Below are 57671 nucleotides of genomic sequence, written 5' to 3'. Positions count from 1 at the left end.
ATATACCTATTCTTTCTTTGTTATGATTTAACATGTATAAATCATAATAATCATAATATACTTCTATTGCCTTTTGCTGTGAAATTGATACATTGTTAAGCGGCACGATAAAATGAGCTTCATATTGCTTATATCCTTCTCTTACTTGCTCTCCTAAAATCATTTCACTCGTTTTCCGTCCAATTATTTGTTGAATCTTTTCTGGAAACACAATTTGAAAATAATATTCTTTTTCAGTTTCTAACGCTTTATATAAAGAATTTGAGATTGTATAAAATATAGTATAATGTGCGTTGTTATTGTCTACTTTAATATGAAAAGCTGTAATTTGCATATCATTTTTTGTTACTTCTGCTAAACTCCCCCCCTCTATATGATTATGATGAATCATTGGAAGGAGAGCTAGAAGCTGCTTTGTCTCCTGTTTAGGAATCTTATATATTCCGTTCTCATTTTGAAGCCACCCTTCGCGAGATTCTCCTCTAAGCCATGCACGGTATATTTCCTTTTTCCCTTCCTTCTCAATTTGTATTTCATACTCAGGTTCTCCGAAGCTCCCTATTATCTCTTGTTTTTTAGCTTTATGAATAATATCTACTACCCGTTTTGCCTCTTCCTCTTTCAAAATTTTTTCTATCTTTCCTTTTTGTAAAATGGTAACTTTTATGCTTTCTTGCACACTACTCACCATCTCTTCGTTTTGTCCTTTCTCTTTCGGCTGTCCTATTTTACTACATGATACAAGCAAGATTATCCATAGACATAATACATATTTTCTCTTCACTCGATCCCCTCTATCTTACTAAGTATAAGAAATACTTATAATCTGCACTAATAAAAGCGTAAGGAAGCCTCACATCTATCTGTGAGGCTTCCTCATTTCATAATCTCATTTTGCAACACTCTTGATAGCCTCCACTTCTAGCCTGTGCACTTCCACACTTTGGACATACTAAATATCTAGACTGGTTTGCCAACAAACTACCTTTTGGAAGGAGTAACACTTCTGCTTGTTTAAATGAACGTGAATAATATAACCATATAAAACCACAAATAGCGAGAATCCCCAATAAAACTCCCATTGCAAGCATTTCTGCCACCTCTTTTTAGGTTTGTTCTTTCCAGCAAGTGGATTGTTGTATTATTCTCTATAAAATTTTAAAATTCCTTCTCTCCCCCCATAATCGTCTTATTTATCTGTAAATTTAACAATCCTTTATATTGTTTCACACAATTTTTACAAAAAATATTGTTTCACTCTCATACACTAAAGTGAACCTTCAAACAGAGACGTCTCTTCATCTATACTTACATTCTTCATAACCAACGTTTTACGAATCTGCTTTTTTTGAGGTGATCGTATTACAATCACCCAGACTTTTAGAAGATACCTTTTCAAAAAATGAGTTGCAGAGAGGAGTATCATCATGTATCCCTTCTTCTTGTTTACTTTCTTGATGAAATTGGTTATCTCTATTTTCATTCCTTCTCCGAACATACCCGTACAGATTATTAGCCTCAACGATTTTCATGGACAATTAAATACAACATCTATGCTACATGGAAAAGCTGTAGGACGTGCAGATTACCTCGCTAGCTATATTCAAATGTATCGCATGAAAAATCCAAATACTTTGCTTGTACATACTGGAGATATGATCGGTGGAAGCTCTCCTATTTCAGCATTATTTCATGACGAACCAACTATGGAATTTCTCAACAAACTACAATTTGATGTAGGTACAGTTGGAAATCATGAATTTGATAAAGGTCCTATCACGCTATACCAACTTATTAATGGTGAACTTTTTTATAAAAAAACTACTTTTTCTGGTAGTACATTTCCTTATATATGTGCAAATGTAGTAGATAATCGTAGCAATAAGCCTCTCTTTCCACCTTATACAATTAAATGGATTGAAGGGATTCCGATTGCATTTATTGGTATCACAACAAAAGATACTCCTTTTGTCACAATGTATAGCGATATGTCCTCTGTGCGCTTTTTAGATGAAGCTTCTACAGTTAATGATTATGTGCATCACCTACAACAACAAGGTATTCATGCATTTATTATTCTTGCGCATCTTGGCGGTCGCACAAATGAAGGTATTACAAATGGAGAACTAGCTCATCTAGCAAATAAAGTAGACGCTGATGTTGATATTATCTTTGGAGGGCACACTCATTCTTATATAAACGGAAATATGAACGGAAAATTACTTGTTCAAGCTTATTCTTATGGAAAAGCTTTTTCAAACGTTACTCTTACCTTAAATCGAACAACGAAAGACATTATGAAAAAACAAGCCGAGATTATCCCTGTTTACCAAGAGAAACTTCTGCCGAATCCACACATCACATCATGGCTACAAACTTATTCTTCAAAAATTCATTCTAAGGTAGAAGAGACATTAGGCGTAACAAATTACAAGCTCACTCGAAAGCAGAATAAACATGGGGAATCCGATTTAGGAATACTGATTGCTACAGCACAACGCCAAACAATGAATGCTAATATTGCCTTTGTAAACCCTGGAAGCATTCGATACGACTTACAGAAAGGGAACATTACATGGGAAGATACTTTTCTCATACAGCCATTTGGAAACAAACTTATTAAAATGGAGCTATCCGGAAAAGAAATTCGAAGAGCCTTGCAAGAACAATGGGAAGGTGAAACGCGTATTTTACAAGTTTCAGGACTACGTTACAGTTTGAAGGATTATACTTTACAAAATATTTCACTAGAAAACGGAACACCATTGCGAGATAATGAAGTATATTCAGTTGTCATCAATTCATTTTTAGCAAATGGCGGAGATAAATTTAGTGTGTTTAAAGCAGGGCGAAATCGAATCGAAGGCCCAACAGATCAAGAAGCTCTTGCAAATTACATACGCTCCATTTCATATATCAATACGCTTCCACAAAGTTTCATCCAAAAAAACTATTGACTTTTTTGAAGAAACATGCAAAAATACTGTCAAAATACTTAAACAAAATTCATTGACGAGAACGAGTACGTTATAGGACTGTTCCCTAGAGAGTTGGCATTTTGCTGCAAGCCAATGTTCAGTGCATAACCGAAAATCATCTCCGAGAAGTAGAACTGAAAGAAATAGTAAGTTCTTACCGGCTGTCCTCCGTTACAAGGAACACGTATCATGTTGTACGTTGCAAAGCCGTATACAGATAGATATTTTTCTACATGTATAAATTAGGGTGGTATCGCGGGTAATATAACTCGTCCCTTTATGAAGGGGCGAGTTTTTTATGTTCTTACGAATGAATTTTTATAAAAGGAGGAAAAAACAATGAACACTGTATCAAGAAAGCATGTGTTTTTCACAGGACTTATGCTATTCTCTTTATTTTTTGGAGCAGGTAACTTAATTTTCCCTCCAATGCTTGGACAAAATGCAGGTGATCATTTCTGGCCAGCTATGGTCGGGTTCTTATTAACAGGTGTCGGCTTGCCTTTATTAACCGTTATTGCAATCTCTCTTTCTGGAAATGGAATGCAGCAGCTTGCGAGTCACGTTCACCCAATATTCGGAATTTTCTTTGCGGTTATCGTTTATATTTCAATTGGTCCAGCTATGGGAATTCCACGTGTTGCAAATGTTGCTTATGAAATGGGAATTAGCTCATTTTTACCCGAAGACATTCGTACTAGTTCACTTACATTGTTTGTGTACACAGTCGTTTTCTTTTCTCTTGTATATTGGCTAAGCTTAAATCCTTCTAAACTAGTAGATCGTATCGGTAATATATTAACACCTATTTTATTATTTTCTATTTTCTTATTATTTGTAAAAAGTGTGTTTACGCCACTTGGCCCGTCAGGTCCAGCTATGCAAGACTATGTAACTTCCCCTACTTTCAAAGGATTTATGGAAGGATATTTAACAATGGATACGATTTCTGCACTTGCATTTGGAATTATTGTTGTAAACGCCATTCGCTCAAAAGGTGTAGAAGATCGAAAAACGGTTGCAATCGCAACAACAAAAGCAGGCCTTATTGCCGCTATCGGACTCATCCTTGTATATGTTGCACTCGGTTGGTTAGGTGTAACGAGCGTTTCACTTGGATATGCAAAAAATGGTGGTCAATTACTTACAGTGATTGTTCAACAACTATTCGGTCCATATGGTCTTTCTTTATTAGCTATTATTGTAACGCTTGCTTGTTTGACAACATGCGTAGGACTCGTCTCAGCATGTAGCCAATATTTTTCAACATTATTAGTAAAATTTTCATACAAAAATTTCGCTAGAGGCATTTGTGTAGCCGGGCTTCTCGTAGCCAACTTAGGATTAACAAAAATTATCGCAATCTCTATACCGATTTTACTTGTTGTATATCCAATCGCAATTGTCCTTGTACTCCTTTCACTCCTTCATAAATTTTTTGGCGGTTATCGCTCAGTTTATGTTGGCACTTTAGTCGGCGCCGGAGTAGTAAGTGTGTTTGATGGTTTAAAGCAAGGAAATGTTTCCGTTTCATTTATTACTTCTTACTTTGAATGGATTCCATTATATACAGAAGGCATCGGTTGGCTATTACCATCATGTTTAGGAGCAATAATTGGTCTTATTGTCGCAAAACAAAAAAACGCAAAACTAGTTCCATCGGTAGAAAATACCTCTGAATCGAAAGTATCCTAAACCATCAAGGTAAGGGGATATATCATTTCAAACAAAATAAATCCAATCCTAATGAGTTAGGTGGAATCCATCTATCATAAGTATATAGCTCATTCGTAAGCCTTTAGATTGTTGAAATCATGAGTTATGCCCCTTGGAAAAGGTACCTTGCAGCAAAGGTACCTTTTCTTTGTACATTTGTATTTTGAAAGTATAACTAAAAGATTTTCATATAGAGGATGTAAAAAATTTTTACTTTAGATAATCATACTTAAAAAAGAGCTTCAACAAAATACACACATACTTCGTTGAAGCTCCTTTCTATTTTATAAGTTGATGTCTAAATGCATAAATAACTGCTTGTGTTCGATCGCTGACATTCAATTTATTTAAAATGTTACTTACATGCGTTTTCACAGTTTTCAGTGCTATAAACAGCTCATCTGCAATTTCTTGATTACTTTTTCCTTCTGCAATTAATAATAAAATTTCAAACTCTCTTTCTGTTAAATCGTCATGTAATGGTTGTTCCTTCTTTTGGCGCATCCGAGACATCATTTTCCCGGTCACTTTTGGTTCCAACACCGTTTCCCCATCATAAGTTGCTCGCACCGCATCTGCGATATCACTTGCTCGTGACGTTTTTAATAAATAACTCGTTGCCCCCGCCTCGATAACAGGATATAACTTTTCATCATCTAAAAAGCTCGTTACGACCACAATTTTTGCTTCCGGCCATTCCTTAATAATCGCACGCGTCGCCTCCACTCCATCCATTTCATCCATAACAAGATCCATTAAGATGATATCTGGTTTTAATTGTAATGCTAGCTCTGAACCTTTTCTGCCATTTTCCGCTTCCCCAACTACTTCAATATCTGGTTGTGTTGATAAGTAAGCAGATACTCCCATGCGAACCATTTCATGATCATCAACTAGTAATACTTTAATCATCATTCTCCCCCTCTCTCTATCATAATTGGCACTTTCACTTCAATTTGTGCTCCTTTATTTGGGAAACTAAGTACTTTTAACGTCCCTCCAATTTCATGAACACGTTCCTGCATAGATTGTAATCCATATGATCCTGCTTTATTTACTCCAACTCCAACTTCAAACCCAACACCATCATCAATTATTTTCAAAATGGCATATTGATCAATTTGACGAAGGCGTACTTCTATTTTCTTTGCCTTTGCATGTCGCAGTGTGTTAGACAATGCTTCTTGTAAAATACGAAATAGATGATCTTCGACACCTTTTTTTAACTGAATGGATTCAACGAACCATTCGATTTTCATATGCTGTTTTCTAGACAGCTCTGTTAATAGTTCCTCTATACCTTCTGTGAGTTTTTTTCCTTCCAATTGTACAGGACGTAAATGAAGAAGCAATGCTCTCATTTCGGATTGCGCATTCACGACCATGTTCTCTACAAGCTTCAATTGTTTTTTTGTTGTTTCTGGAAATTGATCTACTTGCTCATTAATTGCTGACATCATCATAGACATTGCAAAAAGCTGCTGACTTACAGAATCATGCAGTTCTCTTGCCAAGCGATGTCTTTCTTGAGAAATAGCTTCTTGCTTCATTTCTTCATTCCAATGGGCTCGTTCATTTGTTACCTTTTGAAATAATCCAGCTTGTTCTTCTAATCTTCGAGTAAGTGTCATAACTTTTCGCTCTATTTCATGAAATTCGTCTTCTGCCGTAAACGAAACATCTTTCGGAAAGTTCCCTCGCTCTACTTCAAATAAGAAAGTATTCAAACCTTGAATACGCTGCTTTACATAATAGCCAATCGCATATCCTACAATGCCTCCAATAAGAAGACTTGTACTCATGATTAACAAACCAACAGGAACAGAGGCGATGGATTCTTTCCATAGGAAATCATATATATCTTGCTTGCTTTTCCACATATAGATAATAGTACAAATGAGTGCAATACTAATGGAAGATAGCATAGAATAACGAATGTACATCCATGAAATATTTCCTTGTTTTTTCATCATACTTTCCTCACTTCCGTATCTCCTACAACAAGCGAAGAAATAATTTTAATACGACGAGGAGCTTCTCTATACTGCTCTGTTTTAAATGTAACATTTCGGTTCAAACCTGTTTCTTCATGCCCTGGCAGTAATACTCTCCCAACAATAACCGAATGATTTAAAGATAATTCAATGTCATATGGAACGTACAATCTAATATTTCCGATTACCCCACGAATAACAATGACGGTTTCTCCTTCTGGAATCATAGCCGTTGTTAAGTCCATTTCAACATCACAGACTCCATATTGAACATTAATATCTTCTAGTTCATAAATATGATCCATCATTCGTACGTTTCCTATCATCATATTTTTCAAATATGGTTCAGAACGATAGATTGGTTTATCCTCATCAATATATCCTTTCTCCTTAATCTGAACTTGAATAACTTGCTGTTTCTGCTGCCCTTGAATCAGTCGATAACCGATCAATGCGAAACAAGCGAATACAACAAGTACGAAAGCCGCTGATGAAAATAGAAAAAATAAAAATACAAGTCCTCCAATAAATAAAAACACATTACCTCTCACATAACGATTCTTCTTTCGATAATGTCTTCCAAACATAATCATAATAAAGGCAAAAATGAGACCTCCTGGTTCAAAGCGTCCAGAAATCATATCGATAAAAAGACCAAATCCAAATATAATGAGGAGCATCCCCACAAATTGTGTTTTTGAAAATTGTTGCTTCATTTCAGCTCCCCCCTTCTCATTACATATAAAGTGAAACTTGAATCAGTGGGGGGCTTCATCCCCCACTGATTATGAGCCCTCACCAATCAGGCTACCCGTTACTGCGAGATAAATAGAAGAAAAAGGTATTGCTTACCAACACCTTTTCTTCTATCACTATATCATATGCTCGTTTTATAATATACTACAATTATTTTATCCCTTCTTTGTTTAAAGATACTTCATTTTTATCTTTCATTTCGCGCTCCAGTTTAGCAATTTTCATATCAAAAGTATCACGTTCATACCCTTCATTTATGCGAAGTTCTAAATCACGAATATGATCTTCTATTTCTTCAAATCGTAAAAACGGATTGCTTTCATCCATTTTATGAAGCGCTGTATTCATACGACGATTCGCATGCGCCATATTCTCACGCGCCATCAGTTGCATACGCTTTGCATTCATTTCTTTTAATTTATTTTTCATTTCAGAAAGGCGACGTTCTAATTCGTCAATTTGTTCGATAACACCTGCATACATTTCTTCTAAACGAGCCACTTGTCCTTCATAATATGCGACTTCTTCTAAAGCACGCTCATGTAGTTGCAGTTCTCCTGCTTCTTGTGCAATAATGGCTTGCTTAGATCTCTTATTTACGAAATAACGTGCCTCTTCAAGCTCACGAGCAAAGTTCGTTTTTAACGTTTTATGACGCTCAATTAACTTTTCAATTTTTGTTATTTCACGTTCACTATCACGTAAATATTGGTTTAACATAGCAATTGGGTTTTTTCTTTCTTTTTCATCTAATACATTATGAAGATCTGCTAAAATCGCATCGCGTACACGGCCAAATAAAGATTGTTTCATCCTAATCTTCCTCTCTTCTATTTTATCAGTTAAATTCGTTTATACTAGTTTTTCATTAACTTATTCCACTCATCTTCAAAGTTGCTATATCTTGTAGAACTCCCTGAAGTAGAATCCATTACTACATCTTTTTCCTTTTTCCACTCACGGTATCCGTAATATAAAACTACCAAGGCTACAATACCAATTAATGCAGGAGAATGTGAAAGAGCAATTGATAGACCGATTAAACCAACAATCCCCCAAGCTAACTTTCCAAAAAATGATTGTGCTCGCACAAATGATTTATAGCTCCAGTACACAATTCCCGCTCCAATGGCAAATCCTATCATACCACCAAGGCTACCAAGAGCAATTAAAGCCAAAATACCGGCTGCAATGAACGCTAGAAATTGTTTCATCTTGTGCTCGCCTCCCTTCGATTTGATACTCTTATCTTAACTATTTTTTTGATTTTCCATAACGAGCTTAAGAACCGTTTTCATCTCAGACTTAAGACTGAGACACAATCAGTCTTTTGCCAACTTCCCCTTCACGAATCGAACTTTTATAAGCATATTTTCACCTAATGTCGTTGCTTTCGTGAAATTTTGAGACAGAGGTTAATACAGATAAAAAAAATGAGAGAAGATGTAAAGGACGACTTTACAAATCATAAAAAAGAGAAATACAACCACTAAAAAGGACGTATAAACGATAAAAAGACGCTCAAAATCACTTTTATGAGCGTCTTTTTTGCCTTATTCTAATAAAAAATTAGGCTGTTTTATGAAATTGTCCTTTTTCCTCGACTTTTGAAAATCTCGGAAAATCAATTAAGATTGAGACTACACCACATAGTCCAACTAAAATTGGATAAAATGCATACGGCAATAGTTCAACTGGTGATAAAGCCGCAAATCCTGCTGCTGTTAACATCTGCGCTCCGTATGGAACTAGCCCTTGAACACAACACGAGAACACATCTAGTACACTCGCCGATTTTCGTGGATCAATTTCATATTGATCTGCAATATTTTTTGCAAGAGGACCAGTGAATATAATCGAAATTGTGTTATTCGCTGTGCATATATTCGTCATGCTTACTAATCCAGCAATTCCAAATTCCGCACCTTTTTTCGAACGGATATTACGCGTTAATGTATTCATTAAATATTGAATACCACCATTATATTGAATGATTTCAACCATTCCACCAATTAAAATTGCCAATAGTACGAGTTCCATCATTCCATTCATCCCTGTTGCAGCACTTTTAAAGAAGCTAGCTAACGTATAACTCCCATCTAAAAAACCAATGATACCAGATAAAATGGTTCCACCTGTTAATACAACGAGTACATTCCATCCAAGTAGCGCTGTAACAAGCACCCCTGCATACGGCAATATTTTCATCCAATCAAATGCATGTGTCTTTATTTCTGTATGATTTCCTAAAGTAAGAACAACTAATAATATAACGGTAATCATAGCAGCGGGTAAAACAATTAAAAAGTTCGTTTTAAACTTATCTTTCATTTCTGTCCCTTGTGAACGAACAGCTGCGATTGTTGTATCAGAAATAAATGATAAATTATCTCCAAACATAGCCCCACCTACAACTGTTGCCATCGCTAACGCAATTGAAATATCTGTTTGTTGACTGATCCCTACAGCAATCGGCGCTAATGCTGCAATTGTTCCCATTGAAGTTCCCATTGCTAATGAAATAAATGCACCGATCACGAAAATGCCAGCTATAATAAATCCTTGTGGCAAAACAGCTAAAGCTAAATTAACTGTAGAGTCCACTCCTCCCATTCCCTTTGCTGTTTCTGAAAAAGCACCAGCAAGTACAAATATTAATACCATAATCATAATGTCTGGATTCCCAGCTCCTTTAGCGAAGCGTTCTACTTTCGCTGTAAAACTCTCTTTCCGATTCATCGCTAAAGCAACTCCTACCGCAATTAGTATCGCTACTAAAATCGGCAATTTATAAAAATCACCTGTAATGATTCCAGAACCAATAAATAGTACTAAAAATATTCCAAGTGGCAATAAAGCAAAAATATTTCCTCTCGTTTCCTTCACCATATCATCTCTCCCTAGTTTTAAACCTTTTCTACTGAATAACAAAAGACCTCTTCCAAGAAGAAGAGGTCTTATACATCTATAAGAAACACTCTTCTCATCTTTCAAGCACATGCTTGCTGGATTTGGCACAGCACTCCAAAATCGAGTCCGCTGCCGAGGCATCATAGGGCCAGTCCCTCCGCCTCTCTTTATAAGAAGGTTTCATATTTTTATTTGTAATAATGTCTTTCCTAACTTTACTCGCTTATAAATCAAAAGTCAATTATTATTTTTATAGAAATAATCGGTATTTTTCTTCTTATTCATATAATGCGACGAATATACCAATCATTATACATAAAAAATGATCATTTCAATGTTTCTATTTCACGTTTTAAAATAGAAATCCATGGAAATTCTTCTTTTTCGATTCTCTCCATAACCCACCTTGCTATATCCCACGCTTCATTATATTCGTCTCTGGAAATGGTTTCTTCTGCATAAGCCGCTTCCAACTCACCTTCATCTAATAAATATATTTTCCCATCTGGAAATAATACGACATCCAAATATAGATCATCAAAATATGGCAAGCCATTCTCATCTATTTCGAACTCTTTAGCAATATCAATATAATACTGTACTATATTTTTTTGTTCATCTAACATAGCTGTAATAACAAATTTTTTACCTTTTATAAAATACTGCACCCATGTATAGCCATCATTTACAATACAAATTTCACTATGATCATACTGCTTATAACTAGGTTCCTTTACTTTTATCACATGCAAAATTCCTAACATACCTTGCTCACATTCCCGCACTTCATACGTTTTCTGTAACAATCTTTTCCACGAAGCACCATTTCCATATTTTCTCTTCATTATACATCCCACTCCTTTCCAATATAGAAAAGCTCCCACATATTGATGCGAGAGCTTTTTCAATCGTTATTACGCTACTTGTTTTCCAGATATCTCTTTCAAATAAGCTTGTCCTTTTATATCATCATATTGTCCTTCCCATTTAGACATAACAACAGCTGCTAAAGAGTTTCCAACAACGTTAACTGCTGTACGTGCCATATCTAAAATACGGTCAATACCTGCGATAAACGCTAAACCTTCTGCCGGAATTCCAACTGTACCTAACGTTGCTAATAGTACAACGAATGATACACCTGGTACCCCTGCAATCCCTTTTGATGTTAACATTAATACAAGTAACAATGTAATTTGCTGTGTAATCGATAAATCAATACCATACATTTGTGCTAAGAAAATTGCAGCAATCGCTTGGTATAGCGTTGATCCATCTAGATTAAATGAATAACCAGTTGGAATAACGAAAGATGAAATCGCCTTTGGACAGCCGAATTTCTCCATCTTCTCCATAATTTTTGGCAAAACTGTTTCTGAGCTCGCTGTAGAATACGCTAAAATAAGCTCATCTTTTAAAATTTTAAAGAACTGAAATATGTTAATTCCAAAGATTTTCGCTGTAAGTCCTAGTACGACAACAACAAAGAAAATCATCGATCCATACACAACAATCACTAACTTCCCTAGTGGGATTAATGATGCTAGACCAAATTTAGAAACGGTCACACCAATTAAAGCAAATACCCCAAATGGTGCAAACTTCATTACTTGGTTTGTAACATAAAACATTGCATCTGCTACCCCTTGGAAAAATTGCAGAACCGGTTTTCCTCTTTCACCAATCGCTGCAATCCCTAAACCAAATAATACAGAGAAGAAAATAATAGCAAGCATATCACCTTTTGCCAGTGATTCTATAATATTTGTCGGAACAATGTTTACAAATGTATCCGCAAATGAATGACTCTGTACTTGCTCAGTTGTAGCTGTATATTTTGAAATATCTGTTTTTGTTAATTCATTCATATTAATACCTTTTCCTGGTTGGAAAATATTCGCTACCAGCAAGCCGACAACAATCGCAATTGTTGTAATAATCTCAAAATAAATAATTGTTTTTCCGCCTAATCGACCTAGCTTTTTCACATCTCCAACACCTGCAACCCCAACAACGATGCTCGCTACAACGATTGGTACAACAATCATCTTAATTAATCGAATAAAAATATCACCAATTGGTTGTAAAAACTTTGCTACCTCTGGATTGCCATAAAAAATCGCCCCAACTGCAATACCGAGTGCAAGCCCTATTAATATTTGCCATGCAAGTCCAATCCTCTTCATACTTGCTGCCAACCCCCTTCTTAGATGCTATAACTCTATTTTTCTATGAAATAAAGAAATTAAGAGTATTACATATAATTCGACAATTCACTACATTTGTCTCCCTTTAAAATGATAAATCATAAAATGAAATCTGACAACAAAATAAGTTTTCCTGAATACAAATATTTTTCTTGACAAAAATAAAACCCATGTAAGAAAACCTAACATAAGAATACTCCCTCCTTTGATTTATTAGCGTTTTTCTGTTGCACCTTCTTTTTATGCATATAACAGAAAAATGAATATTTACCATTTTTCATTTTTTTATTGAAGTAGGAAAGAAAAGGATTACAAGACATATAAATAACTAACTTCGACAATATTCAGCAATTTTATAAAATTTTCTTTACATTATGATTACAACAATAGACAGCATTCTTCTTCTTATATACAATCATAGATGGGAAAGGAGCTAGACAACTCATGAATAAGAAATTTGCAGCTTTTAGCGTTTTAGCAGTGGGAACTCTTTTTGTTTCTCCGTTACTTTCACCAGTACACGCAGAAACAAGTCAAGATAAACTGTCCAATATTCAATCAGAATTAGAAGGTAAACAACAAGAACTACAAAATAAGTCAGCTGAAAAAGAACAAATGGAGAAAGAAATACAAGAATTACAAAAGAAGATTGATGAATTAACAATTTCCATTAATAAAAATGAAGCTGATTTAAACGATACAAAAAAAGAAATTACTAAAACACAGCAACTTATTGATGAGAAAAAGAAACATATTGAGCAACTACAAAAGAATATTGATACACGTCAAGAAGTGATTAAACAACGTTTACAATCGATGCAAGAAAAACCGCGAACAAATATTATAACTGAAGTTTTAACAAGTTCAAATAACCTCGCAGATCTCGTTGATAATATGTATTCCGTTAGTTTAATTTTAAATAATGATACTGATATCGTAAAAAAACAAACACAAGATCGGGAAACTGTAAAAAACGAAAAAGAAGCTGTTGAAAAGAAAGAACAGCAACTAAAAGAAGCTGAACAAAAATTACAGCAAAAACAACAAGAATTACAAACAAACCAACAACAACAACAAAGTCTCATTAATGATTTACATATAAAAGTATCACAAGTAGATTCAGAGATTGAGAGTTTAGAAGAATCGAAAAATATTTTAGAGAATCAGCGCCAAGCTGTTCAAAAAGCAATGGAAGAAGAGAAACGTGCAGAAGAGGCGCGTAAGGCAGAAGAAGCAAAAAAACAAGCAGCCGCTTCAACGGAAGCTACCTCAGTACCACATGATACAAATGTAGGCGGATTTATTAAACCAGCTGCTGGCTCAAAGACCTCTGGATTTGGTTCTCGTTCTTTAGGGAATCACTTCGGTATCGACATTGCAGCCTCTGGTACAGTTCCCATTATTGCCGCTGCCGATGGTGTTGTGATTCGCTCTGAGATGTCTTCTAGTTACGGAAATGTTGTATACTTATCTCACCGAATAAATGGGAAAACATATACAACTGTATATGCGCATATGAGCAGCCGTTCTGTCTCAAACGGACAAACTGTTAAACAAGGACAACAATTAGGATTTATGGGAAATACAGGACAATCTTTCGGTCAACATTTGCATTTCGAACTTCATATTGGCGAATGGAATGTAGGAAAAACAAACGCAGTAGACCCTTCTCCTTATATCGGACTATAAAAAACTCGGTACATACCGAGTTTTTTATTTCTTTAATATCTTGTAGGCATTTTCCATAGACTAAAATAATAGTCCAATTCATCTAGGAGGATTTGATTATGAATAAAGAAAAATTACAAAACGAGCTACAAGAAGCACAAGAAACTTATATAGGACGCCTCTTTACTCTCGGGGGTTCGATACTTTTTTAATCGGATTATTTATAGCTGCCGCCGTTACTCACAAAGCCTATAACCGTTCATTAGACAAACAAGCACCAAACTCATAATCAATAGGCGATGGAAAAGCACCTACTGAATTAAAGTTTTACTTTGTTTTATAACATTTTAAATATACCAATTGCATTTAAAAATACAATGATAACTGTTACTGGGATAATGTAACGAAGTAAGAAAAACCAAATGTTAAATAATGTTTTCCCTCTTGTTTCCGTAACTTCTAATTCTTTCATCAGTAAATCTTTACGCATTTTATTTGGCACAAATAGCGAAATAGCTAATACACCTAATGGAAGCAAAATATTGCTAACTGCAAAGTCAACTAAATCAAAAAATGTCTTTCCAAATATCTTAACGTCACTCATAATCCCAAATGATAATGCAGATGGAATTCCAGCAGCAAAAATAAGTAAACCAATGATGAAAGATACAGAAGGACGTTTCTTTACATGATCTTTCGCTGTAGAAGCAACAACAATTTCAAGCATTGAAATAGCTGAAGTTAATGTGGCAAAGAAAAATAAGATCAAAAACATAATAAAGAAAAATTGTCCAAACGGTATTTTGGCAAATACAGCCGGAAGAATAATAAATAATAATCCTGGTCCTTCTGTCGGTTTAACTCCTAATGCAAAGATAGCTGGAAAAATAGCTAAACCGGCAAGCACTGTAATAAATACCGTTAAACTTACAATCGATGTTGCTGATTTCGCTAAATGTTCTTCTTTCTTTAAATACGAACTATACGTAACCATGACAGATGCGCCCACTGTTAACGAAAAGAAAGATTGTCCCATTGCATATAGAATCGTATCTGCCGTTAGCTTTGAAAAATCTGGTTTTAAGAAAAATTCGACCCCAGCAAAAGCACCATCCAGCGTAAGCGCACGAATAATAATCGTAACAAATAAAATAAATAAGAGGGGCATCATATATTTACTTGCCTTTTCAATCCCTTTCTCCACCCCTTTACTCACAACGAAAATAGTGCAAAGCATGAAGAGAAGTTGTGCTCCAACTGCACTTGTAGGATTCGAAATTGTTGCTCCAAACACTTCACCATAGTTTACTCCTTCCTCCCAAAAAGTACCTGTCACACTAAAATATAAATATAGTAAAATCCAACCGCCTACAACACTATAAAAAGATAGAACACTAAAACAAGTGACAACTCCTATGCGGCCGATCCATGGATATAACTTACTATTTGGTACTAATACTTTATAAGCTGTCACAGCTTCTTTTTGTGTACTACGTCCAATGACAAATTCCGCTAATAAAAGAGGCATACCAATAAATAATGTTAACAGCAAAAAGACTAAGAAAAACGCGCCGCCCCCTCCATTACCTGCCACATACGGAAACTTCCATATTGCTCCAAGTCCTACTGCGGCCCCAGCAGCTGCGAGTACAAAACCAATTTTCGACGTCCATTGTTGTTTGTCTTTCATCATATATTCTCCTTTTCTGAATTTTCTTACTTTTGTAAATTATACCCTTTCATTTCATACTCGCGCACCCCCTTTTTAAAATAAAAAAGTCCTCCACACGCTGCTATGCATGTAGAGGACGATATATGTAATGGAATACCGTGGTACCACCTCAATTGGATTAAGAAAATCCCACTTCTTTCAGGTACAGGAAACATCCGATACCCTATCCTTTTAACGGCGGAACCCGGGCTGCCTACTCAATTGTTCAGCATACCTCTCGCAAGCCCATTCTGTATATTTTATCGCACCGGGCTCACACCTTATCCCCAGCTCTCTGAACGCCTCAAATATACATACTCTTCTTGCTCATCGATTTCATATTTTAAAGATACTTGTGATTATAAATCATACGATTCTGTTTGTAAAGTACGATTCATGTTCTATCCTACTTGACTCTTTTTCTCTAATGCTTGTAAAAATACTTCTCGTTCTGTTTCTTTTTGAAGGTATATAGGCTTTAGCACTTCTTGTAGCATTCTATTTTGCTCCCGTTTTTCCAATTGTAATTCTTTCACTTTTCTTCTTACTTCATATAGAAACTCGAGATATGTTTCATAGATTTCACCGTATTTATGCGCAATTTCATCGCGAATTTTCTTCGCAAGCTTCGGACTTGCTCCTCCTGTAGAAACAGCTATATTAAGCTTGCCACGATGAATGGTAGATGGAAAATGAACGTTTCCCTTTTCTGGATTTGTAATCACATTTACCAATTGATTTGTCCCAGCATCCTTTTCAATTCTTTCATTTAAGAACGGATCGCTAGTGGCTGCCACTACTAAAAAAGCCCCTTCTAAATCGCCATTTTCATACTCTTTTTGATACCAGCGGATTTTTTTCGATTCGACAAGTTTCACTAAGCTTGCATCTAATTTAGGACTCACAACAATAATATTTGCTCCTTGGTTTAATAGCGGTATAATTTTAAATCCAGCAACCTTCCCGCCCCCAATAACAACAACGCGCTTATTTTCAATTCGAACTGTAAGTGGATACATATTGATCGCTCCTTAATAGCCGTTCTGTCTTTTGAATTAGCATATTTCGAACTGTAGGATTCTTTCCTAAGTACGGACTTATATGTATATCCGCATTTTGATATTTACTTACTTCTTGTTCAATATGTTTCATTAACAGTCCTGTAAATAATAAATAAGGCAAAACGACGATATGCTTTTCTTTTCTTTCTATTATTTCTTGTAATTTATCTTCAAATCTTGGCTCTGTTGCAGCTAAATAGCATACTTCCACCGTTTTCACATTCTTCTGCTGCTGAAATAAAAACGCAATCTCCCTCATATTCTCTACTATTTCTGGCTCACTACTTCCCCTTGCTACTAGTAAAAGCGTTGCTTCTTCCTGATATTCTTCCAAACCACTTTCTTTATAAGCGGCTAAAATAAGCGAATCAGATACTCCAAATGCATCACCATATACAATTTCAAGATTCTCATATTTATTTTTTATTTTTTGTAATTCATATGGAATATCTTTTTTTACATGTCCTGCTGCTAATAGAAAAACTGGTATGACAATAATTTTTGTTGCTCCTCTTTTTATACAAGCAGCAATTCCCTCTTCAATGGATGGACTTGCCAACTCTAAAAAGCAAACTTCTTGAACAGACGCATGAATGTGACTCATACAAGAAGTAACGAACTGTATCGCCTCTTCTTTCGCAGCTTTTAATCTACTTCCATGACATATATACAGCACTGCTTTCATTTTACAATACTCCGCTTACTGAATATGCTACTTCTGTTTGCTGTTCAAACCAGTGAATCTTTTCCCTAAAACGAACGACTTCTCCAATGACAATCATACTCGGATTTTGAATATTTTCAATTTCCGCGATAGAAACGATTGTCCCTAACGTTCCTACAACCGTACGCTGTGACGAAGTAGTCCCCCATTCAATAATAGCAGCCGGTGTCTCTGCTTCTTTCCCATATTGCAAAAGTTTCTCACATATATACGGAAGATTACTAACTCCCATATATACCGCTAATGTATCGACACCTTCTGCTAAATTTCTCCATTTTATTTCTTCCTCTGTCCCTTCTTTGCGATGACCTGTTACAACAGCAAAACTGGCACTTACTTCTCTATGCGTAACAGGAATACCTGCATACGCAGAAGCTGCTATTCCTGCTGTAATGCCAGGAACAATTTCAAAAGGAATACCATGTTTTGCTAACACTTCTGCTTCCTCACCACCTCGGCCAAATACAAACGGATCCCCTCCTTTTAGCCTTGTTACAACCTTTCCTTTTTTCGCATATTTCACTAAAAACGTATGGATTATTTCTTGCTTCATCGTATGGTAGTTTGGTAATTTCCCACAATAAATTAGGTCTGCATCTGGTTTTGCATAAGAAAGTAATTCTTTATTCACAAGCCGGTCATATAAAATGACATCCGCTTGTTCAATGCACTTTACTCCCTTAATTGAGATTAATTCTGGATCTCCTGGTCCCGCACCCACAATATATACTTTGCCCATCCTCTCTCCTCATTTCTCCTAGTTAAAGTGAAACTTCCATTCTATGAATGGAAGTTTCCATTATTGTTTATTTCGTACTACAAAGTCTCTTGTTCATCAATCACAAACGCTGCACCTTTTCGAATCTTCTTTTTTTCATATAGAGAAATTTCTTTCACTTCTGGCAAAGGTAAGAAATATTTTTCTAATTCGACTTCAACAAGTCGAAATGCTTGTTCTTCACTTTGCGCAACGACAACTACAGGCACAACACCATTTACTAAAACAGCTTCAAAACGATATAAATCCATACGTTAGCCCCCCCCTATGATGCAATTCCTTCTTCTATAATGGTATTGAATGCCTCTTGTAAATTTTCAATCCCTACACGACCTACAAACTCATAGAATGTTTCAGCTGGCAATTTATGCTCTTTAAAATAAGTTAAAAATGCCACCAGTACATTTGAAAGATCTTCTCCATCAATTTTCCCTTTTAATTTTTGATTATAGGCACCACCTTCAAGCAACGTTCCACCTACATATATTTCAAAGGCTTCAACAATCCCTTTTTCTTTCGTTTTAAGCTTTACACCTTGTAATCCAATATCTGCAATTTGCCGTTGCCCGCATGAATTCGGACAGCCTACCATATGGATTCGAACAGGAACATCTAATGCAAGTTGCGTATCTAAATAATCTGCAATTTGCCGTAACCTTTCTTTCGTTTCCACTAATGCTAGATTACAATATTCAATTCCCGTACATGATACAGCATAACCGATGAAAGATTTTGGACTTGCTGATATGGATTCAAACAATGGTTCTTTTAATAGACTTTCTACATTTTCTTCTGGTACATTGGGAATAATGAAGTTTTGTGAATTACATGTACGAATTTCTCCATTTCCATACTGCTTAGCAATTCTTGCAATTTCAAAGAACTCCTCCGAATGTAACCGCCCAACAGGCACATTAAAGCCTACATATGATAGATTTTCCTGCTTTTGTTTATGCACACCATAAAAATAACCGGCATTCCATCCTTTTAGAGCACTCTCTCCCTTTTCATATAAAGGGCCTGTATATTCTAGTAATGTTTCTTTAAATTTTTCCGGCCCCCAATCTGCTACTAAAAATTTCAAACGAGCCAAATGGCGTTTTTCACGATATCCAAAATCCCGAAAGATAGTCGCAATAGCAATCGCTACGTCCTTCACCTGCTGAGGGCGAACAAAGAGATCGAGTTCTTGTGCTAAATAAGGACGCGCTGATAATCCACCACCAACTCGCACGTGAAACCCTTCGACTATATTTCCATCTATTTCTTTCCGCGCTGGTACAAAAGCTGCACAATTAATTTCAGCATTTGCTGCATTATATACATTAGCACTAATAGACATTTTAAATTTCCGTGGTAAATTCGAAAAATCCTCATTATGTTGAAAGAACTCGTATATGTCTTTTACAATTGGCGCTGTATCAAAGAGCTCATCACGATCAATACCAGCAAGCGGATTTCCGATAATATTTCTTGTAATATCTCCGCACGCTCCTGCTGTTGATAATCCTACGCTTTCTAAACGCTTAAAAATATCCGGTATTTGTTCAATTTGTAACCAATGAAATTGAATTGCCTGTCTTGTCGTAATATCGAGAACATCACGGCCATAGTCTTCTGCAATAGAAGCTAATACTTCCACTTGTTCATTCGTTAAAATACCAGAAGGGATATTAACACGCATCATAAAGTACCCTGCCTCTTTTGGACGTTGCAAGTATAACCCCGCCCATTTAAAGGAATCCCATTCTTCTTTCGGAATAGATGCGAAGCCGTTTTCAGCATAATACGGAATCTCTTTAAAAATCTCCAAACCATCTTTCTCTAGTTTCTTTTTCTCTGTCCTATTTAATTTCTCATTGCTTGCCCATACTTTTTCATAACTCATAATCTATCCCCCTATATGAAGCTACGTTCTTGTAAATAATGAATGATTTGTTCCGCACACTCTTCAATGGAATAACGGTTTGTTTCCACAGTTAATTCCGCTTTTTCCGGTTCTTCGTATGGAGAATCAATGCCCGTAAACAGCTTAATCTCCCCTTGTCTCGCTTTCTCATATAACCCTTTCGGATCTCGTTTCTCACACTCTTCGATTGGACATTTCACAAACACTTCGATAAATTCATCTTTCTCAAAAATATCTCGCACTTGCTGGCGATCTGCTCGAAAAGGTGAGATAAAAGCTGTAAGCACAATCGTTCCTTGGTCAACAAATAATTTTGAAACCTCACCAATACGGCGAATATTTTCTGCGCGATCTCTTTCAGAAAAACTTAAATCTTTATTCAAACCGTACCGAATATTATCCCCATCCAATACATAATTCCCTATGTTTCTATCAAATAATTTTCTAGCAACTGCATTTGCTACCGTTGACTTTCCTGAAGCTGATAGCCCCGTAAACCAAATGACAAAACTATGGTGCCCATTCCTCTTTCTTCTCTCCTCTTTCGAAACAGAAGCTGTATGCCACGTAATATTTGTGTCCATGCTATTCTCTCCTTATTCTGTTACCGTGCTTTTTGTAAACCACGAATTAATACTTCAATGACTTCCTTCCGGCTAAACGTACTTGGCGGAACGTCACCATCCCTTAGCATTTCTCTTACTTTCGTCCCCGATAAAATGACATGATCTTCTTTTCCATGCGGACATGTTTTTGTTGAAGCCATCGCCTCGCATTTCTTGCAGTAAAAGCTATGTTCAAAAAAGAGTGGCGTAATTCCTAGCTCTTCTACTGTGAAAAGTTTAAAAATCTCCTGCGCTTCGTACGTACCATAATAATTTCCTACTCCAGCATGATCGCGTCCTACAATGAAATGCGTACATCCAAAGTTTCGCCTAACTAATGCATGAAATATTGCCTCCCTCGGTCCTGCATAACGCATTGCGGCAGGAAACACTCCTAAGAAAACACGATCGTTTGGATAATAATGTTTCAAAAGCACTTCATAACTTTCCATTCTTACATCCGCTGGAATATCATCTGATTTCGTTTCTCCAACAAGCGGATTCAAAAACAAACCATCTACAATTTCAAGTGCTGATTTTTGAATATACTCATGCGCTCGATGAACTGGATTTCTCGTTTGAAAACCGACGACTGTTTTCCAACCTCGCTTTTCAAAGATTTCACGCGTTTCACTTGGATCTAGATAATAAGAAGCAAACTTCTTATGCTCAACCCGCTTTACAATTGTAATTGCGCCTCCTACGTATACATTTGCACGTTCATATAATTTTTTCACTCCTGGATGAGCATCTTCAGTCGTTTTATATACAAATAATGCCTCTTTTTCCTTATTTGGCGTGAAAATATCTTCTATTTGAATGACCCCATATGTGACGCCATCTTTTACGAGCAGAGCTTCTTCTCCTACCTGTAATTGTTCTGCTTTTTCTTCTGTTACTGGAAGTGTAATTGGAATACTCCATATACTTCCATCTGTTAATCGCATGGTTTCTACAACAGATTGATACTCTTCTTCTCCTAGAAAACCGATAAGCGGACTATATCCTCCTGTTGCAAGCAGTTCCAAGTCACTTAAAGCGATGCTGTCTAGTTCAATTTCTTGTACAATATTTGCTGTATCATATGTTTCATCAATACGATTTACTAAAAAATTTGTTGCAGTCATGTTTCTATACTCCTTCTTTTCTCTATTTCAGATCACTAAAAACTTCATTGGTGATGAAGTCCACATTCCGTTTTCACCGATCCAGCCCACCGGCCATCCCTTGAACTTCCATATTTGCCTACAGGTAATGTACATTTCTCACAACCTATACTTGGATAACCAACGTCATGTAATGGGTTGTATGGCAAATTATGTTTATACACATAACGCCACACTTCTTTCCATGTCCAATGAATAAGCGGACAAATTTTAATCGATTGAAAGCGATGATCTTGATTTATAAATTTTGTATGCTTCCTCGTCTCAGATTGTTCCCTTCTTAATCCTGAAATCCATGCATTTTTATTCGCTAACAATTCTTCAAGAGGTAAAATTTTCCGAAGCTTACAACAAAGATTAGGATTATGTTCCCATAAATCTTTTCCATACTTATCCTCTTGTTCTTCGAGCGTCAGTCCGGGTTGTTTCTCAATAATATTCAACTTTGGAAATCGTTGACGCACTCGCTCAATTAACGCATACGTTTCGCAAAAATGAACATTTGTATCTAAAAAGACAACTTGAGCAAATGGATTTACTTCATTGATAAGATGTAAAAGAACCATCCCTTCTACCCCAAAGCTGCACGCATATACAATTTCATCATTATATTGTTTATACGCCCACTCTAATACAGCTAACGCCCCTTTCGTTTCATCTCTCTCAGAAAAAGACATACTGTCTTCTTCCCACGTTTCATATGTCAACATGTTTTTCCCCCTATAAAAAGCAAAAAGACGGTTTTAATCCAATAAAATAGATTAAAACCGCCTCTAGTTTTTCTAGTCAGCGCTTTTATTTCAAGCGTACCTTTTCACTTTTTTCTAATTGAATCACTTTCCCATCTTGCACAACAATTGTAATAGAACCATATTTCATATCAGCAAGCATCGCTTGAATCTTTTCAGCTACTTCATCAAAATGTCCACGCACTCCCACGAACAGTCCCCCCTTTTTATTCATAAAAAAATCTTTTCCATTTCGAAAAGACTGTTCGGTAATATATGTTACCTTATCTTTCAAAATGGATGCCATTTTGCTGGACTTAGCACCTTGCTACTGCTATGAGCAGGTTGCTGAGCTTCATAGGGCCAGTTCCCTCCGCTTCTCTTGATAAGCTTTGTAATTCGTATTGTATCATAATTCTGATTTTTTTCAATCCTAGTTTTCCGATATATTTTATATTTTTTATTTAAAAAAGGAATTGTTCCCTTTTGAACAACTCCTTTTTATTTTAAACGAGCTCGTTTATACGTATGCGATCGTTCCCAATTATATTTTCATACGACTCGCGTTCCACTACCACTTGAGATGTTCCATCTTTCGCAAATACAACGGCTGGCCTACGAATCCGATTATAATTATTTGCCATAGAATACCCGTATGCACCTGTACAAGACACCGCTAATAGATCTGAAGAGACTACTTGCGGAAGATAAACATCCCATATTAACATATCTCCGCTCTCACAACATTTCCCTGCAATTGAGACAACTTCTTCGTTTGCTACATTTGCACGGTTTGCAAGCATCGCTTCATAGCGTGCACCATATAATGCAGGCCTTAAATTATCTGTCATTCCCCCATCGACTGAAACATATTTACGAATACCAGGAATATTTTTTATTGCGCCTACTGTATAAATTGTTGTTCCTGCATCACCAACAATACTGCGACCAGGTTCAATCCATATTTCCGGAAGTGGATACTCACATGCTGTAAATCGCTCTCTTACCGCATCTGTTACAGCTTGCACATACGCCTCAAGAGTAAGTGGTGTATCCGATTCCGTATAACGAATACCAAATCCCCCCCCTACATTCAGCACCGAAATTGTATAACCTGTTTTTGTTTTTACTCCTTCTAAAAAATGATGTAATACTTCAATCGCACGAATAAAACCTGCTGTTTCAAAAATTTGCGAACCAATATGCGAATGTATACCTAACACATTATAATTTGTTTTTTCTAATGCACGTTCCATAGCGTGCAGTGCTTGCCCGTTTGAAACACCAAAACCAAATTTCGAATCATCTTGGCCTGTTGTAATATATTCATGTGTATGCGCCTCTACACCAGGTGTGACACGAATCAATATATTCACCATTTTTTTATACTGCTCCGCTAAATCATGTAATACTTCTAATTCAAAAAAGTTATCTACTACAAAACATCCAATATTTGCTTCTAGCGCCATTCTCATTTCTTCTTCTGTTTTATTATTCCCATGAAAATGAATGCGTGATGCTGGAAATCCTGCTTGTAAAGCGGTATATAACTCCCCGCCCGAAACAACATCTAAAGACATATTTTCCTCTAATGCTACTCGGCACATCTCCATGCACAAGAACGCTTTACTTGCATATGCTACTTGATAAGAGAACCCGCTTTTTTGAAAAGCATGGTGAAACGCACGACAATTTTCCCTAATTGCAGTTTCATCATATACATAAAGCGGTGTCCCATATCGTTTCGCCAACTGCGTTGTATCGCACCCTCCAATTTCTAAGTGTCCTTGTTCATTAATCCGGCTCGTGCCGTGTAAATACATGTAAATTCCTCCCTTATTTTCTCTAAAACTCATAACCCCAATCTTCTATTCATTGTCACGCTTTTAGATAAAGTAAAACTTTAATCAGTAGGAGTTCTTCCTCCCCTACTGATTGTGAGCCCTCACCAATCCCCCCTTATTCTTCTCGAAATCTTAAGGCGGGGGAGAATTATACAAGATAAAGAAAAAACGCGCGGAACAATGTTCACACGCGTTTCTTATTAGAAATTATACATATTGAAAAAATAAACAAGTTGTTATCTTCTCAAATAAGAAACCGCATCAACATCTCCAAATAGCTCTCCATAAAAATAAATCTTATGACAGTACTACATTTATTCAACATAGTCCCAATATATGAATAATGTGGTTATTCTTATATTTCGGCGACAGTCCCTTTCAGACTATAATCAACGATTCCACTCAATCTCCTATAGTTTACTCTTTCCTATCGCGGCCTCTACCTTTGAGAATAGATGAGGTAAGTCTATTTATTTGTCAAACATCTTATGTTGCTATTAACAATACCAAAGAGATAATTTATTTGTCAAACTATTTTTTACAATTTATTTTTGTATGATCTGATAAACGCTTTACCTCCACCTTTGTTACGTTCCACTCCCCTTCTTCATTATTAAAAGTGACGTTAACTTTCTCAAAAGGAGGCACTTTTTCTCCCCCTGTGCCTGGTTCATATTTCGTTACTTCAATGACTGCTTGAAATACATATGTACCGCTATAAAGTTTTTTTAAGCTAACGATTTTCGGGCAATCATACGGCTTTAATTTTCCATAATGCTTTTCCATTGCAGCGTTTATTTGTGGAAACAATACTGAGTAAAGAGCATCTTCCAGCAAAGGAGCATCGTATTGAGCCGCAGCTGATCTAGGAAAAGAACATACAATGCAGATACTACATAGTACGAAATAAATTATTTTTTTCATGATATCCTCCCATTCTCATGCAATGTTTGATTCCGTTCTTTGCATGATTGTCATTTCATTTTATTATCTCCCACTTCTCTTGTTCTAATCGATTCTCACAAAAAGCATCCACAATTCTTTTCTCTTCTCGTATAATGGTACACATAGTACAATAATCATAACCATATAAGGCTGTTCGTATATATAAAGTGAAGCTTCTACTTAGCAAAGTACAATTACAAGAACTGTCATAAACGTAGGAAAGGAGTATACTATATGCTGCAACACTTGTTTCCAAAATTACGATTTGCGCTTGTCGCAGTCGTTTTATTATGGACAAAAACATATATTGTGTACAAGCTAGCTTTCGATATTAAAATTGATAATTTCTTTGAAGAAATCATGCTCTTGTTCAACCCGCTAGCTTCTTTACTATTATTCTTTGGGTTTGCACTGCTTGCATCGAAATATCGAAATCGACTTATTATTGGAATCAGCTTTATTTTTTCCTTTATTTTATTTGGGAATGCAATGTTTTACGGGTTTTATAATGATTTTGTTACATTTCCTGTTTTATTCCAAACGAATAATATGGCTGATTTAGGAACAAGTATTAAAGAACTCTTTACGTATAAAACATTACTTTTATTTGCAGATGTAATCATCTTAATGTTTCTTTCACGTAAGTTTCCGAAGTTCTGCAATACAACACCGTTATCAAAAACAGAAAAGAGAACCTTTTTCGGTAGTATTACAGCTTTATTAGCATTACAGCTCATTGTATCTATCATTTATAAACCACAGTTGTTCTCAAGATCTTTTGATCGACAAACAGTCGTTAAAAATTTAGGATTATACACATATCATGTATTTGATATTACACTTCAATCGAAAAATTCTGCCGAGCGTGTATTTGCGAGCGGAGATGGCTTTTCTGAAATTAAAAACTATGTAGACACAAAAGATGCAGGATTTGATAAAGAATTGTTTGGTATCGCAAAAGGAAAAAATGTCATTTTAATTTCCATGGAGTCTACGCAAAATTTTGTTATTAACAAAAAAATTAACGGGAAAGAAATTACTCCGTTTTTAAATCGTTTCATCACAGATAGTTACTATTTTGATAACTTTTATCATCAAACTGGACAAGGTAAAACATCGGATGCAGAATTTATCGTTGAGAATTCACTTTATCCATTAGATCGTGGTTCTGTCTTCTTTACTCATGCGACAAATGAGTATACAGCAACTCCAGAACAACTAAAAAAATATGGTTATTATTCTGCTGTCTTCCATTCAAATGATAAAACATTTTGGAATCGTGACATCATGTATCCAGCGCTTGGATACGATCGTTATTTTCATTTAAATGATTATGTAGGAACGGAACAAATGTCTGTCGGTTGGGGATTAAAAGATAAGGAATTCTTTGAACAATCTATTTCAAAGTTAAAATCTTTACCGCAGCCTTTTTATACGAAATTTATTACTCTTACAAATCATTTTCCGTTTCTTTTAAATCCAGAAGACCAATATATTAGTGAATATCATTCTGAAAGCGGTGTTCTCAATCGTTATTTCCCAACCGTTCGTTATACGGATGAAGCTATTAAACTATTTATTAATCGTTTAAAAGAAGAAGGACTATATGATAATTCTATTATTGTCATTTATGGAGATCATTATGGCATTTCAGAAAATCATAATGCAGCAATGGCTCATTTCCTTGGAAGGGATGCTATCACACCTTTTGATTCTATGCAATTGCAACGTGTCCCACTCATTATTCATATACCAGGCCAAAAAGGAAAAGTAATTTCTAAAGTTTCAGGTCAGATTGATTTAAAACCAACTTTACTACATTTACTTGGTATAAAAACAAAGAAATCAATCGAATTTGGTACCGATTTATTTCTAAACAACACAAATCCACTTATGATTATGCGGGACGGTAGTTTTGTGACAAATGACTACATTTATACAAAAAATATATGCTACAAAAAAAGCACTGGTGAACCGACTGATCTCTCATTTTGTCAGCCATATCTTGAAAAAGCAAAAACAGAATTAAATTACTCAGATAAGATCATTTATGGTGACTTACTACGCTTTGATTCTAATAATCAATATAAAACAGGAACTATGACGACACAATTTGAATAACTTTGGAAAAGTGCTTAGTTTTGCCCATGCTGAAACAAAAACGGCATGGGCTTTTCTGTTTCATTGCTGGAACGGATGAAACAGTCATATATATAGAAAATTCCCTCTTTTTAACAACATCATTTTATAATATAATGTTTCATATATTTTGTTGTAAAACCTTTCACAATTTGAGAATTTTTTTCGTATGAGAAAGAAATTTATGGTATGATAAAATGAGTAAACTTTCATACACTAATTAAGAATTTATAACAGAAAGCAAGGGATCATATTTTGTATAGGGCAGCAATTCCAAACTTATTTACGCTCGGAAATTTATATAGTGGATTTTTGTCAATCGGCTATGCATCTTTAGGTTATTATAAATCAGCTGCTATTTTAGTACTCATCGGGATGATGCTAGATAGTCTTGATGGTCGAATTGCTCGTTTATTACGTGTCGATTCACAACTCGGAAAAGAACTTGATTCATTAGCAGATGTTGTGACATTTGGGGCTGCACCTGCTGTTTTAATGTACTATACATCTTTTTCAAATTATGGGATTATCGGACTATACATAGCTGGGCTATTTCCTCTTTTCGGAGCATATCGTTTAGCTCGATTTAACGTGACACCATCATCTACCTCTATGAAGTATTTCACTGGTGTTCCAATTACTGCTGCGGGAGGACTTGTTGCTTTCTTAACATTGTTCTCGCATACCATTCCTAAAATTGTTCTTATTACAGTATTTGTAACGTTTGCATTTTTAATGGTGAGCCGCATTCGTATCCCAAGTCTTAAAGATGTACCAATTCCGCGCTATAGTATCATTATTACATTATTTTTAATTGGTATTATTTATACAATGTATAAAACAAGCTTTGGTAATATTTCTGTTTTTCTATTTATTGCCATCCCTCTTTATATTTTGTATATGTTATCCCAATTTATTCGACAGAGACCGTCTCATAAAAAAAAAGCTAACAAAACAAAATAAGAGAAGTCTTCCTCAATGAGGAAGACTTCTCTTATTTTGTTACCAATATTTTTGAATTTACAGGTGTTAGTGCTTCTTCTCCTTTTAATACAGCTAAAATATTTCGCACTGTCATTTCCGCCATAGCGTCTCTTGTTTCAAATGTTGCATTTCCAACATGAGGAGTAAGAACAACGTTTTTTAGTCCTTTTAATTGCTCTGTAATTTTCGGTTCAAATTCAAATACATCAAGAGCTGCTCCTTCAATCTCATTTCTTTCTAATGCATGAACAAGCGCTAACTCATTTATAATTGGACCTCGAGCTGCATTAATAAGATACGCCGTTTTTTTCATCATTTTAAATTGTTCTTCATCTATCATGTGGTGCAAACTTTTGTTATACGAACAGTTAATTGTAATAAAGTCTGCTGTTTGTAATAATTGTTCTAGCGATACATATGTAGCATCTAATTCTCGCTCAGCTTCTTGTTTTCGATTTGGTCCTGTATAAAGCACATTCATGCCAAATGCTTTTGCGCGTTTCGCAACCGCTTTTCCAATTTCTCCAAGACCGATAATTCCAATTGTTTTCCCATATACTTCTCTTCCGAGAAAGAATAGTGGAGCCCAGCCATTAAATCCTGTTGTACGGCATAACGTATCACCTTCTGGAATTCTTCTTGCTGCTGCTAGTAAAAGTGCAAATGTTAATTCTGCTGTCGCTTCTGTAGACACTTTCGGCGTGTTCGTAACAAGAATCCCCTTTTCCGTTGCATATTCATAAGCGATATTGTCGTATCCAGCACCGTAGTTTGCTACAATTTTTAAATGCGGCGCTGCATCAATGACCTCTTTTGTCACTTTCGTAGACAGCAAACTTAATAAAGCATCTTTATCTTGGACACGCTTTGTTAATTCCTGGGCAGAGATTAATTCTTCTCCATCATACATTTCCACATCATGTTCTTTTAATAATTGTAATCCGATTTCTGGAACTTTACCTGCTACTAATATTTTTGCCAAAATAAGCACCTCTTCTATTTCAAAAATGAACACTTCTTCATTTATTGTAAAAAATATATATGAAAAAAGCCAAGAAATTTGATTATCGTTTAGAACATCGACACTTTTTCAAAGAAAAGAGGAGACGAATCGTTCTCCTCTTTTTTTACTGTGCTTCATTTGATTGTTTCTGAAGTTTCGCATCGATTGTTCCTTCAGCTACCGTATCGCTAATTTGTTCTTGAATAACAGAATCAACTTCTTCATTTGTTTGAGAAGTATAGCTTTCATTCATACCTTTTATCTTTTGATTTTGTTGTTTTGGCATAAAAAACCCTCCTTTTCATTCTTTTATAGTGTGAACAAAAAGAGGGGTTTTCATCACAAAATCATTTTTTATTCAAGCTGTTTTACTGCTCTTCGATTCACTTCATCACTCTTACTCGCTTCTGAAATGTCGCCATCCCCGCACCGTCCTAAATCATTTGGATAGTGTGCACCTGATGAAATTGCGATCGTCACTTGTTGCTACATTAAAATTTATAAAGTGAAACTTTAATCAGTGGGGGCTTTCTTCATCTCCCCACTGATTATGAGCCCTAAAATAGCGAGATAAATAAAGGGGAGAGGTGATAATCAACTTTCATGTATTTTCCTTCCTCCCTACAATGTATCAATCTCTTTCCGCTCTTCTGTCTTTGATATCTTCCCTGTTCTTTCTCTCACTTCTTTTTCAATTTCTTCTAATGAAATATTTTTTGCTACTAATAAAACGAAACAGTGATACAATACATCCACCATCTCTTTAACAATCTCTTCTTTATTATCATTTTTCGCAGCAATGACAACTTCCGTACATTCCTCTCCTATTTTCTTTAAAATTTTGTCTGCTCCTTTTGTTAATAAATAATTTGTATATGAACCCTGCAGCGGGCTTTGTTTTCGATTTTCAATCGTTTCAAATAATGATTTTAGTACTTTCTCCATGTTCAAATCTCCCTAGATTATTTTATGATGAAAACATGTTTTTTCACCTGTATGGCAGGCCACTCCTACTTGATTCACTGTTATCACAATAGCATCTTGATCACAATCTAAATAAAGTGATTTCACATGTTGTACATGGCCCGATGTTGCTCCTTTATTCCAAAGTGTTTGCCGCGAACGGGAATAAAACCATGTTTTTTTTGTTTTTAACGTCTTTTCATATGCCTCTTCATTCATATAAGCTAGCATTAAAACTTCTTTTGTCTCCTCATTTATAACAATAGCAGGTAATAACCCTTTAGAAAAATTAGGTCTCATATTCTCACCTCAATACCTGCATATTGTAATTTTTGTTTTACTTCCTGTACTGTGCATTCTCCATAATGAAAAATGGATGCTGCTAGCGCTGCATTTACAGATGTATGCGCAAATACTTCAACAATATGATTAGCACTTCCACATCCACCTGAAGCAATAACAGGTATGGAGACATTTGCAGAAATGATGTCTGTTAAACGAAGATTATACCCATCTTTCGTTCCATCGGCATCCATGCTTGTTAATAAAATTTCCCCTGCCCCAAGTTCAGCCACTTGTTTCGCCCAATGAACCGCATCAATTCCTGTATCCGTTCTTCCACCGTTTACATATACGTGCCATTTGTCTTCTTCTACTTTTCTTGCATCAATTGCGACGACAATACATTGGGAACCAAAGTGCTCTGCTCCTTCTTGAATGAATAATGGATTTTTCACAGCGGCTGAATTCAGTGAAACTTTATCAGCACCTGCTCTTAACAATGTATATATATCTTTAACTGTAGAAATACCGCCTCCAACTGTTAATGGAATAAACACTTTCGAAGCTGTTTTTTCAACAACATCCACAATTGTTTTTCTCTCTTCATATGTGGCTGTAATATCTAAAAAAACAATTTCATCTGCACCCGCTTGATTATACAAAGCAGCTATTTCAACAGGGTCTCCTATATCTTGTAATCCGATAAAATTGACTCCCTTCACAACGCGGCCCGCTTTCACATCTAAGCAGGGAATAATTCGCTTTGCTAACATGACTTTGTCACCCGCAATACTTCTTGTAGATCCATTGTTTTTTCGTACAGCGCTTTTCCAATAATCATACCGTACATATTCATTGCCTGTAATTGTTCTACATCTTGCAATGAAGAAATGCCGCCTGAAGCGATAATACGAAGCGATACTTCTTCTTGTAACAATTGCAGTTGCGCAAAATTGGGGCCCATAAGCGTTCCATCTTTCGAAATATCAGTAAAAATAATTGTTTGTACGCCTACTGCTTCCATTTGTTTCGCGAGTTCAATGTAAGAAATTTCCGACATATCAAGCCACCCTCTTGTCGCCACATAGCCATTTTTGGCATCAATTCCAACAATAATCTTCTCTCCATATAGACGAATTACTTCTTCTAAAAATGAGCGATTATGCAAAGCAGCTGTTCCTAAAATCACTTTTTCTACCCCTATTGATAGCAACATTTCAACAGCTGAAAGCGATCGAATCCCCCCGCCAGCTTGCACCGAAATCCGAACAGCTTTACATATATCTTCAATGGTAGATAAGTTTGCTGATTTTCCCAAGACTGCACCATCTAAGTCAACAATATGTAGCCTGTTCGCTCCCATTTTTTCAAATATCATCGCTTGTGCAACTGGATGTTCATTCACAACTGTTTCTTTGTTGAACTCTCCTTGATAAAGCCGAACACATCGTCCTTCTTTTAAATCGATAGCTGGGAGGATTTCCATTGTTTCACCACTCCTTTGAAATTTGTAAGCATTTGTATTCCGATTTCCCCACTCTTTTCAGGATGAAATTGCGCTCCAAATATATTTCCTTTTGCAACAAGCCCTGGAACAGAAATTCCATATTCACTCGTACCACAAATCATATCATTTGGACATTCAGCATAATAAGAATGAACATAATACACAAACGAACCATCTGCTACTCTATTCCAAATTGGCATTTCTTTCGTTTTTGTTAACCGATTCCATCCCATATGCGGAATTTTATACGGAACTTGTAGCTTACGAACTACCCCTGGTAACAAACCTAGACCATTGGAACTTTTCATTTCTTCACTCTTTTCAAACAGTAACTGCATTCCTAAACAAATGCCAAGAAGCGGTTTTCCTGTCTTTCCGCATTCTTGTAATACAGTTACTAGTTTTTTTGCCTCTAAAGCTTCCATTGCTTTCGGAAACGCACCTACACCCGGTAAAATAACACCATCGCTTTTTACAATTTCTCGTTGACGATTCGTCACAAGATGTTCCACTCCAATAGATGTTAATGCTTGTTCTATACTCCGAATATTTCCCATGCCATAGTCTATAATTGCAATCAATCACAACATTCCTTTCGTAGAATTGATTCCGACAATCCTTTCATTTTTATCTACAGCTTCTCGAAGCGCACGTCCAAATGCTTTAAATAAAGCTTCTATTTTGTGATGTGTATTGTTTCCATATAAAATGCGTGCATGTAATGTTATATGAGCTGCGTGGGCAACTGCTCGGAAAAATTCCTCTGTAAGTTCTGTATCAAAATCTCCTAACTTTGGATTTACTAGTTCTCCTTGAAATACAAGATAAGACCTACCGCTTATATCAATTGCAACAAACCCTAATGCCTCATCCATCGGCACATATGCTGCACCATAACGGTTCATTCCCTCTTTATTTTGCAAAACTTCTCTCAAGCAATTCCCAAGTACAATACCAACATCTTCCACAGTGTGATGTGCATCAACAAACATATCGCCTACTGCTTCAATTTGCAGTCCAAATCTTCCATGTTTTGCAAACAACGTTAACATATGATCAAAAAATCCAACACCAGTTCGAATAGAAATATTTTCACTTTCATCCAACTGTAAATGCAGTTTAATTTTCGTTTCTGTTGTTCGTCTCTCTTGGCTTGCCCGGCGCATCATTTCTCCTCCTCAAATCGAATTTGAATAGCTCTTGTATGTGCATGCAATCCTTCTTTATTAGCAAGACTGATAATATGATGCTGTACATCTTTTAATGCCGCTTTCGTATAAGAAATAAAACTAGATTTTTTAATAAAATCATCTACTGATAACGGTGAAAAAAAGCGTGCTGTTCCACTCGTTGGCAACACATGATTCGGTCCTGCGAAATAATCTCCAAGCGGCTCTGGGGCATAGGGGCCAAGAAAAATAGAACCCGCATGCCGAATATATGGTAAAGCATTCATCGGTTCTTTTATATGTAACTCTAAATGTTCTGGGGCTATTTCATTTGACAGTTGAAAAGCTTCTGTCAACGAAGAAACAACAAGGATTGCTCCATTTCTCTCTATCGCTTCACGAGCAATTTCACTTCTTGGCAACATTGGCAGTTGCACTTTTACCTCTCTTTCTATTTCTGACGCTAATATTACGCTTGTTGTAATACAAATCGCAGTTGCTCTCGTATCATGCTCTGCTTGAGATAATAAATCCGCTGCAATAAACGATGCTTTCCCCGTTTCATCAGCAATTACTACAATTTCGGAAGGGCCGGCAATCATATCAATATCGACTATTCCGTATACCTCTTTCTTTGCTAAAGCCACATATATATTTCCTGGTCCAACTATTTTATCAACTTTTGGAATCGATTCCGTTCCATATGCTAAAGCAGCAATTGCTTGCGCACCGCCCACCGTATAGATTTCATCTACACCTGCAATTTGTGCGGCAACTAAAATGTAGGGGTCTACTCCCTTTCTCCCTGGTGGTGTTACCATAACAACCTTTTGAACACCTGCAATTTTAGCCGGCAATGTATTCATAAGTACCGAGGAAGGATATGAAGCTGTTCCGCCTGGTACATATACACCGACTATTTCTAATGGTCTGATGAGTTGACCCTGAATAATTCCCTTCGCTTCATAATCACATATCGATTGCCTTTTTTGCTTTTCATGATAGGATATGATATTTTTCTTTGCCTCTTGTAAAGCCTCTATAAATTCAGATGAAACAGATTTCTGTGCATTCTCTATTTCTTCTTTTGATACACGAAACTGTGTTAATTGGATATCATCAAATAATTTTGTATATGAAAATAGTGCTGTATCTCTTTTCTCTCTTACTTTTTGAACGATTTCCTTCACACGTATTTGCATCGTTTCTTCCATTATATAGGTGTGCTCTCTTAACAACTTTATTTTCGATAATCCTTCTATAAAGTTCTTACAAATCATATGACCCCTCCTTTATTTTTTAGAAACGATACACTCTATTTTATTTATAATGTTGAATATTTCGTCTTTTTTCATTTTTAAAGCAGCTTTATTTACAATCATTCGCGCTGATATTGGATACATCTCTTCCAATACAATTAAGCCATTTTCTTGCAACGTTTTCCCTGTTTCTACAATATCTACAATTGCATCTACTAAACCAAGAAGCGGAGCAATTTCTACAGAGCCTTCAATTTTAATGATCTCTACATCTTCGCCTTTATCACAAAAATATCTTGAAGTAATAGACGGGTATTTCGTCGCAATTCTCTTTTTTCTATACTTTTTCGGGTCATATGCAGGAATAGATGCAATACACAATTTGCAACATCCGACCTGTAAATCTATCATTTCATATACATCTTTCTCATACTCCATTAAAATATCTTTTCCTACAATCCCTATATCTGCAACTCCATGTTCTACATAGGTTGCAACATCAACCGCCTTCACTAAAATAAATGAAACATTTGAATTGTTACTTTTGAAAGTAAGCTTCCTTCCCTTATCCATCATCTCTGAACAATCCATACCGATTTGTTCAAATAGTGGTATAACATGCTTTTCAAGCCTTCCTTTTGTTAATGCAATTTGAACGTTACGCATGTAGTTTCTCCCTCCTTCTTCCTAAGCCATTTATCTTTCCAAGCATATTCCACTAGTGATGTGTCTGTCACTTCAATAACTGTTTGAATGCTCTTCTTTCTAGCAAAGTGAAAAGTATCTTGTAAACTTTCAAATAAAGAAACTTCCACTTTCCAACCATCTTTTTTTAGTAAATACCATAGTTTTTCTGCTTCTGCTAATTGCCCCAAAGTATAATGGATCATCATATCTAATTGTTTTTGCTTTACAGATTCTTGTTGTTCCTGCAAAATTTTCACAATTTGATTAACTTGCATAGCGAGGCCAACTGCTGACATCGATTCACCAAAATGTTCAATTAAGTCATCATACCTTCCGCCACTAACAATTTCTTCTCCCACTTCACATACATATCCTTTAAAAATAACACCTGTATAATAGTGTAAATGTTGAATCATTCCTAAATCGATTGATATATAGGATTCATATCCTAATTTTTTAATCATTTCATAAATTGCTTTTACACGTGCAATTGCATCTTTCATTTCCTTATTAGAAGCAAGTTTTTCCGCTTCCTCAAGTACTTCAAGCTTACCAAATAACCTTGGTAATCTTTCAAGTAACTGCACTGTTTCATCACTGCGATCTAAATTTTTCTCTTTGATAAAACGCGAGAGTGCTACGTAATTTTTACTTTCAATATATGTGCGCAGTACTCTTTCATCTTCTTCATGAAATGACAGCTTTTTCACGATACATTTATAGAGATGAACCTGCCCGAGTTCAATTGTAAAAGAATGTACCCCCACCGCTTTCAGCGCTTGAATTGCACTAACAACACATTCAATTTCAGCTCGTACATTATCAATCCCAATAATTTCAATTCCAGTTTGAATCATTTCATTATATTTACCAGAGAGTGATTTATGTGCTCGAAATATGTTTCCACTATACGTGACTTTCATTGGAGAATCTCCGCCCTGCATTCCAATTACTCTTGCTAACGGAATGGTCATATCTGGTCGTAACACAATAATACGCCCCTGCTCATCAAAAAATTTATACATTTTCTCCTCATCAATCGGACGGTTTTGAACAGAAAATACATCATAAAATTCAATTGTAGGTGTTCGAACTTCGTCATATCCTCTTTCTAAAAACATTCGTCTTAACTTTTGTTCTGTTTCTTCAATTAATGTGCATTCTTCAAATAAATAATCTCTCGTTCCATTTGGATTTGTACGTCTCCACTTCGTCATGTAAACTCCCCCTTTTCTTTTTATGTATATGCTCACCATAACAATCACAAACAAAAGAAAAAGAGCCTTTGTAGAAAAAATACCTACAAGGCTCTTTTTATAGAGTGTAGGTACAACAGGAATAACCCTTGTACCTACACGTTTTTCACGCTAGGAGCAAGGGTTTTATGGATGATGGTGTAGTTTTGTAAGCATATTTATACACTTCATTGCAAACATAATCCTTACTCCTTTCCTCCGCTTATTTTCACACATTATATAACAAACTATTCAGAAAGTAAATACAATTATAACTTTATATTTTTTGACATTGTTTAATGTACTACCTTTTCCTCATATTCTTGAATATACTCTTCATATTGCATCGTAATCTCAATCTCATCTAAACCTTTTAACAATTTTTCTCTCCACATTTTTTCAATAGAAAAATGAAATTGATGCTGCGTTGTCATGATTACCTCATTTTCCAAATCAACTTCTACTATAGTCCTCGCCTCAATTGCTGCCAATTTTTCTCGCGTCTCTTTGTCCATTACAATCGGTAACATTCCATTTTTCATACAATTCATGTAGAAAATATCTGCAAATCCTCCAGCAATAATAACGCGAAATCCATAATCAGCAAGGGCCCATGGTGCATGTTCTCTCGATGATCCACAACCAAAATTTTCTCCTGTAATGAGAATACTTGCTCCTTTTCGTTCAGGGTCATTGAGCGGAAAATGTGGATTTTCTTTTCTATCCTCTTCATACCGCCATTCATCAAATAAAAATTTTCCAAACCCAGTTCGCTCGATCCTCTTTAAATATTGTTTCGGAATAATTTGATCGGTATCAATATTGTCGTTCATAAGTACAGCGACAGTACCTTTATGAGTACGAAATGGCTCCATCATAACTCTCCTTTCTCACATCGACGAAATGACCATATAATGCTGCCGCCGCAGCCATTGCAGGACTTACAAGGTGTGTTCTTGCACCTTTTCCTTGTCTCCCTTCAAAGTTGCGGTTTGAAGTAGAAGCACAATGTTCTCCTGCTGGTACTTGATCTGGGTTCATCCCAAGACACATGGAACAGCCTGGCTCCCGCCATTCAAATCCAGCTTCCTCAAATATATGATGTAGTCCCTTTTCCATCGCTAATTGTCTTACTTTTTGTGATCCTGGTACAACAAGTGCTCTTACGCCGTCTTTTACTTTCTTCCCTTTTACAATCGCAGCTGCAATCTCTAAATCCGACAGCCTTGAATTTGTACAAGAACCAATAAAGACATGTTTAATCGGGATGTCATATGCACTTTGCTTCGGTTTCAGTCCCATATAAGCAAACGCTCTTTCTTCATTTTGATCGCTTATTGCTGGTAACTGTTCATCGATACGAATCCCCATACTCGGATTTGTTCCCCACGTTACATAAGGCGCTAACTTTGATACATCAATTGAAATGTGCATATCATACACCGCATCTGAATCTGTATACAGTTCACTCCACTTTTCTACGGCACGCTCAAAGTCCTTCGGTGCGTATTTCCGACCCTTTACGTAAGCAAATGTTTTTTCATCTGGCGCAATTATCCCTGCTTTTGCTCCGCCTTCAATCGCCATATTACAAAGTGTCATCCGTTCTTCCATTTCCATACTCCTAATTGTTTCTCCATAAAACTCCATCACATATCCAGTACCAACTGCTACTCCATATGTGGCAAGAATATGTAAAATGATATCTTTTGCATATACCCCTTTCGGCAATGTACCTTTTAGTTCAATTCCCATCGCCTTCGGTTTCCGTTGCCATAGCGTTTGCGTCGCTAATACATGTTCAACTTCACTTGTACCGATTCCAAAAGCTAGTGCACTAAATGCTCCATGCGTTGCTGTATGGCTATCACCGCATACAATTGTCTTTCCTGGCACCGTAAGACCAAGTTCTGGCCCAATAACATGAACAATTCCTTGTGCTTCATCTCCAATATCGGCTAACGATATATGAAATTGTTTGCAATTTGCACGCAATGTATCTAGTTGTTGCTTAGCAATATGATCTGTAATATTCCAAACGTCTTTTGTCGGAATATTATGATCCATCGTCGCAAATGTTAAATCTGGTCTCCGCACTGTACGATTTGCAAGCCGCAAGCCTTCAAAGGCTTGCGGTGAAGTAACTTCATGCACAAGATGAAGATCAATATATAATAGATCCAGTCCATTTTCATTTGTTGCTACAATATGCTTTTCCCATAGTTTATCTAGTAGTCTCTTTCCCATTATCGCCCTCTCCCAACTAGCGCTTGTTCTTCCATTTCTTGAAGGACAGCTTGTGTAAATGAAGTTGTCGTTTCTTCTCCGCCAAGATCAGCTGTATATTTCTTTGATCGAAGTACTGCTGTAATTGCCTCTTCAATTGCCCTTCCTTCCTTTATGAGCCCAAATGACTGCTCAAGCATCATCTTAACGGAACGCATCATCGCAATTGGATTCGCTTTATTTTTTCCTGCAATATCTGGCGCTGAGCCATGAATTGGTTCATAAAGCGATGGGCCATTCTCCGCATGACTTGCTGATGGAAGCATCCCGAGCGATCCTGCTAAAACAGACGCTTCATCGCTTAAAATATCGCCGAATAAATTCTCAGTGACAATCACATCAAACCTTGCTGGATTCCGAATGAATTCCATTGCTGCTGCATCAACCAACATATGTTCCAGCTCTATCTCTGGATACCGAAGAGAAACTTCTTCGGTAATTGTTCTCCACAATTTACTAGATTCAAGTACATTCGCTTTATCAATAGAAGTAACTTTTTGGCGCCGTTTACTTGCGAGCTGAAAAGCATAGGATACAATGCGTTCAATCTCACGGCGATGATATGTCAATGTATCAGTTGCTACTTCCTCGGTCCTTTCTTTTGGAAACGAAAAATAAATCCCGCCTGTTAATTCACGAACAACAACAAAATCAATCTCTGTCGCCGTCTTTAATGGAGACAAATGTGCAATCTCCGCCTCTACTGTTACCGGACGAACATTCGCAAATACACCAAGCCCTTTTCGAAGAGCAAGTAATCCCTTTTCTGGCCTTTCTTTCACATTGTCCCATCTTTGTCCACCAACTGCTCCAAGTAAGACCGCATCGCTTGCTAAACATGCAGCCAATGTTCTTTGAGGTAATGGTTGCCCAAATAAATCGATTGCAGCTCCCCCAAATTCCTCTTCTTGTAAATAAAACTGATGACCATACAGTCGTTCAATCATATGCAATATGTCTTTCGCACTTTCCATAATCTCTGGTCCAACACCGTCTCCAGCTAAACAAACAATGCGTTTTTCCAAATGATAAGCACCCCTTTTTATCTGATTTTTCTGAATCAAATAAGTAAAGGTGTTCTCTTACTTATTTGATTGTTACTTAACGAGCGTTAACAGTGCTTTTAATTTTCCAGCAGCATGAACGTATGCTCTAGCTGATGCTTCTAATACGTCTTGCGCAACACCAAACCCTGAAACTTGATGAGGCCCTTCTTTTAATTCCACATGAACATGAGCCAGTGCGTCCTGACCTTGCGTAATCGATTGAATACGATAATCAACTAACTTACATTCCATCTCTAAAATTCTTTGAATTGCATGATAAATGGCTTCGATACTACCTGCTCCAGTTGCAGCATCCTCATATTTATTACCTTTCCCATCTTGTAAAACAACCGTTGCACATTGAATATGATTGGACACAAAATGTACTTGCAACTGCTTAATATTGTACTGCTGTGTTAAAAGTGCAGCTTCTCCAAGCATAAGTGCCCGTAAATCTTCATCCGTAATTTCCTTTTTACGATCTGCTAATGCTTTGAAGGCTTCAAAAGCAGCATCTCGTTCTTTTTGTGTAAGCTCATACCCGAGTTCTTTCATTCTTTCCGTAAAGGCATGGCGTCCAGAATGTTTTCCAAGAACAAATAGATTCTGTGATTCACCAATTAATTCTGGTGCAATAATTTCATACGTTGTCACTTCTTTTAAAACGCCATCTTGATGAATGCCTGATTCATGGGCAAACGCATTTGCTCCCACTATTGCTTTATTTTTAGGTATCATCATCCCGGTTAAACGACTTACTAATGTACTCGTTGCTTTTATTTCTTTCAATATTATAGAAGACTGCGTTTTATAGTGATCTTTTCGAATATGCAAAGCGACAGCTACTTCTTCTAAAGCTGCATTCCCTGCTCTCTCCCCAATCCCATTTATCGTACCTTCTACCTGCAGTGCCCCGCCTTCAATTGCCGCTAACGAATTGGCTACCGCCATGCCAAGGTCATCATGACAATGACAAGAGAAAATTGCTTTTTCATAGGAAGGCACTGATTCTTGTAAATATTGAAAGAGAGAATAATATTCTTCTGGGTGTGTATATCCAACTGTATCTGGAATATTAATGACATCTGCTCCTGCACGAATAGCAACTTCAACAGCTTCAGCTAAAAAAGGTTGCGCTGTTCTCGTTGCATCTTCCGCTGAAAACTGTACAGTAGGAAACAAAGATTTTCCTAATATAACAGAACGGTGAATACTGTCTAATACGTCTTCTTTTGACATGCAGAGCTTATATTTCATATGAATATCACTCGTTGCTAAAAATACATGCAGTCTAGGAGAAACAGCTCGTTTTACCGCTTCATACGCTTTGCGAATATCGCTTTCTTTTGCCCTTGCTAAACTCATGACCGAAGCATTTTGAATGCTTTCTGCAATCCGTTTAACAGATTGAAAGTCTCCTTCAGATGCCGCGGCAAATCCCGCTTCCATCACATCGATTCCTAACTTTTCTAGCTGCCGAGCAATTTGTAATTTTTCTTGTTCATTTAAATTGACTCCAGGTGATTGTTCCCCATCACGAAGCGTCGTATCCATGAACAAAATCTGTTTCATATTATTTAACCCCCATCTTTACTTTCGGTTTTACAAACGGCATCATCTCACGTAACTGCCGTCCAACTACTTCAATTTGATGCTCATTTTCCTTTGCGTTTATCGCATGAAAGTGCGGCCTTCCTGCTTGATGCTCTGCAATCCATCCTTTTGCGAATGTACCATCTTGAATTTCCTTTAACACGTCGCCCATTGCTTTTTTCGTATGTTCTGTTACGACACGCGGACCAGATACAAAGTCTCCCCACTGCGCTGTATCAGAAACAGAATATCTCATATTTTCAAGTCCACCTTCATACATAAGATCAACAATGAGCTTTAATTCATGTAAACATTCAAAATAGGCAAGTTCAGGCTGATAACCAGCATCTATTAATGTTTCAAATCCTGCTTTTACAAGTGCAGTCACTCCTCCACAAAGTACAGCTTGTTCTCCAAATAAATCCGTTTCTGTTTCTTCTTTAAATGTCGTTTCTAACACACCAGCTCTTGTAGCTCCAATTCCATCGGCATAGGATAATGCTTTTTCTGTTGCTGTTCCAGTTGCGTCTTGATATACAGCAAACAACGCTGGTACAGCTCCTCCTTCAGTAAAGGTGCGGCGCACTAAATGGCCTGGTCCTTTCGGTGCTACTAGGAATACATCTACATCTTCCGGCGGTGTTACTTGATTAAAATGAACATTAAAACCATGAGCAAATACAAGTGCATTTCCAGATTGTAAGTTTGACTCAATTTCCGCCTGATATACTTCTGGCTGTAATTCATCTGGTAGAAGAACCATCACTACATCAGCCATCGCTGCCGCTTCGGCTACAGAGTAAACGGAAAAACCATCCTCTTTTGCCTTTTCCCACGACTTTCCTTTCCGAAGACCAACTACTACATCAAAGTTGTTATCACGTAAGTTTTGTGCATGAGCGTGCCCTTGCGATCCATATCCTACAATTGCTACTTTCTTTCCCTTTAATACATTTACCATTACATCCTTTTCATAATAAACTTTTGCCATTTTCTTCTCCCCCTATATTGAAATAATTAATGAATTAACATTACTTGTTTCTCTTGTTTTTTCATACTTCTTGTAAAAGCTGTCACACCTGTTCTTGCAATTTCTTTCACCCCATACGGACGAAGCAATTCAATTAAAGCTTCTACCTTTTCCTGTGTCCCTGTTACTTGCACGACTATGGAATCCTTTCCAACATCTATTACAGTAGATCGGAACGGTTCAATTAAACTGTATAGTTCAGACCTTGATACACTTGTTGTCGCTACTTTAATGAGAACAAGTTCTCTTGCAATAATCGCTTCTTCCGTTATATCGGTGACTTTCAGTACATCAATTTGTTTATGGAGCTGTTTAATAAGCTGTTCAACTTGTTGCCTATTTTCCACATGGACAACAAATGTCATCCGTGAAACATCTGATGATTCCGTATGTCCTACGGAAATACTCTCAATATTAAAGTGCCTTCGTGTCATCACTCCTGTAATCCGGTTTAATACACCACTTTGATTTCGTACAGTTGCAGTCACGATTCTTTTCATTTCCTTTTCACCCCCTCCATTTGATGGACTCCTTTTCCTGGAGCAACCATCGGCATTACTTTTTCAGACTGCAACACTCGGCAATCAATTACGACAGGTTCATCTAATGTCATTGCCGCTTGTAATTCTTCTTTCGCTCGCAGTGGATCTTGAATTCTTATGCCTTTTATGCCATAAGCTTGTGCTAATGTCACAAAATCCGGCTGACAAGAAAGGAGCGAATGAGAATATCTTTGCTGATAAAACTCATCTTGCCACTGTCTTACCATTCCTAACGCCTCATTATTTAAAATTAACACTTTAACGGGTAAAGAATGTTCTTTTAAAACACTTAATTCTTGCAATGTCATTTGAAAACCAGCATCACCGACAATCGCAACCACTAATTCAGTTGGCTTAGCAATTTGTGCACCAATTGCTGCTGGAAGCCCAAATCCCATCGTTCCAAGTCCTCCTGATGTTACCCATTTATTCGGCTCTTTAAGTGGGTAATATTGAGCAGCCCACATTTGATGCTGACCAACATCCGTCGTAATAATCGCTGTCCCCTTTGTAATTTCATACAACATATCAATTGCTGCTTGCGGTTTCATTTTTTCTGCATCTTGTTTATAAAAAAACGGATATTGTTCTTTTCTCTTTTTTAAAAGCGTAAGCCACTCTTCATGATTCTCTTTTCGCTCTTTACGTTCTAATAGTGCTTCTAAAGCTCGCTTCGCACTTGCAACAATCGGGATAGCCGTTGGGACATTTTTACCAATCTCTGCAGGATCGATATCAATATGTGCAACAGTGGCCTTTTTCGCAAAATATGCTAAATTCCCTGTAAGCCGATCGTCAAATCTTGCACCAATATTGATAAGCAAATCACATTCATACATTGCCATGTTCGCTGTATAGGACCCATGCATCCCTCCCATTCCTAAAAACAATTCATCATCTGATGGGAATCCTCCTAATCCAAGAAGCGTATGAACGACTGGTAGACGGTACATGCGAGCAAATTTTGTCAATTCTTTTGAAGCCTTTGCATGTAGCACACCAGCACCAGCTAAAATAAGCGGTTTTTTAGCCGTAGCAATCGCTTGTGATAATTTGGTAATTTGTAATACGTTCGGTTCATAATTCGGCTGATACCCGGGTAAATCCATTTGCACATTACTGCATCGCTCCCCTTCCTCCATCACCATATTTTTAGGGAGATCAATCACAACTGGTCCCGGTCGCCCTGTTTTTGCAATATGAAATGCTTCTTTAATAATCCTGGGTAAATCCGAAGCTTTTCGGACTTGATAATTATGCTTTGTTACCGGCATGGTAAGTCCCATAATATCCGCTTCTTGGAATGCGTCACTTCCAATTAAAGTTGTAGCCACTTGCCCTGTAAAAACAACGAGCGGCAATGAATCAATCATTGCATCGGCGAGCCCAGTGATTACGTTTGTTGCTCCTGGTCCACTTGTTGCAATGACAACACCTGGATTCCCGGTAATTCGGGCATATCCTTCTGCTGCATGTATCGCACCTTGTTCATGTCTTGTTAAAATATGAGGAATCTTACAATCATACAATGCATCATATAGTGGTAAAACCGCACCGCCTGGATATCCAAAAATCACCTCAACCGCTTCCTTCTCTAGCGCTTCTAACAATAGCTCTGCACCAGTTACCATTTTTTCTTCTGTTTTTGAAGCCACCGATTGTATCCCTCCTTTTTTCTCAAATAAAAAAATCCTACGTCCACACTTCAGCTATGTGCTGAAGGGACGAAAGATTTCGTGGTACCACCCTTCTTTGCAAGAATATTTCTTGCCTCAGTGACTCTTTAAAAATGAGTCTAGCTAGTAACGGAGCTACCGTCTAAACCTAGGCAAATGCTTCAGCTTAGCACTCAAGGGCGATGTTCGTCGACATGAACCATCGGTTTCCAGCAACCACCGACTCTCTGTAAGGCTTCATTATCAACTACTCCTCCCCATCAACGCTTTATCGTCTCATGAGAATGATTAAACCGCTTTATTCTCCTCATACATTCCCTCTCTATCTTCTGCAACTATTGACGAAACTCTTGTAGCAAACGCTTTTTGATATGCGAATCCATTTTCCAAGAACCAATTGTTCATCCACTTAAATGCGCCTCCTATCTTCTATTGATTTTTTATTGCTTCCTAGTTTACTCTCCTTTTTAAATAAATCAAGGTTATTTTTTAGAAAATTTACAATCTTAAAACAAATGAACTTCTTAAAACATATTGATTTATCAACATTGTTAACGTTTACAAAAGAGCTAAAAATTTTTTTCGTCATTTTTTATCCAAAAAATATTTTTTCACAAGAAGGATTTTTGGCAAATGCTGCGAATCTATTGTATTCAATAAACGGACATTGATTTTATATATTTGGCATTTATGTATAATTTTTGAGGAGAAAGGAGGAAATCAAGCAAAAAATCTCGATGCGAAAATAACCATCATATTTTTTATGTCGTTGTCATAATCCTATGTTTAAAAAATAATTTATCAAGCGAAGGAGGAAATCAAGATGGCTTATGTACAAATTAAAGGAACAAGAGAAGAGGTCGTAAAGATGCTACAATTATTTGATTTAATGGATACAAAAGGATTTTGTAAATTCAATGATTATGTGGAAGTAGAGCCGAATGAAACGAAACATAATCACTTTACCGCTTCCATCGATTTCCAAACCAATAACAATTCTATTCAAGAGCACTTAAATGATCAATTTGTAAGTCAAATGTTAACTGGTGTATATAACGACTAATCTAGCGATATATTTCCTTGTATGTATCCCACTATTGTAGTGACAACCGATCAGTGAAAGCTTTTCATTAGCGAAGGAAAAAACTCTATTGATAAAACTTTCACTTTATAACTTCCTACCATCTTTTTCTCAAATATATAAATATCTGGCGAGAATTTGAGCATATTAGTAAATGGTAGGAGGTGATAGGTATGGCAAAAATCGGTGTTGAAAGTTCGTTAACAGATGTTCAACAAGCGTTGCAACAAAAAGGACATGAAGTCATTTCTCTACAATCTGAAAGTGATGCAAAGGAATGCGATTGTTGTGTCATTACTGGCCAAGATTCGAATGTAATGGGAATTAGCGATGTATCGACAAAAGGATCTGTCATTAAGGCAAGCGGTTTAACGACAGATGAAATTTGTCAACAAGTTGAAAGTAGAGTATAAAAGATATTATATCTACTATATGTATCCGAATGAAAAAGAGAAGTCTCCTTACATGCAGGAGACTTCTCTTTTTTATATTCACCTAACGGGAAAGTAACATATACTGGATGAAAGCCCTACCTCTCTCTCATCAATACGGTTCCTCTGACCGCTCCTTGATACACTAGCATGCGTATCACCTATACATACAAAGTTTAGGGTCTGTTCACAAAAGTTGTTGGTAAAATCACCCGATCTTTCACAAACTTTTCATTTTGTATGGATAAGTAATAGTTAAGCTATACTAGCTGTAACCGAGACACGAATTAAAATTCTAACATATAACAACAAATTCGTCAACATTTTTACAGAAACAAAAAACAGGCAGTGTCATCTACCTGTTTTAAAATGGCGCTTTTTCTTTTACAACGTAAATAACAAATCCGCTTACTAGCATGCATAAGCCAACAGCAAAATTCTTAATATTAATCATAACTACCTCTCCCTTATTTCATATATCATATATATTTACATTTCAATTATATTTGTCATTTCAAACACACTTTTCCTAATATATCATAATTCCTAAAAAATGCAAAGTACTGTCTAGCGTCCATTTACAAGCTTATCCACAGTGCTCGGAACTGTATTCAGCGCCTTCTCAATTAAATGTGTCCCACTCTGTAAATGCAATACTTGCACACCACTCGATCCTACTACTAAAAAAGCAACAGGATTGATGGAGACTCCAGCTCCACTTCCTCCTCCAAACGGATATTCTTGTTTCATTTCTTTTTGTGATCCCTGTCCTGCATGCGTATGTTGTTGTTCGCGGCGAGATACTTCTCCTTTAAAATCGCTTCCACCTGCTCCAAAACCAAAAGCAACTTTCGAAACCGTTAACACTACATGTCCATCTGCTGTCGAAACAGGACTCCCTACAATCGTATTTACATCTACCATTTCTTTTAAATTTGTCATTGCTGTTTTCATTAAATTTTCAATTGGATGTTCCATCATTTCAACCAACCTTTCCTTATCATTCTTTTTTATACTCTCCAAAATAAAGAAACTCATACCAGGTTTTACAATCGAATCCAATTGCTATCCATACCTCTTTTCCCTCTCATCAAAATGAAATTTCACGCAGCATAACAACTCTACCTACAAATTTTAAAAAGTGACAAATAGCAGGATAAAAAAGAAAAATCTATACATACTACTAAAGAACCTTGCTAGGAAAGGAGCTATTATCTTGGCTGATAAATTTGATGATCATCATAGAATTGAAAATGATTATAAAGAAGAATATGCGGCAGAGGTTGCCCCTAAGCGTGTCACTTATGATCGAGACGATAGAGATGATGTAAAATCAAAAACAGCAGGATCAACGGCAGGTTTCATCGCTCTTGCTCTTGCAGTCTTATCACTTTTCACATTCCCAACACTATTTGGGCTTGTCTCCATTTTACTCGGTATTTATGCTTATAATCGTGGTGCTACTGTTACTGGTGGTATCGCTGCTATTGTTGGCGGTATTGCTGTACTTGTTTCTTTATTATTCCGCGCTGCAATTATCGGCTTATTGTTTTCACTCTTTTAACTAAAAAAGGTATCTCGCCAAGCGAGATACCTTATCCTGTGAAAACATCTTCTGATGGATAGCGAATTTTTTGTTTTGCAGGTCGCGCTAAAGAAAATACTAAGGTTAACGGTCCGATTAATCCACAAAACATAACGAACATGATGATACATTTTCCAACTGCAGATAATTTCGCAGTAATCCCCATTGTTAAGCCAACTGTTCCAAATGCTGAAATCGTTTCAAATAATAATTGAATGAAACTAAATTTTTCTGTAAGCATTAATAAAAATACTGCCACAAAAATGAGAATTTGACTAGCAACTACAATCGCTAAAGCTCTCGTTACTGTCGCCATTTTAATCGTACGTTGAAATAACACAATGTCTTCCTTTTTTCTAAAAAAGGAAATAACAGATGTAATTAAAATAACAAATGTTGTTAATTTAATCCCTCCACCTGTCGAAACACTACCTGCACCTATAAACATTAAAATCATCGTAAATAATATGGATGACTCTTCCATCCCGCCATAATCAACTGTATTAAATCCTGCGGTACGAGGTGTAATTCCTTGGAAGAAGGACGCCCATAATTTTTCATTTACAGATAATGGGCCTAATGTTTTCACATTATTATACTCTAATATAAAAATCGCAATCATACCAATTACATTCAGAGCAATCGTTCCTACAATCATAATTTTCGAATGAAGTGATAGTTTCTGAAAACTACGGCTATACCACATATCAATTAATACTGTAAATCCTAAACCACCTATAACAATTAAAGAGCAAATACCGATATTAATAATCGGATCTCCTACATATCTCATTAAATTATCTGGCCATAGTGCAAATCCTGCATTATTATAAGCTGCAATCACATGAAAAATACTGTAATACATTCCTTTACTAAACCCGAATTCCGGGATAAATCGAATAGATAGAAAAATAATTCCAATTCCTTCTATACAAATAGAAAAAATAAAAACGCGTTTCACTAATTTCACAAGACCACCAATATTTGTCTGATTAAAAGCTTCTCCAATGAGTAAACGATGACGTAAACCAATTTTTTTACCGAGTACCCATACAATTAAAATCGCAATTGTCATTAATCCAAGACCACCCGTTTGAATTAAAAACATGATGACAATTTGACCAAACATAGTAAAAGTACTTGCGGTATCTACAACTCCTAAACCAGTTACAGTCGCTGCAGAAGTTGCTGTAAAAAAAGCATCAACCCAACTAATCGATTCCTTTGTCGCAAATGGTAACTTTAATAATATACCTCCGACGACAATTAAACAAAAAAAGCCTGTTGCTAAAATTTGTGGTGGACTTAATCTGATAGAACGATTATAAACCCCTTGCTTTTTTTCTGCTTTCATATCACAAACTCCTCAATAAAATGCTTCTATCTTTCATGCTATAAGGTAGAATTTCATTATGAAAACAAATTCTTATACTCTTATAATATAGTTGAGCATAATCCTTTTTTTTATAGATTTCAACTCTTATCTTCATAAGCGCTAACGAATGGATTCTGTTTATTTTTTTAAAATCCCCATACCTTTCACTTCAAGTTCACATTGAAGTCACATCTCTCTTTTATATTATAACTATCAAAGCTGTTCCTCCCTAATAACGAGACATTCCCCAATGTCTCAAACAGCTTTCTATCCCTAATTAAAATTGACATAAATTGTCCCCTTCCATGACCACCTTATTTTGACAGGTGGTCTTTTTTTCTTTCTCATAAAGTGAAGGATGTTACGAATAACTCTCCTCCTTCCTATTTGCTTTACTTCTCGCTAATGATCCATTTTCACTTACATCACTGAAAGACAAACAAAATATTCATTTTTCAATCGGAAAGTTTTCAGAAAATATTGTCAAATAATATCATTTTTCGGTACAATTAAATTAGAACATATTTTCAAAAATAAGGAGGGATTTTATTGAAACAAACAAAAGCTATCTTAATCGCTCTATTTTTCGGTCTTATCATCGGTCTCGCTCTAAATTTATATGCTCCATCCATTTTTACACCTTTAAATCAATATGTCTTTCATCCAATCGGACAACTTTTCATCCGGCTTATTAAAATGCTTGTCGTTCCAGTTGTATTTATTTCGATTGCTCTTGGTGCCGCAGGTCTTGGCGATCCGAAACAACTTGGTAGAATCGGAATCAAAGCCATTTCTTTCTTTTTAACAACAACAGCCATTGCTATTTCACTTGCTGTTACACTCGCACTCTTTATTCAACCAGGACAAGGCGGTACATTTAAAACAGAAGGGCTTTCTTATAAAGGTGACAAAGCGGAAACATCTATTGTTGATACACTCCTCAATATCGTCCCAGATAACCCAGCGAAAGCAATGAGTGATGGAAATATGCTTCAAATTATTGCTTTTGCGGTATTAATCGGACTCGGACTTGCAATTATTGGAAAACGAGTTCAAGGAATCCACTCATTACTTGAACAGGGTAACGAATTAATGATGTATCTTGTAAACCTCATTATGAAACTCGCTCCAATTGGAACATTTGGATTGCTCGCTTCTTCTGTTGGACAGATGGGGCTTGCAGGCGTCGCTGCAATGTTCAAGTATATGATTGTTGTTATGCTAGCACTTGTCATACATGGCATTTTTATATATGGCGGGTTATTAAAAATATTTTCAAAAGAAAGTATCGTTCGCTTCATCAAACATTTTGCACCTGTAATGGCAATTGGATTTAGTACCTCTAGTTCTAATGCTTCTCTTCCATTTGCTATGAAAACAGCCCAAGAAAAGCTTGGCGTTTCGAAACCTGTTAGTTCATTCGTTCAACCACTCGGAGCCACAATCAATATGGATGGGACCGCTATTATGCAAGGGGTAGCCACCGTATTTATTGCACAAGTATATGGTGTTGAACTTACAATTGCTCAATTAGCTATGGTCGTATTAACTGCTGTGCTAGCTAGTATCGGAACAGCCGGCGTTCCTGGTGTCGGTCTTGTTATGTTAACGATGGTTTTAAATCAAGTTAATCTTCCGGTAGAAGGTATCGCCTTAATTATTGGGGTGGATCGTATTCTTGATATGTCTAGAACAGCTGTTAATATTTCAGGTGATGCAATCTGTGCCATGATTGTTTCAAAATCTGAAGAGAAATATATTGAAAATGACTCTGCTGCATCCTAATGAAAAAGGAGTGAATCGACTCACTCCTTTTTTGATTTACTCCCTTTTTTAGAACGGTATTCTTTTCCTTTATTATCATTTCCAACTTCAAACTCTGCACCAAATTCCTGTTGAAACTGTCCTAATTTGGGTGAACCTTGATTTTTACTACCGTGACTACCATTACGATTCGTCATTTTTCTCTCTCCTTTCTTCCATCATATTTAGTATGGCTTTTCGTAACCAATCATACTCATTTTCCACCTATAGCAGCTACGCATTTTTTCATTATTTATAGCACTTTTTTAATAAAAAATCCTTCTCAAAGCTGAGAAGGACTTGTTCTTATATAAGTTTTTTCGAAATAGCTATCATACATTCCATTTCTTCTTCAGATAAAGCTGAGAATCTTTCTTTTAAATATTGTCTTTTCGCCGATTCCATTTTAGCAACTAATTCTTTTCCTTGCTCTGTAATTTCTAAATATACAACACGCCGATCTGATGTAGAACGTGAACGTGTTACAAAACCTTTATGAATTAACTTCTCTGTTACAGCTGTAATATGACTATTCGAAACATTCAATTCATTTGCCACTCGTGAAACCATCTCTTTGTTAGCACGATTTAATATACGAAGCACAACAAACTCATTCCACGGTATGTAACCACCAAAGATCTTGCCAATATCATTACGCAACGAACGAAACATAGCAAAGACATTTGTAGATAGGTCTTCCATTAATTGTTCACGATTGTAAGACACCATTTACATCCCCTTTTATTTCATATAGTTAAATAAAAACATTATTAATAATTTTACCTTAAATCTTACCTTTTGTCATCTTATTGTCTTATAAAAATTCAGTTCTATCCATTCCATTTTAGGAAGTAATGATACAAGCTTTTCAAAGCGAAAATTGGTACAATAAAAGCATCTTAAACAAAAGAGGTGTGAATCATGAGTTTACAACAATGGGCTGATAAAGGTATGTCCTTTGATACATATGTCAACGAAATGAAAGTAAATCAAGATAAGTTATTACACATTTATAATAACTTTTTAATTCCAAACGAATTACTCCCTGTTTTAGAAGAACGTCAAAATGATAAATGGCGCGTTATCGTTTTAACGGCTGATTGGTGTGGGGATGCCCTTCTTTGTGTACCTGTTATGAAACGCATTTGTGAAGTGGCAAATATTGATATGCGCTTATTAATTCGTGATGAAAATTTAGAATTAATGGATCAATATTTAACAAACGGCACAGCGCGATCCATTCCAATTTTCATTTTCGTTGATCAAGAAGGAAATGAAAAAGCCGTATGGGGACCACGTGCTCCAAAAATACAAGAATTAATCTCTTCCATGCGAGAAACATTGCCAGAAAAAGAAGATCCATCATTTGAAGAAAAACAAAAAGAAATGTATGCAAAATTCCGCGAAACATTAGCTAATGATACGTTCCTTTGGGAACATGTGATGGAGACTATGATTGAAACAATCGCGAAATAAAACAACTGCCATTCCGGCAGTTGTTTTACATAAGAAAGAAATAGAATACCGCTGCTAAAATAAAGCGATAATAAGCAAACGGTGTTAATTTTACACGTGCTAATAATTTTAAAAACGAAACAATTGCAAGCATCGCAACAATGAATGCTGTAATAAATCCACTCGCAAATAGCGGTAAATCCGCTACACTTAATACATCCCAGCTTTTTATTAAGTCTAGTCCGCTAGCAGCTACCATCATCGGTACTGCTAAAATAAATGTATATTCAGCTGCCGCTGTATGTGACACACGAGCGATCAATCCACCACTTATTGTTGATCCAGATCGTGAGAATCCTGGCCAAAGCGCTAAACATTGGAACATCCCAATAGCAAATGCTTGTTTGTATGTAATCTCATCCAATGTTCTTGCTGTACTTGGCTTCGAAAACTTCTCAGCCACAATCATTAAAATACCACCTGCAATTAAACTAATGACAACCGGACCTGGTCCGAATAAAACTTCCTTAATGGTACTATGAAACAATACGCCAAGCACCCCAGCGGGAATCATTCCGATAATAATATGTAATAAATTTAATGATGGTCCTTCTGTCACTTTTCCAATTCCCACTAACGACCATAATCGCTTCCAAAATATAACGACAACTGCTAAAATCGATCCCAACTGGATAACAACTTCAAAAACCTTTGCTCTCTCGTCGTCAAATCCAAGTAAATGACCTGTTAAAATCATATGACCCGTTGATGATACTGGTAAAAACTCTGTCAATCCTTCAACAGCACCCATGATTAATCCAATTAACCAATCAGCCACAACTTGTGCCTCCTTACTCTCAAATCTATAAATTTCCACACCTTATCATAATACCCTATACGTTTTCAAAGTGCATCTATTTTTATTTTTTCTTCGCTACCATGCACATATTTCTTTTCTATCCTTAAATTAAATTGTATGATAATAAGAGTTTATTTTATATGACAAGGAGGATTTTATGAACGAAGCGCTCTCATTCTCACAAAAAATAAAGCAATTTTTATTACTATTCCTTCCGATTTTCGTCACGCAAATGTCACTATTTGCAATGAGTTTTTTTGATACGACAATGTCAGGACATGCAAGTCCGACTGATTTAGCAGGTGTGGCAATTGGGACTAGCATTTGGATTCCCGTTAGTACTGGATTAACTGGCATTTTAATGGCTACTACCCCAATTGTTGCTCAACTCGTAGGATCGAATAAAAAAGAAGATGTTCCTCATATTATTATACAAGCCGTATATTTAGCAATTTTTGTTAGTATCCTTGTTATTATAATTGGTTTTTTCGCTGTTTCTCCCATTTTAAGCGGCATGCAATTAGAAGAATCTGTAGAACGTATTGCAGCTCAATTTCTAAGCATAATTGCAATCGGAATTATTCCTTTATTTGTTTATACTGTATTACGAGGGTTCATTGATGCACTGGGAAAAACACGAACGACGATGATTATTACATTGCTTTCTTTACCAATTAATGTTGTTTTAAATTACGTGCTTATTTTTGGACATTTCGGTTTTCCAAAATTCGGTGGTGTCGGAGCAGCTATCGCTTCCACTGCAACATATTGGTGCATTTTATTGATTACGATTATGATCATTTGTACGAAGGAACCGTTCGCATCTTTCGGTATCTTTAAACAGCTATACCGCGTTTCTTTTTCAAGTTGGAAAGAATTCCTAAAACTCGGAGTTCCAATTGGCTTTGCAATCTTTTTCGAAACAAGTATTTTCGCTGCTGTAACACTTTTAATGAGTAACTTTAGTACCACAACGATAGCTGCACATCAAGCAGCTATGAATTTTGCTTCATTATTATATATGACGCCATTGAGTCTATCTATGGCTATGACAATTGCCGTTGGATTTGAAGTTGGAGCAAAACGATATAGGAACGCCAAACAATACGGATGGATTGGAATAGGTTTCGCACTTGCCTTTGCTCTTTTCTATTCCATCCTTCTTTATTTCTTTGATGATGCGATTGCTTCTATTTATACAACAGATTTAGCTGTTCATCATTTGGCAAAAGAATTTCTTATATTCGCGATTTTATTCCAATTTTCTGACGCAATTGCAACACCAGTGCAAGGAGCGCTGCGCGGTTATAAAGATGTAAATGTTGCACTCATTATGACTTTAATCGCCTACTGGGTGATTGGACTTCCACTTGGTTACTTCTTCGCAACATATACAGATTGGGCCGCAAAAGGGTATTGGATTGGTCTTATTCTTGGACTTGCATTCGGTGCTAGCTTCCTGCTTGTACGCCTTTTCCAAGTACAACGCAAATATATTACAGAGAAAAATCGCTAAATATAGCGATTTTTCTTCAAGTTATTGAAAGGATTCATAAATTTACTTCAGTACAAGAAATTAACGTTTTATACTGTTTTATTAGTAAGAACGTTGACAACATCCGCTCTTTTCCCCATCTTATGAATCATGAAACCATGAATTTTAATATCAGACGGTATGAGCGGATGATGACGAATAATATCAATACTCTTTTCGATATTTTCACTAACATTTCCTTTTCCATTTAGCCAATCGTCAAAGGTACCACCTGAAAATTCAGGCATGCAATGTTGAAAAAGATAGTCCAGTTGCATGTTATCTTTTATAGAATCAAGCTGGCTTTGTATATTAACTGGGGCAGTCTCTTTATCTTTTATTCCTACAACAAAAATTTCTTCAACATTTTCTTGATAAATAGCAATGATAATAGATCTCATTATATCTCCATAAGGATGTACAATTATGGAACCATAGCTTTGTATTGTTAACATATTTTCTGGTTGAACATTTATTACTTGTTGTATCATACGCTCTATTCCGTCTGCAATGTCCGTTAACAATAAAACTTTTTTATTCTCTAACTGCATGTGTTGCACCCCTTCTTCATTATAATCATTCTATTTATGAAACTTTTAATTTAGCAGTTACCAGTTTTTCCATCCCACTTCTGGATCAACACTAGCAAGTCTAACCCATCCATTTTGAACTTTTTCTCGAAATATAAAATCATTATTTAACAAACGTTCTATATATTGGCTAGGTGCTTGGATGACAATTAATAAACGAAGCGGAGAATGATATGCCTCATCATCTGATTGCATGACGGATTGCCATGGTACCCCTGATAACAAGTCGCTCGCATTCCCCTGCATAACGCCGAGACCCGCTGTTACGGTTTGTGTTGCCTTGTTTCCACTACCATAATAATGAGGAGCTACAGTTGAAGCATAATATTGTAGATTTATCCATTGAGCCACAGTTCCTGGTCCTGCAATAATGCTGGCTAAAATATCCCCACTTTCATCTTGTTTCCAATCATAATTATGAAGGAAAGCTCTTCCCTCCAAGTCACAATCCTGAGTTAATTCACGTTGTCCGATAATAAAAGATGCATTACGAGCTAATCCCCATTCCGGGCGTATCTCACTCCAATCTTCTGCAAATCTGTGTGCCTCTGCCCTCGGATTTTTCATTTTCGTTTTGAAATTAGGTAATTGAGCTAAACGCTCCCTATTTGCATTGTGACTGACTTTCGGCATAATCGCTTCGATATGATTCAATGCTTCTCGTGCAGATTCCGAAAGTTCAGGAATATAAATCCATTCTAATTCATCCACAGTTGTTTTATGCTCAGCAGCTGCGAAAACCGTATCCTCAGGGATTTTAATTCCTTCCGCAGAAAGTCCTTCTCTTACTTCTGGCAGATTGCATAAAGTAGCGAAAATTCTTGCATTGAATCCTCCTGCCGCTCCACCACAAGCACCACACTCAAGAGCTGCAGCATAAGGATTATTTGTACTTTGACTACTATGCCCACATATTACGACTAAAGGAGCGAAATTCTCTGTTAGCCCCATCATTTTTAATGTTTGACGTACATAGTTCACTTTTTCTTCTTTAGAAAAACCAATAGGTATTTCCGACTCTGTGTCATGAGCATAATCAAGCGAAAATCTTGTATCAGGTTTTCGTAACCAAGTTTTACGAAGGTTACGAATGAAACTACCTAATCTTCTTGGTACAAAGCTCCGTGCTATCATTTGTAGACCAAGAAAAGGTCCACTTAACTCAGGTAAAAGCAAGCTCGTAAGCACATTCTGTTTCATCATTTTAAAGGTATAGCTTAATGAGTGGTCTACCTTCTTACGTTGTTGGTAAGACTTAAGTTCATCTTCACTCGCAAGCTCTTTTATTCGATGTTTTGGTTTTTGCATAACCGGTAAAGAAGGATGGCTATGATGACTACCTAATTCACTCGTTGCAATCGGTAATCCAAAGAAACCTGCAATTCCAATCGTCTCGAACGGACCTGCTTTTTCAAGTTGTCGACGAAAAGGTTCTGAACGTACATCAATGCAGAATGCCATTTGAGCTAATACAAATTTTTTCTTGTTATTTACACATTGTTTAGAAAGAATCTCTTGACTTAATCGTTCTGCATGTGTTTGTTCCCAAGCTTCCCACCAAAGCTTTCTACGAAGTTTCTCATCAAAATGATGAGCAATTGATAATAATTCATTTTGTTCAGTTGCAGACATTTGAGACCATTCCTCAATTGAAAGATCCCCCCAATGGATCCAAGAAGCTAAAAGAGGAACAATCGAAACTTTTTTCTTGAGCCGATGATTTACTAAAGATAAATAAGGATTTACAATAGCCCACTCCATTGAAATTCGAACTGCTAAATATTCTGTTAGGAGTGCATGTTCCCGAATCGATTGTTTTGAGCGCCAAAGTATGATTCCTGCCCATCCAGGTAAGGA

The 57671-nt window shown here is 36.4% G+C and carries 60 protein-coding genes, 3 riboswitches and 3 other annotated features (2 of these 66 cut by a window edge); of the genes, 11 read left to right on the top strand and 49 right to left on the bottom strand.

Annotation, left to right across the window (positions count from 1 at the left end):
- Together MR056_RS04500 and MR056_RS04495 are read right to left on the bottom strand one after the other, a co-directional pair.
- On the bottom strand, window positions 1-784 hold the 5' portion of the coding sequence (locus MR056_RS04500) for a YhfM domain-containing protein (protein WP_011984242.1). 59 nt of this gene lie to the left of the window's left edge; the window shows 784 of its 843 coding nt (coding positions 1-784); the start codon lies at window positions 782-784; its stop codon lies off the left edge, out of view.
- Window positions 785-881: 97 nt separating this feature from the next.
- Window positions 882-1091 carry a hypothetical protein gene (locus MR056_RS04495; RefSeq protein ID WP_011984241.1) on the bottom strand — a complete coding sequence of 70 codons (210 nt, stop codon included), beginning with the start codon at window positions 1089-1091 and terminating at the stop codon, window positions 882-884.
- Between the two features lie 336 nt (window positions 1092-1427).
- Here MR056_RS04495 and MR056_RS04490 point away from each other — a divergent pair, with 336 nt between their 5' ends.
- Complete coding sequence (locus MR056_RS04490; protein WP_087098209.1) at window positions 1428-2957, top strand: bifunctional metallophosphatase/5'-nucleotidase; 1530 nt, start codon at window positions 1428-1430, stop codon at window positions 2955-2957.
- A 43-nt stretch (window positions 2958-3000) separates the two neighbouring features.
- Window positions 3001-3258 (top strand) — a binding site (T-box leader).
- A gap of 59 nt (window positions 3259-3317) precedes the next feature.
- Window positions 3318-4673, top strand: a complete 1356-nt coding sequence (gene brnQ3, locus MR056_RS04485) for a branched-chain amino acid transport system II carrier protein BrnQ3 (protein WP_087098207.1) — start codon at window positions 3318-3320, stop codon at window positions 4671-4673.
- A 300-nt stretch (window positions 4674-4973) separates the two neighbouring features.
- On the opposite strand, the gene MR056_RS04480 is transcribed toward brnQ3, so the two are convergent.
- From MR056_RS04480 to gltP, 8 genes are all read right to left on the bottom strand, one after another.
- Window positions 4974-5606 carry a response regulator gene (locus MR056_RS04480; RefSeq protein WP_011984238.1) on the bottom strand — a complete coding sequence of 211 codons (633 nt, stop codon included), beginning with the start codon at window positions 5604-5606 and terminating at the stop codon, window positions 4974-4976.
- Complete coding sequence (locus tag MR056_RS04475) at window positions 5606-6664, bottom strand: sensor histidine kinase (protein WP_087094779.1); 1059 nt, start codon at window positions 6662-6664, stop codon at window positions 5606-5608. Before MR056_RS04475 ends, MR056_RS04480 begins: the two co-directional genes overlap by 1 nt.
- Entirely contained in the window at window positions 6664-7404 is a 741-nt protein-coding gene (gene liaF, locus MR056_RS04470) for a cell wall-active antibiotics response protein LiaF (protein ID WP_011984236.1), read from the bottom strand. The genes MR056_RS04475 and liaF overlap by 1 nt, the downstream gene beginning before the upstream one ends.
- Window positions 7405-7594: 190 nt before the next feature.
- Window positions 7595-8257, bottom strand: coding sequence for a PspA/IM30 family protein (locus MR056_RS04465; protein WP_011984235.1), 663 nt, complete (start codon window positions 8255-8257; stop codon window positions 7595-7597).
- A gap of 44 nt (window positions 8258-8301) precedes the next feature.
- Complete coding sequence (locus MR056_RS04460) at window positions 8302-8658, bottom strand: lmo0954 family membrane protein (RefSeq protein ID WP_087094690.1); 357 nt, start codon at window positions 8656-8658, stop codon at window positions 8302-8304.
- A 355-nt stretch (window positions 8659-9013) separates the two neighbouring features.
- A complete protein-coding gene (locus MR056_RS04455; RefSeq protein ID WP_041810293.1) occupies window positions 9014-10330 on the bottom strand; it encodes a Na+/H+ antiporter NhaC family protein in 1317 nt (438 codons plus the stop codon).
- 94 nt (window positions 10331-10424) lie between these two features.
- Window positions 10425-10530: riboswitch (SAM riboswitch) on the bottom strand.
- A gap of 150 nt (window positions 10531-10680) precedes the next feature.
- A complete protein-coding gene (locus MR056_RS04450) occupies window positions 10681-11199 on the bottom strand; it encodes a ribonuclease FAU-1 family protein (RefSeq protein WP_242136521.1) in 519 nt (172 codons plus the stop codon).
- 69 nt (window positions 11200-11268) lie between these two features.
- Window positions 11269-12540, bottom strand: coding sequence for a glutamate/aspartate:proton symporter GltP (gltP, locus tag MR056_RS04445; protein ID WP_011984231.1), 1272 nt, complete (start codon window positions 12538-12540; stop codon window positions 11269-11271).
- 465 nt (window positions 12541-13005) lie between these two features.
- Here gltP and MR056_RS04440 point away from each other — a divergent pair, with 465 nt between their 5' ends.
- Complete coding sequence (locus MR056_RS04440) at window positions 13006-14250, top strand: murein hydrolase activator EnvC family protein (protein ID WP_011984230.1); 1245 nt, start codon at window positions 13006-13008, stop codon at window positions 14248-14250.
- 316 nt (window positions 14251-14566) lie between these two features.
- Here MR056_RS04440 and MR056_RS04435 read toward each other — a convergent pair whose 3' ends face one another.
- The 12 genes from MR056_RS04435 to MR056_RS04380 form a co-directional block, all read right to left on the bottom strand.
- On the bottom strand, window positions 14567-15919 hold the full coding sequence (locus tag MR056_RS04435) for a sodium-dependent transporter (RefSeq protein ID WP_140388403.1): 1353 nt from the start codon (window positions 15917-15919) through the stop codon (window positions 14567-14569).
- Window positions 15920-16030: 111 nt separating this feature from the next.
- Window positions 16031-16280 (bottom strand) — a binding site (T-box leader).
- 61 nt (window positions 16281-16341) lie between these two features.
- A complete protein-coding gene (locus tag MR056_RS04430) occupies window positions 16342-16959 on the bottom strand; it encodes an NAD(P)-binding protein (RefSeq protein ID WP_087098203.1) in 618 nt (205 codons plus the stop codon).
- Window positions 16934-17686 (bottom strand): sirohydrochlorin chelatase, encoded by a 753-nt coding sequence (locus MR056_RS04425; protein ID WP_011984227.1) that lies wholly within the window; start codon window positions 17684-17686, stop codon window positions 16934-16936. Before MR056_RS04425 ends, MR056_RS04430 begins: the two co-directional genes overlap by 26 nt.
- A 1-nt stretch (window position 17687) precedes the next feature.
- A complete protein-coding gene (cobA, locus tag MR056_RS04420) occupies window positions 17688-18464 on the bottom strand; it encodes a uroporphyrinogen-III C-methyltransferase (protein ID WP_087098201.1) in 777 nt (258 codons plus the stop codon).
- A 77-nt stretch (window positions 18465-18541) separates the two neighbouring features.
- Window positions 18542-18754, bottom strand: a complete 213-nt coding sequence (locus MR056_RS04415; protein ID WP_011984225.1) for a DUF3906 family protein — start codon at window positions 18752-18754, stop codon at window positions 18542-18544.
- Window positions 18755-18768: 14 nt separating this feature from the next.
- A complete protein-coding gene (locus MR056_RS04410; RefSeq protein ID WP_087098199.1) occupies window positions 18769-20391 on the bottom strand; it encodes a nitrite/sulfite reductase in 1623 nt (540 codons plus the stop codon).
- An 11-nt stretch (window positions 20392-20402) separates the two neighbouring features.
- Entirely contained in the window at window positions 20403-20996 is a 594-nt protein-coding gene (gene cysC, locus MR056_RS04405; RefSeq protein ID WP_087098197.1) for an adenylyl-sulfate kinase, read from the bottom strand.
- A 20-nt stretch (window positions 20997-21016) separates the two neighbouring features.
- Window positions 21017-22144, bottom strand: a complete 1128-nt coding sequence (sat, locus tag MR056_RS04400) for a sulfate adenylyltransferase (RefSeq protein ID WP_011984222.1) — start codon at window positions 22142-22144, stop codon at window positions 21017-21019.
- A 44-nt stretch (window positions 22145-22188) separates the two neighbouring features.
- Entirely contained in the window at window positions 22189-22893 is a 705-nt protein-coding gene (locus tag MR056_RS04395) for a phosphoadenylyl-sulfate reductase (protein ID WP_087098195.1), read from the bottom strand.
- A gap of 85 nt (window positions 22894-22978) precedes the next feature.
- Window positions 22979-23122 (bottom strand): YezD family protein, encoded by a 144-nt coding sequence (locus tag MR056_RS04390; protein WP_087098193.1) that lies wholly within the window; start codon window positions 23120-23122, stop codon window positions 22979-22981.
- A 70-nt stretch (window positions 23123-23192) separates the two neighbouring features.
- Window positions 23193-23303: riboswitch (SAM riboswitch) on the bottom strand.
- A gap of 114 nt (window positions 23304-23417) precedes the next feature.
- Window positions 23418-24734, bottom strand: a complete 1317-nt coding sequence (gene lysA / locus MR056_RS04385; RefSeq protein ID WP_087098191.1) for a diaminopimelate decarboxylase — start codon at window positions 24732-24734, stop codon at window positions 23418-23420.
- A gap of 288 nt (window positions 24735-25022) precedes the next feature.
- A riboswitch (Lysine riboswitch) is annotated at window positions 25023-25205 on the bottom strand.
- A gap of 81 nt (window positions 25206-25286) precedes the next feature.
- Complete coding sequence (locus tag MR056_RS04380; RefSeq protein ID WP_011984218.1) at window positions 25287-25679, bottom strand: DUF3888 domain-containing protein; 393 nt, start codon at window positions 25677-25679, stop codon at window positions 25287-25289.
- A 255-nt stretch (window positions 25680-25934) separates the two neighbouring features.
- On the opposite strand from MR056_RS04380, the gene MR056_RS04375 reads away from it, so the two are divergent.
- Together MR056_RS04375 and pssA are read left to right on the top strand one after the other, a co-directional pair.
- The gene (locus MR056_RS04375) at window positions 25935-27821 is read left to right on the top strand and encodes an LTA synthase family protein (RefSeq protein WP_210351525.1); all 1887 of its coding nucleotides are present in this window, start codon (window positions 25935-25937) and stop codon (window positions 27819-27821) included.
- A 273-nt stretch (window positions 27822-28094) separates the two neighbouring features.
- Entirely contained in the window at window positions 28095-28802 is a 708-nt protein-coding gene (gene pssA, locus MR056_RS04370) for a CDP-diacylglycerol--serine O-phosphatidyltransferase (RefSeq protein ID WP_011984216.1), read from the top strand.
- 31 nt (window positions 28803-28833) lie between these two features.
- Here the strand turns inward: pssA and MR056_RS04365 are convergent, their stop codons facing one another.
- The 19 genes from MR056_RS04365 to ilvB form a co-directional block, all read right to left on the bottom strand.
- On the bottom strand, window positions 28834-29805 hold the full coding sequence (locus MR056_RS04365) for an NAD(P)-dependent oxidoreductase (RefSeq protein ID WP_242136520.1): 972 nt from the start codon (window positions 29803-29805) through the stop codon (window positions 28834-28836).
- Between the two features lie 145 nt (window positions 29806-29950).
- Complete coding sequence (locus MR056_RS04360; RefSeq protein ID WP_011984214.1) at window positions 29951-30112, bottom strand: DUF4025 domain-containing protein; 162 nt, start codon at window positions 30110-30112, stop codon at window positions 29951-29953.
- A 68-nt stretch (window positions 30113-30180) separates the two neighbouring features.
- Window positions 30181-30306, bottom strand: coding sequence for a hypothetical protein (locus tag MR056_RS22220; protein WP_255815432.1), 126 nt, complete (start codon window positions 30304-30306; stop codon window positions 30181-30183).
- A gap of 141 nt (window positions 30307-30447) precedes the next feature.
- Window positions 30448-30771, bottom strand: coding sequence for a phosphoribosyl-ATP diphosphatase (gene hisE, locus MR056_RS04355; RefSeq protein WP_011984213.1), 324 nt, complete (start codon window positions 30769-30771; stop codon window positions 30448-30450).
- A gap of 12 nt (window positions 30772-30783) precedes the next feature.
- Window positions 30784-31089: a phosphoribosyl-AMP cyclohydrolase gene (hisI, locus tag MR056_RS04350; protein WP_011984212.1), complete on the bottom strand. Its 306-nt coding sequence runs from the start codon at window positions 31087-31089 to the stop codon at window positions 30784-30786.
- Complete coding sequence (hisF, locus tag MR056_RS04345; protein WP_011984211.1) at window positions 31086-31844, bottom strand: imidazole glycerol phosphate synthase subunit HisF; 759 nt, start codon at window positions 31842-31844, stop codon at window positions 31086-31088. Before hisF ends, hisI begins: the two co-directional genes overlap by 4 nt.
- Complete coding sequence (hisA, locus tag MR056_RS04340; protein ID WP_210351523.1) at window positions 31838-32557, bottom strand: 1-(5-phosphoribosyl)-5-[(5-phosphoribosylamino)methylideneamino]imidazole-4-carboxamide isomerase; 720 nt, start codon at window positions 32555-32557, stop codon at window positions 31838-31840. The genes hisF and hisA overlap by 7 nt, the downstream gene beginning before the upstream one ends.
- Window positions 32530-33159, bottom strand: coding sequence for an imidazole glycerol phosphate synthase subunit HisH (gene hisH, locus MR056_RS04335; protein WP_087098184.1), 630 nt, complete (start codon window positions 33157-33159; stop codon window positions 32530-32532). The genes hisA and hisH overlap by 28 nt, the downstream gene beginning before the upstream one ends.
- A complete protein-coding gene (hisB, locus tag MR056_RS04330; RefSeq protein WP_087098182.1) occupies window positions 33160-33744 on the bottom strand; it encodes an imidazoleglycerol-phosphate dehydratase HisB in 585 nt (194 codons plus the stop codon).
- Window positions 33744-35027 carry a histidinol dehydrogenase gene (gene hisD / locus MR056_RS04325; RefSeq protein ID WP_087098180.1) on the bottom strand — a complete coding sequence of 428 codons (1284 nt, stop codon included), beginning with the start codon at window positions 35025-35027 and terminating at the stop codon, window positions 33744-33746. The genes hisB and hisD overlap by 1 nt, the downstream gene beginning before the upstream one ends.
- A 12-nt stretch (window positions 35028-35039) precedes the next feature.
- On the bottom strand, window positions 35040-35672 hold the full coding sequence (gene hisG / locus MR056_RS04320) for an ATP phosphoribosyltransferase (protein ID WP_011984206.1): 633 nt from the start codon (window positions 35670-35672) through the stop codon (window positions 35040-35042).
- Window positions 35648-36910, bottom strand: coding sequence for an ATP phosphoribosyltransferase regulatory subunit (hisZ, locus tag MR056_RS04315; protein ID WP_087098178.1), 1263 nt, complete (start codon window positions 36908-36910; stop codon window positions 35648-35650). The genes hisG and hisZ overlap by 25 nt, the downstream gene beginning before the upstream one ends.
- A 314-nt stretch (window positions 36911-37224) precedes the next feature.
- Window positions 37225-37803: a 3-isopropylmalate dehydratase small subunit gene (gene leuD / locus MR056_RS04310; protein WP_041809563.1), complete on the bottom strand. Its 579-nt coding sequence runs from the start codon at window positions 37801-37803 to the stop codon at window positions 37225-37227.
- Window positions 37781-39175, bottom strand: coding sequence for a 3-isopropylmalate dehydratase large subunit (gene leuC / locus MR056_RS04305; RefSeq protein WP_011984204.1), 1395 nt, complete (start codon window positions 39173-39175; stop codon window positions 37781-37783). The genes leuD and leuC overlap by 23 nt, the downstream gene beginning before the upstream one ends.
- On the bottom strand, window positions 39175-40239 hold the full coding sequence (leuB, locus tag MR056_RS04300; RefSeq protein WP_011984203.1) for a 3-isopropylmalate dehydrogenase: 1065 nt from the start codon (window positions 40237-40239) through the stop codon (window positions 39175-39177). Before leuB ends, leuC begins: the two co-directional genes overlap by 1 nt.
- Before the next feature lie 72 nt (window positions 40240-40311).
- On the bottom strand, window positions 40312-41832 hold the full coding sequence (locus MR056_RS04295; protein ID WP_011984202.1) for a 2-isopropylmalate synthase: 1521 nt from the start codon (window positions 41830-41832) through the stop codon (window positions 40312-40314).
- Between the two features lies 1 nt (window position 41833).
- On the bottom strand, window positions 41834-42844 hold the full coding sequence (gene ilvC / locus MR056_RS04290) for a ketol-acid reductoisomerase (protein WP_087098176.1): 1011 nt from the start codon (window positions 42842-42844) through the stop codon (window positions 41834-41836).
- Between the two features lie 26 nt (window positions 42845-42870).
- The gene (gene ilvN, locus MR056_RS04285; protein ID WP_011984200.1) at window positions 42871-43383 is read right to left on the bottom strand and encodes an acetolactate synthase small subunit; all 513 of its coding nucleotides are present in this window, start codon (window positions 43381-43383) and stop codon (window positions 42871-42873) included.
- Window positions 43380-45080, bottom strand: coding sequence for an acetolactate synthase large subunit (gene ilvB, locus MR056_RS04280; protein ID WP_087098174.1), 1701 nt, complete (start codon window positions 45078-45080; stop codon window positions 43380-43382). The genes ilvN and ilvB overlap by 4 nt, the downstream gene beginning before the upstream one ends.
- Window positions 45081-45142: 62 nt before the next feature.
- Window positions 45143-45374, bottom strand: a binding site (T-box leader).
- A gap of 550 nt (window positions 45375-45924) precedes the next feature.
- On the opposite strand from ilvB, the gene MR056_RS04275 reads away from it, so the two are divergent.
- Window positions 45925-46164 carry a DUF3911 family protein gene (locus MR056_RS04275; protein ID WP_011984198.1) on the top strand — a complete coding sequence of 80 codons (240 nt, stop codon included), beginning with the start codon at window positions 45925-45927 and terminating at the stop codon, window positions 46162-46164.
- Between the two features lie 191 nt (window positions 46165-46355).
- Window positions 46356-46595: a YkuS family protein gene (locus MR056_RS04270; protein WP_011984197.1), complete on the top strand. Its 240-nt coding sequence runs from the start codon at window positions 46356-46358 to the stop codon at window positions 46593-46595.
- A 382-nt stretch (window positions 46596-46977) separates the two neighbouring features.
- Here the strand turns inward: MR056_RS04270 and MR056_RS04265 are convergent, their stop codons facing one another.
- Both MR056_RS04265 and ytfJ read right to left on the bottom strand, forming a co-directional pair.
- Window positions 46978-47067, bottom strand: coding sequence for a hypothetical protein (locus MR056_RS04265; protein ID WP_041809560.1), 90 nt, complete (start codon window positions 47065-47067; stop codon window positions 46978-46980).
- A gap of 113 nt (window positions 47068-47180) precedes the next feature.
- On the bottom strand, window positions 47181-47651 hold the full coding sequence (gene ytfJ, locus MR056_RS04260) for a GerW family sporulation protein (RefSeq protein ID WP_041810290.1): 471 nt from the start codon (window positions 47649-47651) through the stop codon (window positions 47181-47183).
- A gap of 178 nt (window positions 47652-47829) precedes the next feature.
- On the opposite strand from ytfJ, the gene MR056_RS04255 reads away from it, so the two are divergent.
- Window positions 47830-48177, top strand: coding sequence for an acyl-[ACP]--phospholipid O-acyltransferase (locus MR056_RS04255; protein WP_011984195.1), 348 nt, complete (start codon window positions 47830-47832; stop codon window positions 48175-48177).
- A gap of 31 nt (window positions 48178-48208) precedes the next feature.
- Here the strand turns inward: MR056_RS04255 and MR056_RS04250 are convergent, their stop codons facing one another.
- Window positions 48209-49552: a TrkH family potassium uptake protein gene (locus tag MR056_RS04250; RefSeq protein WP_011984194.1), complete on the bottom strand. Its 1344-nt coding sequence runs from the start codon at window positions 49550-49552 to the stop codon at window positions 48209-48211.
- A 570-nt stretch (window positions 49553-50122) separates the two neighbouring features.
- Here MR056_RS04250 and MR056_RS04245 point away from each other — a divergent pair.
- A complete protein-coding gene (locus MR056_RS04245; protein WP_087098172.1) occupies window positions 50123-51358 on the top strand; it encodes a dicarboxylate/amino acid:cation symporter in 1236 nt (411 codons plus the stop codon).
- A 20-nt stretch (window positions 51359-51378) separates the two neighbouring features.
- On the opposite strand, the gene MR056_RS04240 is transcribed toward MR056_RS04245, so the two are convergent.
- Entirely contained in the window at window positions 51379-51534 is a 156-nt protein-coding gene (locus MR056_RS04240; protein ID WP_011984192.1) for a hypothetical protein, read from the bottom strand.
- A 148-nt stretch (window positions 51535-51682) separates the two neighbouring features.
- Window positions 51683-52102 (bottom strand): MarR family winged helix-turn-helix transcriptional regulator, encoded by a 420-nt coding sequence (locus tag MR056_RS04235; RefSeq protein WP_041810288.1) that lies wholly within the window; start codon window positions 52100-52102, stop codon window positions 51683-51685.
- A gap of 195 nt (window positions 52103-52297) precedes the next feature.
- Here MR056_RS04235 and MR056_RS04230 point away from each other — a divergent pair, with 195 nt between their 5' ends.
- Complete coding sequence (locus MR056_RS04230; RefSeq protein WP_210351521.1) at window positions 52298-52852, top strand: thioredoxin family protein; 555 nt, start codon at window positions 52298-52300, stop codon at window positions 52850-52852.
- Window positions 52853-52877: 25 nt separating this feature from the next.
- On the opposite strand, the gene uppP is transcribed toward MR056_RS04230, so the two are convergent.
- Window positions 52878-53669: a bacitracin resistance undecaprenyl-diphosphatase gene (gene uppP / locus MR056_RS04225; protein WP_011984189.1), complete on the bottom strand. Its 792-nt coding sequence runs from the start codon at window positions 53667-53669 to the stop codon at window positions 52878-52880.
- Between the two features lie 178 nt (window positions 53670-53847).
- On the opposite strand from uppP, the gene MR056_RS04220 reads away from it, so the two are divergent.
- Window positions 53848-55206 carry an MATE family efflux transporter gene (locus MR056_RS04220; protein ID WP_011984188.1) on the top strand — a complete coding sequence of 453 codons (1359 nt, stop codon included), beginning with the start codon at window positions 53848-53850 and terminating at the stop codon, window positions 55204-55206.
- A gap of 68 nt (window positions 55207-55274) precedes the next feature.
- Here the strand turns inward: MR056_RS04220 and MR056_RS04215 are convergent, their stop codons facing one another.
- Both MR056_RS04215 and MR056_RS04210 read right to left on the bottom strand, forming a co-directional pair.
- Window positions 55275-55775 (bottom strand): carbonic anhydrase, encoded by a 501-nt coding sequence (locus MR056_RS04215; protein ID WP_011984187.1) that lies wholly within the window; start codon window positions 55773-55775, stop codon window positions 55275-55277.
- Between the two features lie 57 nt (window positions 55776-55832).
- On the bottom strand, window positions 55833-57671 hold the 3' portion of the coding sequence (locus MR056_RS04210; protein ID WP_011984186.1) for a DUF2309 domain-containing protein. Its footprint extends 786 nt past the window's final position; the window shows 1839 of its 2625 coding nt (coding positions 787-2625); its start codon lies beyond the right edge, outside the window; its stop codon occupies window positions 55833-55835.

The sequence above is a fragment of the Bacillus cereus group sp. BfR-BA-01360 genome, assembly GCF_022663595.1.
Classification (GTDB): domain Bacteria; phylum Bacillota; class Bacilli; order Bacillales; family Bacillaceae_G; genus Bacillus_A; species Bacillus_A cytotoxicus.
The sequence above is the reverse complement of the archived record's forward strand: the minus strand, read 5'-3'. Positions and strand labels throughout refer to the sequence as shown.

Coding starts and splice junctions, on each gene's coding strand:
- cysC (WP_087098197.1), bottom strand. CDS start 20,996: ATGGACACAAATATTACGTGGCATACAGCTTCTGTTTCGAAAGAGGAG.
- MR056_RS04215 (WP_011984187.1), bottom strand. CDS start 55,775: ATGCAGTTAGAGAATAAAAAAGTTTTATTGTTAACGGACATTGCAGAC.
- liaF (WP_011984236.1), bottom strand. CDS start 7,404: ATGAAGCAACAATTTTCAAAAACACAATTTGTGGGGATGCTCCTCATT.
- gltP (WP_011984231.1), bottom strand. CDS start 12,540: ATGAAGAGGATTGGACTTGCATGGCAAATATTAATAGGGCTTGCACTC.
- ilvC (WP_087098176.1), bottom strand. CDS start 42,844: ATGGCAAAAGTTTATTATGAAAAGGATGTAATGGTAAATGTATTAAAG.
- MR056_RS04380 (WP_011984218.1), bottom strand. CDS start 25,679: ATGAAAAAAATAATTTATTTCGTACTATGTAGTATCTGCATTGTATGT.
- MR056_RS04395 (WP_087098195.1), bottom strand. CDS start 22,893: ATGTTGACATATGAAACGTGGGAAGAAGACAGTATGTCTTTTTCTGAG.
- MR056_RS04275 (WP_011984198.1), top strand. CDS start 45,925: ATGGCTTATGTACAAATTAAAGGAACAAGAGAAGAGGTCGTAAAGATG.
- MR056_RS04450 (WP_242136521.1), bottom strand. CDS start 11,199: ATGAAGAGAAAATATGGAAATGGTGCTTCGTGGAAAAGATTGTTACAG.
- MR056_RS04230 (WP_210351521.1), top strand. CDS start 52,298: ATGAGTTTACAACAATGGGCTGATAAAGGTATGTCCTTTGATACATAT.
- MR056_RS04495 (WP_011984241.1), bottom strand. CDS start 1,091: ATGCTTGCAATGGGAGTTTTATTGGGGATTCTCGCTATTTGTGGTTTT.
- MR056_RS04295 (WP_011984202.1), bottom strand. CDS start 41,832: ATGAAACAGATTTTGTTCATGGATACGACGCTTCGTGATGGGGAACAA.
- leuD (WP_041809563.1), bottom strand. CDS start 37,803: ATGGAGCCATTTCGTACTCATAAAGGTACTGTCGCTGTACTTATGAAC.
- MR056_RS04425 (WP_011984227.1), bottom strand. CDS start 17,686: ATGAAAGCAGTGCTGTATATATGTCATGGAAGTAGATTAAAAGCTGCG.
- MR056_RS04270 (WP_011984197.1), top strand. CDS start 46,356: ATGGCAAAAATCGGTGTTGAAAGTTCGTTAACAGATGTTCAACAAGCG.
- MR056_RS04480 (WP_011984238.1), bottom strand. CDS start 5,606: ATGATTAAAGTATTACTAGTTGATGATCATGAAATGGTTCGCATGGGA.
- MR056_RS04460 (WP_087094690.1), bottom strand. CDS start 8,658: ATGAAACAATTTCTAGCGTTCATTGCAGCCGGTATTTTGGCTTTAATT.
- hisB (WP_087098182.1), bottom strand. CDS start 33,744: ATGCGCCGGGCAAGCCAAGAGAGACGAACAACAGAAACGAAAATTAAA.
- hisZ (WP_087098178.1), bottom strand. CDS start 36,910: ATGACGAAGTGGAGACGTACAAATCCAAATGGAACGAGAGATTATTTA.
- MR056_RS04360 (WP_011984214.1), bottom strand. CDS start 30,112: ATGCCAAAACAACAAAATCAAAAGATAAAAGGTATGAATGAAAGCTAT.
- hisE (WP_011984213.1), bottom strand. CDS start 30,771: ATGGAGAAAGTACTAAAATCATTATTTGAAACGATTGAAAATCGAAAA.
- hisF (WP_011984211.1), bottom strand. CDS start 31,844: ATGTTAGCAAAGCGAATTATTCCCTGCTTAGATGTGAAAGCGGGCCGC.
- hisA (WP_210351523.1), bottom strand. CDS start 32,557: ATGGAAATCCTCCCAGCTATCGATTTAAAAGAAGGACGATGTGTTCGG.
- hisD (WP_087098180.1), bottom strand. CDS start 35,027: ATGATTTGTAAGAACTTTATAGAAGGATTATCGAAAATAAAGTTGTTA.
- MR056_RS04375 (WP_210351525.1), top strand. CDS start 25,935: ATGCTGCAACACTTGTTTCCAAAATTACGATTTGCGCTTGTCGCAGTC.
- MR056_RS04430 (WP_087098203.1), bottom strand. CDS start 16,959: ATGTATCCACTTACAGTTCGAATTGAAAATAAGCGCGTTGTTGTTATT.
- MR056_RS04250 (WP_011984194.1), bottom strand. CDS start 49,552: ATGAAAGCAGAAAAAAAGCAAGGGGTTTATAATCGTTCTATCAGATTA.
- MR056_RS04435 (WP_140388403.1), bottom strand. CDS start 15,919: ATGAAAGACAAACAACAATGGACGTCGAAAATTGGTTTTGTACTCGCA.
- MR056_RS04415 (WP_011984225.1), bottom strand. CDS start 18,754: ATGGATTTATATCGTTTTGAAGCTGTTTTAGTAAATGGTGTTGTGCCT.
- MR056_RS04240 (WP_011984192.1), bottom strand. CDS start 51,534: ATGACGAATCGTAATGGTAGTCACGGTAGTAAAAATCAAGGTTCACCC.
- sat (WP_011984222.1), bottom strand. CDS start 22,144: ATGACTGCAACAAATTTTTTAGTAAATCGTATTGATGAAACATATGAT.
- MR056_RS04465 (WP_011984235.1), bottom strand. CDS start 8,257: ATGAAACAATCTTTATTTGGCCGTGTACGCGATGCGATTTTAGCAGAT.
- MR056_RS04220 (WP_011984188.1), top strand. CDS start 53,848: ATGAACGAAGCGCTCTCATTCTCACAAAAAATAAAGCAATTTTTATTA.
- cobA (WP_087098201.1), bottom strand. CDS start 18,464: ATGGGCAAAGTATATATTGTGGGTGCGGGACCAGGAGATCCAGAATTA.
- brnQ3 (WP_087098207.1), top strand. CDS start 3,318: ATGAACACTGTATCAAGAAAGCATGTGTTTTTCACAGGACTTATGCTA.
- MR056_RS04265 (WP_041809560.1), bottom strand. CDS start 47,067: ATGATTAATATTAAGAATTTTGCTGTTGGCTTATGCATGCTAGTAAGC.
- MR056_RS04410 (WP_087098199.1), bottom strand. CDS start 20,391: ATGAGTTATGAAAAAGTATGGGCAAGCAATGAGAAATTAAATAGGACA.
- hisI (WP_011984212.1), bottom strand. CDS start 31,089: ATGAGACCTAATTTTTCTAAAGGGTTATTACCTGCTATTGTTATAAAT.
- MR056_RS04475 (WP_087094779.1), bottom strand. CDS start 6,664: ATGAAAAAACAAGGAAATATTTCATGGATGTACATTCGTTATTCTATG.
- lysA (WP_087098191.1), bottom strand. CDS start 24,734: ATGTATTTACACGGCACGAGCCGGATTAATGAACAAGGACACTTAGAA.
- MR056_RS04440 (WP_011984230.1), top strand. CDS start 13,006: ATGAATAAGAAATTTGCAGCTTTTAGCGTTTTAGCAGTGGGAACTCTT.
- ilvN (WP_011984200.1), bottom strand. CDS start 43,383: ATGAAAAGAATCGTGACTGCAACTGTACGAAATCAAAGTGGTGTATTA.
- MR056_RS04490 (WP_087098209.1), top strand. CDS start 1,428: ATGTATCCCTTCTTCTTGTTTACTTTCTTGATGAAATTGGTTATCTCT.
- leuC (WP_011984204.1), bottom strand. CDS start 39,175: ATGGGAAAGAGACTACTAGATAAACTATGGGAAAAGCATATTGTAGCA.
- ytfJ (WP_041810290.1), bottom strand. CDS start 47,651: ATGAGTTTCTTTATTTTGGAGAGTATAAAAAAGAATGATAAGGAAAGG.
- hisG (WP_011984206.1), bottom strand. CDS start 35,672: ATGCGTAACGTTCAAATTGCATTAACAAAAGGAAGGCTTGAAAAGCAT.